The following is a 54,275-nucleotide window of genomic DNA, read 5'->3' as shown; positions in this document are numbered from 1 at the left end:
ACCAGCACGGCTGGGCACCGAAGCACGAGGGGCCGTCGGCCGCATTGCCCTGCACCAGGACCGAGACCAGCCCTTCCTGCCAGAGCCGCGCGGCGCCGAACAGCACCAGCGTCGCGCCGAGCACGCCGCCGAGCAGCCCCGACCAGGTCTTGGACGGGCTGATGGCCGGCGCAATCTTGGGACCGCCCAGGCTGCGCCCGGCGAAATAGGCACCGACATCGACACCGATCACCGTCAGCAGCACGGTCAGCACCGGCCCGAAACTGAAAGCCGGATTGCGCAGGAACAGCAGCATCGCCGCGCCGACGCCGACATAGAACATGCCCGCAAAGTTCATCAGGCCGCGCGCGGCAGGCCCGGCGATCGCCGCACGGGAGAGCCGTACCCACTCCCACAGCACACCGAGCGAAACCACGCCGACAAACGCCATCCACACCGGACCGCCCAGCCACAGCGCCGAACCGGCAACCGCCAGCATCACCACCGCCGAGACCGTGCGTACACCGAGGTCGGATTTCTTCCGGGCTGGATCAGCGGCCGCCATAACGCCGCTCCCGCTGCGCGAATTCCTCGAGCGCCGCGCGCAAGTGATCGACGTTGAAGTCGGGCCAGAGCACGTCGGTGAAGATCATCTCGGCATAAGCTGCCTGCCAGAGCAGGAAGTTCGAAAGGCGCACTTCGCCGGATGTGCGGATCAGCAGGTCGAGCGGCGGCAGGTCTGCCGTGTCGAGCTCCGCCGCGATGGTCTCGGGCGTGATGGCCCCCTTGGCTGCCGCCCTGGTGGCGGCGCGGGCGATCTCGTCCTGCGAACCATAGTTGAGCGCAACGGCAAGCGTTGTCCCCGTGTTGCCCGCCGTGCGCGCCATCGCGCCTTCGACCAGTTCGACGAGTTCCGGCTTGAAGGCCTTGTAATCGCCGATGATCTTGAGACGCACGCCCGCCGCCGCGAACTCGTCGAGGTCGGACAGAATGAAGCGCTTCATCAGGCTCATGAGGTCGGAGACCTCTTCTTCCGGACGGCGCCAGTTCTCCGTGGAGAAGGCGTAGAGCGTCAGTGCCTCCAGCCCCAGTTCGCGGGCTCCGCGCACGACGCGGCGCACCGCCTCCACGCCGCGCTGGTGGCCCAGCGCGCGCGGCAGGTGGCGCTTCTTCGCCCAGCGACCGTTGCCATCCATGATGATGGCAACGTGGCGTACGGCAGCAGGTTCACTCTTCGCCATTCGTCAGACGATCCTCTCAGAAAGACCGCAAGGCCTCACTTGCCGAGGATTTCCTTCTCCTTGCGGCCGAATTCCTCGTCGAGCTGCTTGATGATGTCGTCGGTCAGCTTCTGGACTTCGGTTTCGCCGCGCTTGCGCTCGTCTTCCGAGATTTCCTTCTTCTTCTCGTCGGCCTTCAGGTTCTCGATCCCATCACGGCGCACGTTGCGCACGGCGACGCGGGCCTTCTCGGCATAGGAGCTGGCGAGCTTGGCCAGTTCCTTGCGGCGTTCCTCGGTGAGGTCGGGGATCGGCAGGCGCAGCGTGTTGCCGTCGTTGATCGGGTTGAGGCCGAGGCCTGCCGAACGGATCGCCTTTTCGACGGGACCGATGTTCGACTTGTCCCAGACCTGCACCGACAGCATGCGCGGTTCGGGCGCCGAGATGGTGGCGACCTGGGTGATCGGGGTGTTGGCACCGTAGACGGTGACCATGATCGGCTCGAGCAGCGCGGTGTTGGCGCGGCCGGTGCGCAGACCCGAAAGGTCGTGCTTGAGCGCGTCGATCGCGCCCTTCATGCGGCGTTCGAGGTCGCCCTTGTCGTACTTGGCCATGGATCAGGCTCCTTTCTGGACGATCGTCTTGGTGCTCTGGCCCGCGAGGACCTTGGCAAGATTGCCCTGCTCGCGGATCGAGAAGACGACGATCGGAATATTGTTGTCACGGCAAAGCGCGACGGCGGATGCGTCCATGACCTGCAAGTTATCGGCCAGGACAGTGTCGTAATCGACAGTATCGTAACGCTTGGCGTCGGGATTCTTCTTGGGGTCGCTGTCGTAGACGCCGTCGACGCTGGTGCCCTTGAGCAGCGCGTCGCAGCGCATTTCGGCAGCACGCAGCGCGGCGCCCGAATCGGTGGTGAAGTAAGGCGCGCCGACACCGGCGGCAAAGATCACCACGCGGCCCTTCTCGAGATGGCGCTCGGCGCGGCGGCGGATCACCGGCTCGCAGACCTGGTCCATCTGCACGGCCGACTGCACGCGGGTTTCCACGCCAAGCTGCTCCAGCGCATTCTGCATCGCGAGCGCATTCATCACGGTGGCCAGCATGCCCATGTAATCGGCCTGCGCACGGTCCATGCCACGCGCGGCGCCGGCCATGCCGCGGAAGATGTTGCCACCGCCGATGACGAGGCAGATCTCGAGGCCGGTTTCCTTGGCCGCCTTCACTTCCTTGGCAAGCTCGGCAACGAAATCGGAATCGATCCCGAACTGCTGGCTCCCCATGAGAACTTCACCCGACAACTTGAGAAGGACGCGTTTATAGGGGGTCGAGTTCATGGCCGCACTTCTCCTCGGGGGCTGGTCGGCCCCGGCTTTAGGAGCGCGCAAGGAAATTGCCAAGGGCTTACGCCTGTGGATGAGCGCGTCGGAGCCTCCACCCGCCCCTGCCGGAATGCCATCAATTCCAGTTGGCGGACAGTTCGCGCTCGCGTGCGTCGTAATCGCGCTGCGCCTGCGCCACCATGCCCATGCGCGCCTCGGCCCAGTCGATCATCGCCTGCAGCGCGCCAAGCAGTTCCCTGCCCAGCGGGCTGATCGCATAGCTCACCGTCACCGGAACGCTTGGCACGACAGCGCGCAGCACCAGCCCATCGCGCTCCAGCGAGCGCAAGGTCTGGCTCAGCATCTTCTGCGAAATCCCGTCGATGCGCCGCTTCAGCGCATTGAAGCGCATCTCGCCATTGCCGAGCGTGAGCAGGATCAACACGCTCCACTTGTCGGCCACGCGGTCAAGCAACTGCCGCGTCGGGCAATTGGCGGCGTAGACATCCGGCGCGCGGAGCATGGCGGTTTCCTCGGGGTAACCCGGTGCGATCAAGGTGCCTTCTTGCATGGAAACGATCCATAGCACACCTAGTCACCATTGGATACCTAGTAGAGAATCGATATGAAGATTGCAGTCCTCGGCGCCAGCGGCCGCGCCGGATCGGAAATCGTCAAGGAAGCCGCCGCGCGCGGTCATGAGGTCCTCGCGATCGCCCGCAACCCCGACAAGATCGCCACGATCGACGGCGTTACCGCCAAGGCCGGCGATGCCTCCGACACCGACGCGCTCGCCGCCCTGATCGCCGGCCATGACGCCGTCATCAGCGCGCTGCACTTCGACGTCCCGGCCGAAACGCTGCTCGGGGCCGTGCGCAAGGCGGGCGTTCCGCGCCTGCTGGTTACCGGCGGCGCCGCCAGCCTCGAAGTCGCCCCCGGCGTGCGCGTGATCGACGATCCCGAATTTCCCGAAGAGTGGAAGGCGCCAGCCATGGGCGGCATCACCTTCCTCGAGGCTCTGCGCCAGACCGACGATGTGGACTGGACGTTCTTCTCCCCCGCCGCGCTGATCTTCGAAGGCCCGCGCACCGGCACTTACCGCCCCGGCACCGACCAGCTGGTCACCGATGACGCCGGCGAGAGCAAGATCAGCTTCGCCGACTACGCCATCGCCATGGTCGACGAACTCGAAGCCCACAAGCACGGCCGCGCGCGCTTCACGGCAGGCTATTGATCCTCGGATCGCGGGCGGCAGCGTGCCGCCCGCCTCGCCATCAGCCTCTCTTCCAGTAAGAAAAGTAAAGCATATCGGCGGTTTCCTTATCGCTGCCGAACCCCGCACTTGTGCCCGTCAAGCCATGCCTCTTCAAATCGTCAAGCAGCGGCCGCTCCTGAAGTTCGGCAACAAGCCCACCCAGTCGCTTAGCACTGACTCGCACCCGCAAGGCGACTTCGCAAAGTGTATTGCCACACAGCACGCGCACCGGCTTGTGGACGCCATATTTTGCCAGAAGAACGGCAAAACGCGCACCAAGCATTTGCTCCTGTGCATGCGCCCACGATTCATCTCGCACCTCGCCTCTCACCTGCTGATACTGCTCCAGCGGAGAAGCGTCCTGCGGCATGAACGAAGAGAGTATCTCGTCCTTATCGACCACCGCCCCGGAAGGCGACGGCGTGCTGGCTGACAAAAGAGAAATCGCAAGCAGGATCATGATGTTAGCACCCTTCAGCAGTCGATACTCACGGCGTGCCCTGCCGTGCATATCCAGTACTGGAGTCGGGGATGGCTCCTGATCGAGAGCCAATTTTTCGTCCCAATTTTCCTGTGCGACCAATAGCCGCGCAAGTTCTCGGCTGCTGGCCACCCCGGTCTTGCGCCGCGCCTCCCGGAGGCGCTCGTTCACCGCCCCCACACTTCTGTCGGTCAACTGCGCGACGCTCTTTGCCGTATGCCCCTGCGCGAACAGGCGCAGCACCTGCAATTCAGCCGGATTAAGCAACGAAAGGTCGGGAGCATTCTGTAACATCGCCCGCCAATCTGCCGCGAACCTCGCTTCGCGCAAGCCCAACTTTTTTGGGAACCGCCCGAACAGACATAGAAAAAGGGCCGGGAAGCCAAAGCTCCCCGGCCCTTTTCTTGTTCGGTTGCCCGAAGGATCAGCCGGCGACGGCAGCAGCCACTTCGGCTGCGAAGTCGGTGACTTCCTTCTCGATGCCTTCGCCGAGCTGGAAGCGGACGTAGTCCTTCAGCACGATCTTGGCACCGGCGTCCTTGCCGGCCTGGTCGACGACCTGCTGGATCGGGGTCTTGTTGTCCATGACGAAGACCTGCGAGAGCAGTGCGTTGTCCTTGGCGTACTTGGCGATCGCGCCATCGACCATCTTGGCCTGCACGGCTTCGGGCTTGCCCGATTCGGCAGCCTTTTCTTCGGCGATCTTGCGCTCGCGGGCGATCAGCTCGGCGTCGAGACCGTCGGCGTTGAGAGCCAGCGGGAAGGCAGCGGCGATGTGCATCGCGATCTGCTTGCCAAGCGCTTCGAGGACGTCAGCCGAAGCTTCCGATTCGAGAGCGACGAGCACGCCGATCTTGCCGAGGTTCGGAGCGGCAGCGTTGTGCATGTAGGGAACGACGAGGCCCTGGGCCACTTCGACGGTCTTCATGCGGCGAACCTGCTGGTTCTCACCGATGGTCGCGACGTTGTTGGTCAGCGCGTCGCCGACGGTGCCGCCGGTCGGGTAGGCAGCAGCCTTGAGCGCTTCCACGTCGTCGCCGGCAACGCCGAGAGCGACTTCGGTGGTCTTGCGGACGAAGTCCTGGAACTGGTCGTTCTTCGCGACGAAGTCGGTTTCCGAGTTCACTTCGACGGCAACGCCCTTGGTGCCGGTCACGGCAACGCCGACGAGGCCTTCAGCCGCGGTGCGGCTCGACTTCTTGGCGGCAGCGGCGAGGCCGCGCGCGCGCAGCGCGTCGACGGCGGCTTCGAGATCGCCACCGGTTTCGTCGAGGGCCTTCTTGCAGTCCATCATGCCGGCGCCAGTGCGCTCGCGCAGGTTCTTCACGTCAGCGGCGGTGTAAGCCATCGCTCAAATCCTCTTGCTTGGGTCGAACCACATTGCTGTGGTCTAAAAATGGATGCGCGCCAGGCCCATTGGACCCGGCGCGCGACAATTCCATGACGAAAAAGTCGTCGCCGGACCGATCAGGCCTCGACTGCTTCCTCGACCGGCACGTCCATGGCGCCGATGTCGGCACCGCTCTGGACGAGCGCGTCACGGCCACCCTTGGTGGCAGCCTGGGCGATCGCGTCGCAGTAGAGGCGCACGGCGCGGCTGGCGTCGTCGTTGCCCGGGATCGGGAACGCGATGCCGTTGGGGTCGACGTTGGTGTCGAGCACGGCGATGACGGGGATGCCGAGGACGTTGGCTTCCTTGATCGCCAGCGCTTCCTTGTTGGCGTCGATCACGAACATCACGTCCGGAATGCCGCCCATGTCGCGGATACCGCCGAGCGACAGCTCGAGCTTGTCGCGCTCGCGGGTCAGCTGAAGGACTTCCTTCTTGGTGAGACCGGCGGTGTCGCCCGAAAGCTGCTCTTCAAGAGCCTTGAAGCGCTTGATCGAACCCGAGATGGTCTTCCAGTTGGTGAGCATGCCGCCCAGCCAGCGGTGGTTGACGTAGTGCTGACCGCAAGCGCGGGCAGCCTGGGCGATCGGCTCCTGAGCCTGGCGCTTGGTGCCGACGAACAGCACCTTGCCACCGGCCTGGACAGTGGCCTGCACGAACTCGAGAGCGCGCGCGAAGAGCGGCACGGTCTGCGAGAGGTCGATGATGTGGATGCCGTTGCGCGCGCCGAAGATGTACGGCTTCATGCGCGGGTTCCAGCGGTGGGTCTGGTGGCCGAAGTGGGCGCCGGCTTCGATGAGCTGCTGCATGGTGACGACAGGTGCCGCCATAATAGAATTCCTTCCGGTTCGAACCTCTGGAAAGCAGGAACCTGGCGGCTGTCCGAAGACCATGGCCGTCAAAGCACCGGTATGTGCGCTTTCCATGTGGATTGCCCGAATCGCGCGAGGACCGCGAATTCGATCCCTGCTTCGAGCGGGGCCGCCCTTAGTCCTCTTCGTCCGTGAAATCCAGCCCCAATCGCGCCGCTCGGTCCGGCGTGGCCGCAAAACCGCCGATCGCAGGATCGCGCCGCGCAGGAAACCACAGGCGTTCCACAGGTTTTCCACAGGGTAACACGCCGAATGCCCCGCCCTGCTTGCCGCTCAGCGATCGGTACATCGGCGCCCGGCCAGAGTGTTCCATCGCGAGACAGTGGCTGTCTTGCGCTGGACCGCCCGTCCGACAGCGCCTGCACAGACGCTAAAACAGTGGAAGTTCCAGAAGCTTAGCGGACATTGCATTTTGGCCTTGACTCAATTTGAACAAAAAGAGAACAGATAGCCAGACGGAACATTGTTAGAACATGAGTCGGTTTTCCACAAGCGGCTACCCCCGGCCAGATCAGCGCCGATGGCTCGAAAGGATTGGACATGACTGCATTTGCTGCCTGCCTATTCGCCCTCACCGCGCTGGCTTCGGCTTTCGCGATCACCGCCACGCTGCGCCGCTACGGACACAGCGCGCGTTCGCTCAAGGCACGGCTTGCCGCCTGCCCCGAAGTGCTCACGATCAATTGGGCAATGGTGGAACGCGTACCGGTGCCGACACTTTCCGCGCTCCGCCGCGAACGCGTTATGCGTCGCCGACTTCAGGCGCTGCAGCGCCCGGGACTGGAATGGCCGAACGGCGAGCTTGCCGCCTGACCTTGAGATAGACCGAGATGCCGAGCGGGATCAGGCCCAGATAGACGATGGTGATCACCGCCAGCGTCCACCACGGCTCGACCAGCAGCGCCGCCACGGTCAGGCCGACCACGGCAAGGACACCCAGGCGCAGGCTCGGCGGCGGACGCATCCGCGCCCAGCTCAGCGTCGGCAGGTTGGAAATCATCAGGAAGGCCATCAGCACCATCCACACGCCAACCAGCACCGGGTTGGCGAAGACGGGATGGCCGCTGGCGATCCACAGATAGAGCGGCAGGAAGCCGAGCCCGGCGCCCAGCGGTGCCGGAACCCCGGTCAGGAAACCGGCTGCCTTGTGGGGCTGGTCCAGCTGATCCATCCGCGAATTGAACCGCGCCAGGCGAAGCACGCAGCAGATGGCAAACGCCAGCGCGGCGATCCAGCCCAGGCTGGGGACCTGATGCAAGGTCCAGAGATAGACGATCAGCGCCGGCGCCACACCGAACGAGATCGAATCGGCGAGACTGTCGAGTTCCGCGCCGAAACGGGTCTGCGCCTTGAGCATGCGCGCGGCACGGCCGTCGATCCCGTCGAGCACACCCGCCAGGATCACCGCCTGCACCGCCCGTTCGTAATCGCCGCCGATGGCGAAACGGATCCCCGTCAGGCCCGAACAGAGCGCAGCGGCGGTGATCGCGTTGGGAACAAAGACCCGCATCGAGAGCCCGGCGGCAAGCCGGCGGCGCGAACTCAGCCGTTCCGCCATGAAGTCACCGGACTCCTCGGTCACTGCGAAATGCCCTCGATCACCGGGGCGGCGCCGATTTCGGCAAGAATGGTTTCACCGGCAACGATACGTTGCCCCATCAGCACCTTGGGTTCGGTTCCGGCGGGCAGATAAACGTCCACGCGGCTGCCGAAGCGAATGAGGCCGATGCGCTGGCCCGCGGCGATGATGTCGCCCGGCTTCACGAAAGGCACGATCCGGCGTGCCACCAGCCCGGCGATCTGCGTGAAGCAGATGCGCTGGCCGTCGCCGCGCTCGATCAGGATGTGCTGGCGCTCGTTCTCTTCGCTCGCCTTGTCGAGATCGGCGTTGAGGAACTTGCCCGGGATGTAGATCACCCGGCGCACCGTGCCGCCGATCGGCGCACGATTGATGTGCACATCGAACACGCTCATGAAGATCGAGATGCGCGTCACTGGCTCGGTCGAGAGCGGCTCCGCCCCGCTGCCGTCCTCGACGGTCAGTTCGCGCGGCGGCGGCACCTTGCCGATCAGCGTGACGAGGCCGTCGGCAGGCGCCACGATGAAACGATCGTCCTGCGGCGTGACGCGCACGGGATCGCGGAAGAAGGCCAGCACGCAGTACGTGAGCAGGACCAACGGCAGGCCGACAAGCGGCCCGAGCGCGATCCACCCCACGAGCGCAATCGCTCCGGCAATGGCACCGAACTTGCGACCTTCGGGATGAACCGAGGGCCAGCTCCAGGACGCTTCGCCGCGTCCCTGATTATCGAGAATATCTCCAGGCATATTGCCCCTCTAAAGCATTTACGCGTCCGGTGGAAACACCTGCCGATTCGGAAAATCCGGCAAAACAGGAACCTGCCATCGGAAACGGACAGGGTTCCGGATCCGGACATGACCAGATCGATGCCGGAACGGCGCCGTTAATTGTTGCTTTGGGAAGCCCCGAAGGGAATGCTCTTGCGATGAGCGACTGGTGGTGGACAGGGCTGGATTCGAACCAGCGTACGCTTGCACGGGCAGATTTACAGTCTGCTGCCTTTAACCACTCGGCCACCTGTCCACACCAGTTGCTGGCGGCGGAAAACCGTTCCCGAAGGAGCGGAACCCGCAGTGTTTCGAAGCGCCGTTGCCAGTGCCTCGCTGCCGAGGAGGGCGCCTATGTAGAACCTGGCCTTGCCTGTCAATGGGGGTACTGGCAGGAGCGGCACAGATTTTTTCAAAAAGGATATTTTCATGAGCAATCGTAGCGACCGGGACGGCGCAAAGCCCGGAAAGGCGCTGCGCGGGCGCGCTGGCCGGATGAAGAACGGACGCGGCAGCGGTCGCGCAAGCACCGGAATGGTCCGCCTTTGGGGCCGTCATGCGGTGGAGGCGGCCCTCAAAAACCCCGATCGCAAACATAGAAAGCTGTGGGCAACTCGCGAAGGCGTCGAATCTCTCGACGGCGAACTGCCCACCGACTTCCCGGTGGAGTGGGCGCAGCCCGCCGATCTCGCCCGACTCGTCGCCCGTGACGCGCCGCACCAGGGCCTCGTGCTCGAATGCGAGCCGCTCGACGACATCTTCATCGACGACATTCTCGACGGTGATCCCTCGCGCCCGGTCGTCGTGCTCGACCAGGTGACCGACCCGCACAACGTCGGTGCCATCATGCGTTCGGCCGTGGCGTTCAATGCCTGCGCCATCGTCACCCAGGACCGCCACGCCCCGCCCGAATCGGGCACGCTGGCGAAAAGCGCCTCGGGCGCGCTCGAAGTGCTGCCCTGGGTCCGCGTCGTGAACCTCGCCCGTGCGCTCGAGGAGATCGCCGAGGCCGGTTACTGGCGCATCGGCCTTGACGGCGGCACCGAGACAACTCTGGGCGAAGCGCTGCCTGCAGGGCCGGTCGCACTCGTGCTTGGCGCCGAAGGCGACGGCATGCGCCACAACATCGTCCAGCACTGCGACGCCATCGCCAAGCTGCCGATCAGCGAGGCCATGGAAAGCCTCAATGTCTCGAACGCGGCCGCCATCGCCCTCTACGCCGTGGCAACCCGCCCCGAGGCGTGAGGCACCGCAGATCGCGCAATCCGGAAGACGACATGACTTCGTGCGACATTTCATCCCGTCCCCGCTCGCAGGCGCCCACTCCTGCGGCATCCCGCAATCCAGCCCGGCGCATCCTTGCCGGGCTGGCGGTTGCCGGACTGGCCTTGCTGGTGGCGGCCTGCATCTTCGTGCCGGGCAAGTTCACCTCGCAACTGGACCTGCGGAACGATCGCAGCTTCCGCTTCACCTATAGCGGCGAGATCGTGATGATCCCGCTGCAAAAGGCGAAGGAGACGGGCTTCACCCCGGATGCCTGCCACGACGACAACTACGACGAGCGCCCCTGCACCGGGGACGAACTCGCCAAGCAGAAGACGTCGTGGGAGGAGTCGCGCGCGCGGAAGGCCAAGAGCGACGCGCAGGCGGCAAAGGCGCTGCTCGGCGGCATCGACCCCAATGACCCGCGCGCGGGCGAGGACGTCGCCGCCAAGCTGCGCCGGCAGGTCGGCTGGAACAAGGTGGTCTACAAGGGCGACGGGCGTTTCGATGTCGACTTCGCCATCCAGGGCAGGCTCGACCACGATTTTGCCTTCCCCACCATCGAAGGGCTGGCGATGGCCAATCCCTTCGTGCAGCTTTCGCTGCGTCAGGACGGCAGCGTGCGGATGGATGCCCCCGGCTTCGGCCCGTCCAAGGGCACGGACGGCATGATGGGCGCCATGCTCGCCGGAATCGGCGGCGACGACAACAGCAGCAGCAGCGCCGACGGCAGCACGGGGGCTGCCGATGGCCCCAGCGAGGCCGACGGCACGTTCACCGTGCTCACCGATGGCGAGATCCTCGCCAACAACACGGACGAAGGCCCGCAAGCCGCCCCCGGGGGGCGCAGGCTGGTCTGGGCGGTCAATCCGCGCACGCCGGCAGCGCCCACCGCGCTGGTCAGACTGAAGCCGTAACCACACGAGGGAAAGGGACGCCCCCAAGGCGCCCCTTTCCTCCCCCCTCCCCGGACGCAAAAGCGCCGCGCCAACCCGATGGTTGGCGCGGCGCAATGTCTTCAGCCTGCGAGGCGCGACAGGCTGCCGGAGCGCTGCTTAGTTGACAGCGTCCTTGAGGCCCTTGCCGGCCTTGAACTTCGGCTGGGCCGAAGCCTTGATTTCCATCGGCTCGCCGGTGCGCGGGTTACGGCCGGTCGAAGCCTTGCGCTTGGCGACCGAGAACGTGCCGAAACCGACCAGGCGCACTTCGTCACCCTTCTTCAGCGCGCCGGTGATGGCGTCGAAAACGCTTTCAACAGCCTTGGTAGCGTCGCTGCGGGTCAGGCCGCTCGAGTCTGCGACCGCGCCGATAAGATCGTTCTTGTTCATTATGGGTACCCCCTAACCTTTCAGTGGAAATAGGATGCGATGGGATAGAACTGGATTCGCCTCTGAATGGCGACGGAATTGAGCCGTTTTTCAGGACGCTGTCAAAGCCTAAACAGGCCGAAAACGCCCTGTTTATCGTGTTTTTCCGCCTCTCAGTTGACGTTTTGGTCAATCCAGCGACGAAGACGCCGCAATGCCCCTGCCCCGGCCCGCCGAAGCGGGTGGCCTGCACGCGATTCGCAGCTGTGCGAAAATCCGCTCTCCACCGGGCAAATTGCGATTCGCCGCATGAAATCAGTTAGCTGCATCGGCTAGAGCGTTTTCCGAGTCATCAGGTGATTCCACCTGATTGGAAAACGCTCCAATCGACAAAGTACCGCTGCGCTCAAGACAGGCTTCCGCCAGACGCAAAAAAGGCGGCTCGATGGATCGAGCCGCCTCTCAAGCTGCCCGGCCCCGAAGAGCCGGTCATATCGCCCGGGCTTACGCCTTGGGTTCGTTGACCCGGCGCTCGGCGATACGGGCGCGCTTGCCGGTACGACCACGCAGGTAGTACAGCTTCGCACGACGCACGACGCCGCGACGGACGACGGTGATCGAATCGATGTTCGGCGAGTAGAGCGGGAATACGCGCTCAACGCCTTCACCGAAGCTCATCTTGCGGACGGTGAAGTTCGAACCCATGCCACGGTTCGAACGCGCGATGCACACGCCTTCGTACGCCTGGACGCGGGTACGGGTGCCTTCAACCACCTTCACGCCGACGCGGACGGTGTCGCCCGGACGGAAGGTCGGGATATCCTTGGCGGCCTTGGCAATTTCCTCGGCCTCGATCTGCTGAATCAGGTTCATGAACCTAAGTCCTCGTTTTTGCGCCGCGCACCAGAGGCAGACTGGCCCCGAACGCCACTGTGACGTTCCCAAAGGTCCGGCCTGCGTGACCGTGTATCTTCCTCCGCCTGCCGTTTCCGCCAGGCGGCGATCTTCGCATGATCCCCCGATCGCAGCACTTCAGGGATCGTGCGCCCTTCCCACTCGGTGGGTCGGGTATATTGCGGGTATTCGAGAAGACCGTCCTCGAACGATTCCTCGGTCCCGCTGGAAGCGGCGCCCATTACGCCGGGAAGCAGCCGAATGCAAGCGTCAAGCAGCAGGATCGCCGCCGGTTCGCCGCCCGAAAGCACCGCGTCGCCGACCGACATCTCCTCCACCTGGCGCCCTTCGAAGATGCGCTCGTCAAACCCCTCGAAGCGGCCGCACAGGATGGTCACGCCCGGCCCTTGCGCCAGTTCGCGCACGCGTGCCTGCGAGATCGGCTTGCCGCGCGGGGTCATGGCGATGATCGGCGCGTCGGGATTGATCGTGCGGGCATGGTCGATGGCCGCGGCCAGAACGTCGACCTTGAGCACCATCCCGGCACCGCCGCCCGCCGGGGTATCGTCGACGGTGCGGTGCCTGTCGGTGGTGAAGTCGCGGATGTGGACCGGGTTCATGGCCCACTTGCCCTCGGCAAGCGCCCTGCCCGCAAGGCTGATGCCAAGCGTGCCGGGGAACATCTCGGGGTAGAGGGTGAGGACGGTGGCGTTGAAAGTCATGTGAATATATCTGCTTCGGGTACGGGCGCGTTGCGCCGTGCCAGATAGACTGCGCCCCCCGCTGTCAACACCCCTCCGACAAAACCGCCCAGCGCGATCAGCAGGCCGCCAACGGCGGTATCCCGATCCTCGTCGCACCGGTCGATCACGCATTGCCGCGGCGTCGCGGTGAACGTCAGCACAAACACGAGCACGCATGGCGCCGCGATCAGGGCAGCCAGCGGCGAGGCCGACACCAGCACGATCCGGCGCCGCGACCAGTCCTTGCGCCAGCGCAGCAGCCCCCCGGCAAACAAGACCGGGAACACCAGGAAAAACAGGCCAAGCAGATAGATCATGGAAAGCTCCCGACCCCGGGCGAGCCGCCCCCGCCAGCGCGCCGGACCGCCGCCCGATGCAAGAAAGGCCGCCCCGAAGGGCGGCCTTTCCTTTATTCTTCCGCAAAAGCCGCGTTGACGACAATGCGTTCGTGATCCCACTCGGGAACGGCGGCGGTGGTCATCGGCACCATGAAACGGCGCCGTTTTCCATCCTCGCCTACCGGACGCTCGATCTCGATCACGTCGCCGGCGCCGAAGTTCTCGACCCCGATGCAGGTGCCCAGTTCGTCACCCGCGTCGGAAACGGCGCGCAGGCCCAGAAGGTCGGCGTGATAATACTCGCCCTCCTCCAGTTCCGGCATCGACGCGCGCGGAACGGTGAGCGCGGTGCCGCGCAGCTTCTCGGCAGCCGTACGATCCGGCACTTCCTCGAAACGCGCAATCGCACCGCCCTTGCCGTCATCGCGCAGCTTGGCGAGCGTCAGAGTGGAATCCCTGCCCATTGACTCGTTGAAGGCGCGGTAGCGCTTGAGCGCCGCCACGCCTTCACCGAACAGCTTGAGGCGAACCTCGCCCGTCACGCCGTGCGCGCCAGTGATGGCAGCAAGCGTGACGGGGCGGTCTTGACCAGCCATCTGGATCCGACCTGAAGCTTAGGCTTCGGTCGATTCCTCGGCAGCTGCTTCAGCCGGAGCTTCTTCAGCGGCCGGAGCGGCAGCAGCAGCGGCGGCAGCTTCTTCAGCTTCGCGCAGCTTTTCAGCCTTTTCTTCAGCGCGGTCCTTGGCCTTCTGGCCCGGTTCGCCCTTCTTGGCGTTCACGGTAGCAGCGCGCTCCTTGATGCCGGCCTTGTCGAGCAGGCGGGCAACACGGTCGGTCGGCTGGGCGCCAACGCCGAGCCAGTAACGCACGCGGTCTTCGACCAGACGGACGCGGTTTTCGTCGTCCTTGGCGAGGATCGGGTTGTAGGTGCCGACCTGCTCAAGATACTTGCCGTCGCGCGGAGCGCGCGAGTTGGAGACGACGATCTTGTAGTAAGGACGCTTCTTCGCGCCACCGCGCGACAGACGGATCGAAACGGACATTGCTCTACCTTTCCTTCAAATCTTCAAAAATTACTTCTTCAGAAACTTGCTGAGATCGGGCCCACCGAGGCCGGGCATACCGCCGGCCCCGCCGCCCCCAAGACCGCCGCCCAATCCGGGCATGGCAGCATCGAGGCCGCCCTTGCCGAACATCGCGGCCAGCCCCTTGAGGCCGCCCATCTTCTTGATCTGCTTCATGGCCTTGGACATCTCGAGGTGCATTTTCAGCAGCTTGTTGACGTCCTGGACATTGGTGCCCGACCCATTGGCGACGCGGATCTTGCGCTTGGCGTTGAGCAGCGCGGGATTGGCGCGCTCCTTCGGGGTCATCGAACCGATGATCGCATCCATGCGCAGCAGCACGCGGTCGTCCATGCCCGAGGCCTGCATCGCCGCCTTGGCCTTCTTCATGCCCGGCATCATGCCGGCCAGCGCGCCCAGGCCGCCCATCTTCTGCATCTGGCTGAGCTGCATGCGCAGGTCGTTCATGTCGAACTTGCCCTGCTCCATGCGCTTGGCCAGCGCTTCGGCTTCCTCGACCTTGACCGCCTCGGCCGCCTTTTCGACGATCGAGACGATATCGCCCATGCCGAGGATGCGGTTGGCAACGCGGCTGGGGTGGAAGACCTCAAGGGCCTCCATCTTCTCGCCGGTGCCCGCGAACTTGATCGGCTTGCCGGTCACGGCCCGCATCGACAGCGCCGCACCGCCGCGCGCATCGCCGTCCATACGGGTGAGCACGACGCCGGTAAGATCGACTTCGCCGGCGAACGACTGCGCGACGTTGACCGCGTCCTGACCCGTCAGCGAGTCGACCACCAGCAGCGTTTCACGCGGGGTCGAGATGGCGGCAACCGCCTTCATCTCGTCCATCAGCTGCGTGTCGACGTGGAGACGACCGGCGGTGTCGAGCAGCAGCACGTCCACGGCCTGAAGGCGGGCGGACTGCATCGCGCGGGTGGCGATCTCGGTCGGCTGCTGGCCGGCGATGATCGGCAGGGTGGCGACGCCCACCTGCTCGCCCAGGACGCGAAGCTGTTCCTGCGCCGCCGGACGGTTGACGTCCAGCGAGGCCATCATGACCTTCTTGCCCTGCTTCTCCTTGAGGAGGCGGGCGATCTTGGCGGTGCTGGTGGTCTTACCCGAACCCTGCAGACCGACCATCATGATGACGACGGGCGGAACCGCTTCCAGATCGAGCTCGGCGGTCTGGTCGCCGCCCAGCATCTCGATCAGCGCGTCATTGACGATCTTGACGACCTGCTGGCCGGGGGTGACCGACTTCAGGACCGACTGGCCGACAGCCTGTTCGGTGACCTGATCGATGAAGCGGCGCACGACGGGGAGCGCGACATCGGCTTCGAGCAGCGCGATGCGCACTTCGCGCATGGCATCGCGAACGTCCTGCTCCTTGAGCGCGCCGCGGCCACGCAGCTTGTCGAAAACGCCACCAAGACGATCCGAAAGGCTGTCGAACATGCCTAACTCCACTTTTGACCGACCATCAGGCCAGCCAGAACGCCAAAAACGCCGGTGGGCGAAACCTCGCTGACCGGCGTGACGGAAACCTTATGCGAAAAACGCCGGCGGACGAAACCTCGTCGGCCAGCGTATCGCGTTCCCGCGAAACTGATATGTCGAAATAGCCCGGCAAAGATAAATTTGAAAGGCTGTTTCGGAAGAAATGGTGGAGCCTAGCGGGATCGAACCGCTGACCTCCTGCATGCCATGCAGGCGCTCTCCCAGCTGAGCTAAGGCCCCATTCATTTCACCGGATCGACCCGGGAGGTTCGATCCAATCCCGCTGCAGCGCCGATCGTTGAAGACCGTCTCCGCTTGGGAGGCCGCCCTCTAGATGGGGTTCTCCGGGCTGGCAAGAGGAAATTTTCACCGACCTGTCATTTTTTGAACGGCGGCCGAAAAAGCGGTCCACGCCCTTCCCCACCCCCGCTCAGTCTGAGCCGGTCAAGCGCAATTCCCGCAAATGGATCGGAAGGGGCCATTACCCCGGAAACGAGAAAGGGCGCGGCCACCGAAGCGCCGCGCCCTTTCCTGAAACAGATCCGCTGCGAGGCTTACTCGTCGCGGTCGCCGTCGTCGTCGCCGGCGCCGATGCCGAGATCGTCGTCACCGCCGAGGTCGACGTCGTTGTCCGGCGAATCGCCGTCGTCGTCGATGTCCAGATCGTCGTCGGCGAGATCCGCATCCTCGGTCTCGACGGCTTCCTTCTTCTGGATTTCCTCATAGGGAATCGGCTGCTTGGACTTCAGCACCGGTTCCGGGTGCCACGAATGGCCGCACTCGATGCAGGTGACCGGGTCATCCTTGCCCAGGTCGTAGAAGCGGGTGCCGCATTTCGGGCAGCCGTGCTTGGCGCCCCACTCAGGCTTTGCCATGAAATGTCCTCATTACTGCGCGCCCGAAGAGTACGGGCGAGAATTCCGTGTCTTGATGGGAGGGCCGGCGCGCAAAATCAAGCGTCCCGGCCACATCAGGGCGCGCGCCTTGCCATAGGCCGCAGCCGCTGTCAAAAGCCCGGCGATTTTGCGCCCCGCCAATCGGAAAGAAGCACGCCCGTGAGCCACGACAGCACCACCCCCATGCGCCCCCGCCGTTTCCTGCCCGCAGGACCGCTGAAGGGCAGGATTCGCGTGCCGGGCGACAAGTCGATCAGCCACCGCTCGATCATGCTCGGCGCGCTGGCGGTCGGCGAAACCCGCGTGACCGGCCTGCTGGAAGGCGAGGACGTGCTCGCCACCGCCGCTGCCATGCGCGCGATGGGCGCCACGGTCGAGCGCGTGGGCGCTGGCGAATCCGGGGGCGAATGGCGGGTGAGCGGCGTGGGCGTCGGCGCCCTGCTCCAGCCCGAGGGCCCGCTCGACATGGGCAATTCGGGCACGTCGACCCGCCTCTTGATGGGCCTTGTCGCCAGCCATCCGATCGCGGTCAGCTTCACCGGCGATGCCTCGCTGTCCAAGCGCCCGATGGGCCGGGTGATCGATCCGCTGTCTGAAATGGGTGCCAGCTTCGAAGCCAGCGAGGGCGGCCGCCTGCCGCTGATCGTGCGCGGCGCCACACCTGCGGTGCCGATCACCTACCGCCTGCCGGTCGCCTCCGCGCAGGTAAAGAGCGCGATCCTGCTCGCCGGCCTCAATACGCCGGGCGAGACCACCGTGATCGAGCCGGTGCCGACCCGCGACCATTCCGAACGCATGCTCAAGGGCTTCGGCGCCGACCTTACCGTCACCGTGGAGGCGGACGGCACCCGCATCATCACCATCAAGGGCGAGGCCGAACTCAAGCCCCAGGTGATCGACGTGCCGGGCGACCCCTCCTCGGCGGCCTTCTTCATCGTTGCCGCGCTGGTGACGCCGGGCAGCGAAGTGGTGATCGAGAACGTCGGCCTCAACCCCACTCGCGCGGGCCTTGTCGAAGTGCTGCGCCAGATGGGCGGCCAGATCGAGTTCCTCAGCGAGCGCGAAGTCGGCGGTGAGCCGGTGGCCGACCTGCTGGTCAGGCACTCCGCGCTCAAGGGCATCACCGTCGATCCCGCCATCGCGCCGGCCATGATCGACGAGTTCCCCGTCCTCTTCGTCGCCGCCTCGCTGGCCGAGGGCGTCACCGTCACCAGCGGACTCGACGAACTGCGCGTGAAGGAATCGGACCGTCTCGCCGCCATGGCCGCCGCGCTGACACTGGCCGGCGCGGCGATCGAGGAGCGCGAGGACGGCCTCGTCATCACCGGCACCGGCGGCGCCCCGCTGCCCGGCACGGCGGCGGACGCGCAAGTCACCACCCATCTCGATCACCGCATCGCCATGTCGATGGCGGTCGCCGGTCTCGTCAGCAGCGGCGGTGTCGAAGTAGACGACACCCGCCCGATCGCCACCAGCTTCCCCAACTTCGAGGCGCTGCTGGCCAGCCTCGCGGGATAACGCCCTTCCCCCGGCGGACAGTGCCGTCACGGTCCACCGGGGGACCGTCCACCGGGAGACAGTCTCCCGCGAGACACCCTTTTCGCCAGGCCGCCGCCCTGTTCCCCGAGCCGTCCGGTTACCATTCGACAAGGTTCGCGCGCCTAGCCTCTCGGTGAAGGGAGGCCATCATGACATCGATTCGGGCCGGTCGCGCCGCGCCGATCCACCGCCATCACAGCCTGCGCCGATGGCTTGGCGCCCTGCCCATGCCCTTGCTCGCGGCATTGACCCTGATCCTGCCGCTAGTCGGCGCCAGCATCGGTATCGCGGTGGTCATGATCGCCTGGCTGGCCCGCGATTCGGGCCGCTTCGAACAGGAACTGATCGACATCTACGGTCCCGACAGCCCGGAACTCACCAGCCCGGAGTCCTGAGCCCAGCCTGAGCGCAGCCTGAGCGCAGCCTGATCCGGCCCTTGCCACCCGCCGGCCAAGCCGCCATGACCGCGCGATGATTATCGCCGTAGACGGACCCACCGCATCGGGCAAAGGCACTATCGCCAAGGCCCTCGCCCACCATTTCGGACTGCCCCACCTCGACACCGGCCTGCTCTACCGCGCGGTCGGCCGTCAGTGCTTCCTCGATGGCGGCAACCCCGACGATCCCGTCGATGCCCTTGCCGCCTGCACCTTCCCCGAAGGCCTGCTGGACGATCCCGAACTGCGCTCCGAAGCCAGTGGCGGCCTGGCAAGCCGGGTCTCGGTCCACCCCGCGGTGCGCCAGGCGCTCTACGAACGCCAGCACGCCTTCGCAGTCCAGCCCGACGGCGCCGTGCTCGACGGGCGCGACATCGGCACCGTGATCGCCCCGGAAGCCGAAGTGAAGCTTTTCGTCGTGGCTTCGGTCGAAGCCCGCGCCCAGCGCCGCTTCCTCGAAATGCAGGCCCATGGCCGCGACGTCACCCTGGAGGCGATCACCGCCGACCTCGCCGCCCGCGACGAGCGCGACCGGGGGCGCAAGGACGCACCGCTGATCGCCGCCGCCGATGCCATCGAGATCGACACCTCGGAACTCAAGCGCGAGGAAGCCATCGCCGCCGCCATCGCCGCCGTGGATGCACTCAGGGTCGATTAAGCGCCTTTCGGATACGACGAAACCACCCCGCATCCGCCTATTTCCTTGCATTTCACCCCCCATGCGCGTAGGGGCCGCCGGTCTGGAGAACCACCTGGTTCGACAGACGCCGTGGACGGCATTCGGCCCCCACGGCGGTTCGGCCCTTTTGGCCCGGGTTTCGCATGGTGCGAAGCGCGGAGGAAAGACCGGCGGATCAAACCGCCAGGCCGGAAAAAACTAAACAGGATTAAACCTTTAATGGCTACTTCCGCCAATCCGACTCGCGACGATTTCGCGAAGATGCTTGACGATCAGCTCGGCGGTGTCGCCGATGACGGCTTCGAAGGCCGCGTCGTCAAGGGTACCGTCACTGCCATCGAAAACGACAAGGCCGTCATCGACGTGGGCCTGAAGAGCGAGGGCCGCGTTGCCCTGCGCGAATTCGCCCGCGGTGAAGGCGAGCACGGTCTCAAGGTCGGTGACGAAGTCGAAGTTTACGTCGACCGCGTCGAGAACGCCGACGGTGAAGCGATGCTGTCGCGCGACCGCGCACGCCGCGAAGCCGCCTGGGACAAGCTCGAGAACGAATTCGGTGAAGGCAAGCGCGTCGAAGGCGTGATCTTCGGCCGCGTCAAGGGCGGCTTCACCGTCGACCTCGACGGCGCCGTTGCGTTCCTCCCCGGCTCGCAGGTCGACATCCGCCCCGTGCGCGACGTCACCCCGCTGATGGACGTGCCGCAGCCCTTCCAGATCCTGAAGATGGACCGTCGCCGCGGCAATATCGTCGTGTCGCGTCGCGCCGTCCTCGAAGAAACGCGCGCCGAACAGCGCAGCGAGCTGATCGACAAGCTGAGCGAAGGCCAGGTCATCGAAGGCGTCGTCAAGAACATCACCGACTACGGTGCGTTCGTTGACCTCGGCGGCATCGACGGCCTGCTCCATGTCACCGACATGAGCTACAAGCGCGTCAACCACCCGAGCGAAGTGATCGCCATCGGCGACACCGTGAAGGTCCAGATCATCCGCATCAACCAGGACACCCAGCGCATCAGCCTCGGCATGAAGCAGCTGGAAAGCGATCCGTGGGAAGGCGCCGCCGTCAAGTACCCCGTGGGCGCCAAGCTCACCGGCACCGTCACCAACATCACCGAATACGGTGCGTTCGTGGAACTGGAAGCCGGCATCGAGGGCCTTGTCCACGTTTCGGAAATGTCCTGGACCAAGAAGAACGTCCACCCCGGCAAGATCGTCTCGACCTCGCAGGAAGTCGAAGTGGTCGTTCTCGAAGTCGATTCGGACAAGCGCCGCATCTCGCTCGGCCTCAAGCAGGCTCAGCAGAACCCCTGGGAAGCCTTCGCCGAGAAGCACCCCGTCGGTTCGACCGTCGAAGGCGAAGTCAAGAACGCGACCGAATTCGGTCTGTTCATCGGCCTCGACGGCGACGTGGACGGCATGGTTCACATGTCGGACATCGCCTGGGGCATCTCGGGCGAGGACGCGCTGGCTCTGCACCGCAAGGGCGAGCAGGTTTCGGCCGTGGTTCTCGACGTCGACGTCGAGAAGGAACGCATCAGCCTCGGCATGAAGCAGCTTGAGCGTGGTGCTCCGGCAGCTGGCGGCGTTGCCGCTTCGGCCGGCGGCAGCTCGCTGCGCCGCAACGAAGTCGTCACCGTCACCGTTCTCGAAGTTCGCGACGGCGGCCTGGAAGTCCAGGCTGGCGACGATGGCGCCACCGGCTTCATCAAGCGTTCGGACCTCGGCCGCGACCGCGACGAACAGCGCCCCGACCGCTTCCAGGTCGGCCAGAAGCTGGACGCCATGGTCACCGGTTTCGACCGTTCGAAGAAGCCGACCTTCTCGGTCAAGGCTCGCCAGCTTCACGAAGAAAAGGAAGCTGTCGAACAGTACGGTTCGTCGGACTCGGGCGCTTCGCTCGGCGACATCCTCGGCGAAGCTCTCAAGAACCGTTCGTAAGCCGAGCCCAGGAATGCAGGCGACATTTGCATCGCAAATGGCAGCCTGCATTCCGCTCGGGGCGAAGGCCGGCCAGCGGGCATAGCCCGACTGACGTCACGGGATTTACTCCCGTGATGGCCTCGCCACCCGAACTGTCGAGCTTCACCGCCAGGTGAAACAGTAAAGGCCCGTCCGGCCCATTCTCAGGAGTGGCCGGGCGGGCTTTTGCTTTGGGCGTCATTCGCTACATAGGCAGCCAAGGAGAGACCCCATGCTCGAAGTCCACCAGTTCCCCTGCCTCAGCGACAACTACGGCTATCTGCTGCACGATCCCGCCAGCGGCGAAACCGTGTGCATCGATACGCCGGATGCCGAGGAATATCTCAAGCAGGCCGCCGCCAAGGGCTGGCAGATCACCCAGATCTGGAACACCCACTGGCACCCGGACCACGCCGGCGGCAACGGCGCCATCAAGGCGGCGACCGGCTGCACGATCACCGCGCCCGAAGACGATGCCGGCAAGATCGCGGGCGTCGACCGCCGCGTCGATCAGGGCGATACGGTCAGGATCGGCGACTGCACCGCGCAAGTGCTCGACGTCGGCGGCCACACGCTCGGCCACTGCGCCTACTGGCTGCCCGAAGCGCACGTCGCTTTCGTGGGCGATTCGGTCTTTGCGCTCGGCTGCGGCCGCATGTTCGAGGGCACCGCGCCGCAGTTCTGGGAAAGCCTCCAGCGCATCAAGGCGCTCCCCGCCGAAACGCTGCTCTACTGCGCGCACGAGTACACCGCCGCGAACGCCAGGTTCGCGCTCCATGCCGACCCGGACAACGCCGAACTCGCCGCTTATGCCGAGGATGTGGCCCGCGCCCGCGCCGCCGGCATGCCGACCGTTCCCGCCAGGCTGGGCCGGGAACTGCTTACCAACCCGTTCCTGCGCGCCGACGATCCGGCCTTGCAGGCGCGCTGGGGCGGCCATGACGCGGTGGCGACCTTCGCCGCGCTGCGCGAAGCCAAGAACACGTTCTGAGACGGATCAGCCCCCGATGCCCTTTCGCACGTTCGCCCCTCTCCTCGCGCTCGCCGCCGTTCTGGCGAGCGCGGCTCCCGCCATGGCATCCAGCATGATCGTCACGTCTCCGCAGCCCCTGCCCGCCGCGCACGATGTGCCCCGCGTGTTCCCGGGCGGCAGCATCGACATGGGCAGCGCCACCGACTGGCAGGCCGATCTGATCAAGGCCCTGTCGAACGAGAACGTGGTGATCCTCAACCCGCGCCGACCCGACTGGAACCCGGCATGGAAGCCCGAGGCGAGCGAGCCCGAATTCCGCCGCCAGGTCGAATGGGAACTCGCCGCGCTGGAGAGCGCCGACGTGATCGTCATGTACCTTGCGCCCGGCACGCAGAGCCCGGTGAGCCTCTTGGAACTCGGCCTGCATGCGCGCGGCGGCAAGCTGGTGGTGCTCTGCCCCGACGGCTTCTGGCGCAAGGGCAACGTCGACATCACCGCCGCCCGCTATGGCGTCACGCAAGTGGCGACGATGGAGGAACTGCTGGCGGCGGTCCGCCAGCGCATCCACGGCGGGAAGAAGTAAGCCCTCACCTCACTCGTAAACGATCCGCACCTTGCCCGCGGCCTCGGCGGCAACCCGGCGCGCGGTATCGGTGTCCCCGGCCAGCGCCAGCGCAACGCCCATACGGCGGTAGGGGCGCGTTACAGGCTTGGCGAAGACCCGCAGGTCGACCTGCGCCCCCGGTGTCGCCAGCGCCTCGCCAAGGCCCTCGAAAGCGAAGGAATCGCTGTCCCGGTCGGCCAGCACCACCGCCGACGCGCTGGCACCGTGCAGCACGACCTCGGGGATCGGCAGGCCAAGGATCGCCCGCGCATGAAGGTCGAACTCGGACAGGTTCTGGGAGATCAGCGTGACCATGCCGGTATCGTGCGGACGCGGCGAGAGTTCGGAGAAGATCACCTCCTCGCCCTTCACGAAGAACTCGACACCGAACAGGCCGTAGCCGCCCAGATCGTCCACCACCTTCCGCGCCATGTCCTGCGCGGCGGCAATGGCGGCAGGCGCCATGGGCGTGGGCTGCCACGATTCCTGATAGTCGCCGCGCTCCTGCCGGTGGCCGATCGCCGGGCAGAACGACACGCCCTCGCGGCTGCGCACGGTCAGCAGCGTGATCTCGTAATCGAAGGCGACGAATTCCTCGACGATCACCCGCTTGCGGTCACCGCGCATGTTGGCGACGGCGTAATCCCATGCCTTCTCCAGATCGGCGGCATCGCGCACCGTGCTCTGGCCCTTGCCCGAAGACGACATCACCGGCTTGATCACGCAGGGCAGCCCGGTGTGTTCGGCGCCGGCCAGCACTTCCTCGAGGCTTTCGGCATAGCGATAGCGCGAAGTGCGCAGGCCCAGTTCGACAGCGGCCACTTCGCGGATGGCATCGCGGTTCATGGTCATCTGCGTGGCGCGCGCGGACGGCACCACGCAGAAGCCTTCCGCCTCGACTTCGGCCAGCACTTCGGTACGGATCGCCTCCACCTCAGGCACGATGTAGTCCGGCTTGTGCTTCTCGATGGCGGCGCGCAGGCGCTCGCCGTCGAGCATCGAGAAGACCTCGAAGCCATCCGCCAGCTGCATCGCCGGCGCGCCTTCATAGGCGTCGCAGGCGATCACTTCGCAGCCCAGGCGCTTGGCCGAAATGACGAATTCGCGCCCCAGCTCGCCCGAGCCGAGCAGCAGGATCTTCGCGGTATATGCCATGACGGCCGTTCCTTTCGGTTGGGAGTATTCCGAAAACGCTAGAGCAGCGTCCCGGAGAGAATCGCAAGCGCAATGGTGAAATAGATCACCAGACCCGTGACATCGACCAGCGTCGCCACGAACGGCGCAGAGGCACTGGCCGGGTCGAAGCCGAGCCGCTGCAAGGCAAAGGGCAGCATCGAGCCCGCCAGCGACCCGAACGTGACGATGCCCACCAGCCCCGCCGACACGGTGGTGGCGATCAGCACCCAGTGCTCGCCGTAATCGTAGAAGCCCAGCTTCTGCCAAAGCGCGATGCGCGCGAAGCCGACCACACCGAGGATACCGCCCAGCACCATGCCGGCCGGCAGTTCGCGCAGCGCCACGCGCCACCAGTCGCGCAGGCGCACCTGCCCGACGGCAAGCGCACGGATGATCAGCGAGGTCGCCTGGCTGCCGCTGTTGCCGCCAGAGCTCATGATCAGCGGGATGAACAGCGTCAGCACCACCGCGCGTGCCAGTTCGTCCTCGAAATGCTGCATGGCGCTGGCCGTGAGCATCTCGGAGAGGAACAGCACGCTCAGCCACCCGGCGCGCTTGCGGATCATCGCGAAGAAGCCGGTTTCGAGGTAGGGCTTGTCGAGCGCCTCGACGCCGCCGAACTTCTGGACGTCCTCGGTATGCTCCTCGACCAGCGCGTCGAGCACGTCGTCGACGGTGACGATACCGATCGGACAGCCCTGCTCGTCCACCACCGGCAGCGCCAGCAGGTCGTGACGGCGGATCAGGTTCGCCACTTCCTCGCGGTCGGTATCGGGCGCGACGACCACGGGTTCGCGGTCGCGTCCGAGATCGAGCGCGGGATCGTCAGGCTCTGCGGCAATCAGGCGGCGCAGCGAGATCGTCGATTCGAGCCGCCCCGCCTTGTCGACGAGGAACACCGAATAGACCGTCTCGCGGCTGCGTTCGACCGTGCGGATCAGGCGCAGGACATCGCCCACGGTGGCATTGGCGGGCGCGGCGACGAACTCGGTGGTCATCATGCCGCCGGCGCTGTCCTCCGGCCATGCCAGCAGCTGGGAGAGCGAGGTGCGCACATCGGGCGCCAGGGCGGCGAGGAAGCGCGCGGCCAGATCCTCGTCCATCGCCGCCAGCACGTCGGCCGCGCGGTCTTCCGCCATCTGCGAGACGAGCCGAACCGCGCGCGGGAACGGCAGAAGTTCCAGCACTTCGGGCGCGCGGGAAAATTCAGGCCGGTCGAGCGCGGCAACGGCGCGCACGTCCGCCATGCGGCCCAGCTTTGCAGCCGCTTCGGAAGGCGTCAGCGCCTCCAGCATCTCGACGATATCGGCAATGTAGAGCCCGCGCTTCACGGGCCGGGGGCCGGCAGCCACGCCGGCGAGCAGGTCGTTCATCATCTTCAAAACCTTTCGTCCGCACGACCCGGGCGGACGATGGCCAGCGAGAACTAGCCAGCGCCCTTGGGGCGTGCGGTCCTACTGGAACTGTCGCTTGACATGTCCTCGCTTCCTGAAACTTGCGCGGCACGACGGCCGTGCGGGCGCTCCTCTGATCCCAAAGCACGCCAAGGTCAACCACCTAAGCGCATCCAGGCGATCGGTTCGACGCAAGGCGTGGATCGGAACAACAAAAAAGCCCCCGTGCGGAACACGGAGGCTTCGTTGTTCGGTAACCGAAAGGCGGTCGGGATCAGATCCCGGCGATCGCCTTGTCGACCAGCGCCTTGTCGGCATCGGCCGAGTGGTTGGCCTTGATCAGGTCGCCGGCGGCCAGAGCGGCAGCGGCAGCGGCCTTGCGGCGCAGGTCGTTGATCGTGGCCAGTTCCAGCGCCGAGATCTTCTCTTCCACCATCTTGTGACGGCGGGCGATCAGTTCGGTGGTGTCGGCCTCGGCCTTGGCGACGATGGCCTCGGCTTCGTGATGGGCATGCTCGAGCATGGCCGCGGCGTCCTTTTCGGCGTTCGCGATCTTGTCGGCATATTCCTTGCGCAGGGCTTCCGCCTCGGCGCGCAGGGTCTTGGCCTCTTCGAGGTGCGCCTTGATCTGGGCGATGCTCGAATCGAGACCGCCCGAGATGAGCTTGGGAACGCCCTTCCAGACCATGATCAGGATGAGCACGAGCATCGAGGCGCTGACCACCGCGACCGGCGGGGCAAAGCCCAGCAGTTCGGGCTCGGCGTGCTCGACGGCGACGTGCGCCTGGGCGGCATCGGCCTCGTGAGCAGCCGGAGCGGCGCCCGTTTCAGCAGCGGTGTTCTCAGCCATGAGCCAGGCTCTCCTTCACGGCGGCGCGAGCGGCAGTCTCGTCGAGCGAGATGCCGGCGACGCGGCTGACGATGTCGCGAGCGGCTTCGGCGGCAACGCTTTCGATCTCGGCAGCAGCCGCAAGGCGCGCTTCGTCGATGCGCTTTTCCGCGGCGGCGAGGTCGGCGTCGATGCCGATCTGCGCGGCGCTGAGACGCTCTGCGGTGGCGGCACCGGCCTTGGCGCGGGCCGAAGCGATGAGGTCCTGGGCCTGCGCGCGGTTCGCGTTTTCACGCGTGCGCCAGGCTTCCTCTTCCGCGTCGGCGCTTTCGCGCAGCTTTTCGGCGGTGGCGAGGTCCTCGGCAATCTGCTTGTCGCGCGAGGCGACCGTATCCATCACCTTGGGCACCATGCCGCGTCCGACGACGAAGAAGGTGATGGCGAAGAAGATCAGCATCCAGAAGATCTGGCTGGCGTAGTATTCGCCTAGCTGTGCGATCTGAGGCATGTGTCAGCCCTGTCCCGAGGTAGCCGGTAAAAATCTTGCATCCGGTGGCCCGGCCGCGGCACCAAAGGGTTCGCGCGGCCGGATCGGATCAGTGCGCTAGTGCGATCAGGCGAAGATCAGCAGCGCGGCAACGACGAACGAGAGCAGGCCGAGAAGTTCGGCGCCCGCGAAGCCGATGAACAGACGGCCCTGCTGGGCGTCGGCAGCGCCGGGGTTGCGCAGTGCGCCTTCGAGGAACTTCGCGAAGACGTTACCCACGCCGATCGAGGCGAGACCGCAACCGATAGCGGCGAGACCGGCACCAAGCAGCTTTGCAGCATCTGCTTCCATTACAAAAACTCCCTTTGGAAAAGTCTGATAAGAGACTGAAAATCAGTGAAGGTTCTCAGCGTCGTTCAAATAGACGCAGGTGAGAAGAGCGAAGACATAGGCCTGGATGCCGGCGACCAGCAGCTCGAGAGCGCAGATGCCGACCATCAGGATGAAGCTGGGCAGACCGGCAATGGCAAAGAGGCCGAGACCGGCATTGCCCGAGCTGATCACGAAGCTCGAAAGCACTTCAAGAAGCACGTGGCCGGCCATCATCGCGACGAAGAGTCGCAGACCAAGGCTGAAGGGACGCACGAGGAAGGAGATCAGCTCGACCACGAAGATCAGCGGGATCATCACGACCGGCGTACCGTGCGGCACGAAGAGCGAGAAGAAGTGCAGCTTGTGCTTGGCAAAGCCCACGATGATGACGATCGCGAACGAGAGCACCGCCAGGACACCGGTCGCCGAGAAGTGGCTGGTGAAGGTGAAGGGGTGCAGGCCGAGCACGCCGAGCGGCAGCAGACCGAGGAAGTTCGCGAAGAGAATGAACATGAACAGCGAGAAGATGTACGGGACGTACTTCTTGCCGTTCTTGCCGACGTTGGCGGCCAGCATGCCGTCGATGAAACCGGTGAAGGTCTCGACAGCCATCTGCCAGCGGCCCGGCACGAGCTGACGCTTCGTGCCGCCGGCAACGAAGACGATCAGCGCAACGGTAGCAATCGCCATCCACAGCGCGCTGTTGGTAAAGGCGATGTTGTATCCGGCAATGTTCCAATGGGCACCGGCCAGCGTTTCGAGCTGGAACTGGTGCATCGGATCGACCTTTGCTTCGGCAGCCACGCGAATATCCCTGTCGCCTATGAACGACAGCGCCCAATCCACCCCTTATGGGTCAATCCGGGCGCTGGTTCGAATTCCGTATGATATTCCTGAAGGCGACGAAGATTCCTAGGAACAACATCACCAACAGACCCCAGGGCGATGTTCCGGCGAAGTGATCGATCACCCAGCCGATGAACAGGCCGCCGATGACCCCGCCGAGAAGATCGGCCAGAACACGGTTGCCGGCGCGATAGGAATCGTCCGTTTCCGTGCCTGCGTTGGGCTTGTTGCGCTGCTCTTCACGCTCGCGAAGGGCTTTCAGCCTTTCGTCGAGCCGTTCCAGGCGCGCATCCTCGCCAACGGAGTCTCGTGCAGGTGGCTCGTCGCTCATGTCAGGTCCTCCTCCATAAAGGACGATTGACGCGTTCAACGGCTCCCCGCCGAGGGCGCCGCCCCCTTAGGGTGGGGCTTATCCCGAGTCAACCTTGGCCGGGCGCTGACCACGCCTCTTGTTCACACGCCCTGGCGCGCCGCCCCGGCCAACCCAAGTGCCCGCGCAGACACAGCATTCGTCAGGAAAAGGAAAAGCGCAAGGGCGATGCGTGAGAGCCTGCCTCCCCGACCATTTGCGAATCAAGGCTGTCAGAGCGCGGTCACACCCCTGTCGAACGGGCGAAAGAGTGTTTCACGAACGAGACGGGATCGGACGGTCAAAGCACCGACATCTCCGCGGCACCGGCCGCAAGCCTTCGACGGATGTCGCAGGCGCACCCCGCAAAAGACTCCGGGCCGGCACCGCCGCTTGGCGATACCGGCCCGGAATGCACCAAATGCAGAGCAGTTAAATTACGGACAGCGCGGATCGCGCTGCGGGGCCGCCGCCGTGCGCGTCTGCCAGGAGCCGTCGGGCGCCTGGTACTTTTCCCCGGGCGCGGTCTGGGCGATCAGGCGGCAAGCGGTGGCGAAGGCATATTCCTCGATCGTGCCCTTGCCGGCGGCCTTTTCGGTGTAGATCGCGCGGCGCTTGTTGTTGAGATCGCGCACCATCGCCTGCACCGCGGCCGGCTGGCTGCCGACCACGCCGAGATAACCGTCGCGCTGCTCACCCACCTGCCCGGACGAGCGGGCGGCGGCATAGGCCGGATCGCGGGCTTCCTGCGCCACGGCGACACCTGCTGCGCCGAGAACCAGCGCGGCTGCGCCCATCAGGGCGACGGAACTGCTGAAACGGGTCTTGGTCATCAGAATACGCCTTCGTTGTCCTTGATCGTCTTTTCCGCGTCGGCGGAAAGCTGATAGATCACTTCCTGTCGGATGTTGACGTTGAGCTCGATCACGATCGGCTTGTCGGGCGCAGTTACCTGAATGCACCCGGACAGCATCGGCACGAGCCCCGCCACCATCGTCGCGGCGCAAACGGCGCGCCTGCCGGACCGGACTGCGGCGAACTGCGCAAACGAGGAGGCGATCTTTGGCATCGCCAGGTTTGTCGCAGCCGGATCGCTTCCGGTCAATTGCGGGCCAATCATGGTTTTCTCTCGCTGTCTGAAGGCTGAATGGTGTGTTGTGCAGGATCAGTCGTTGCCGGAACGGCTACAGGGGCGGCTGCAGGCGCGGCTACAGGGGCGCCTGCGGGGATGCCCGCGGCCGCCTTCGCTTTCGCCTGAAGCGCGGCTTCCGCACTGATGATGCGCGGATCCTTGATGAAGGTGGGATCGTAGAGCGAGCGCATGTTGCCGAAGAGGCTCATGAACGGCGCCTTCACATTGACGATGAAGTGGATCGGCAGCTTCGCCACCTGCTTGGTCACGAAATTCTTCGACGCCCCTGCCCCCTGGCTGAGCCCGTCGAAGCTGATCCGGGTCAGGATGTCCCCCGCCAGCGAGCCGTCGAGACCGATCTCCATCTGCTTGTAATCGACCGACTTCAGCGCCGCGAAAGCGAAGTTGCCCATCGCCGAGAGGTCCTTGTAGGTCAGCGCGCCGATATAGCTGACATTGCCCCCCGGCACCCGCGAGCGCAGGAAACCGTTGTCGATGCGGCCGCCGTTCTCGTCGAACACCAGCGGCACTTCGCCGTCGAACACGCCCGAGGCATTGATATTGCCGACTTCGAGGTGCTGCACGAAGGTCGCCGCGTTGAGCCCCTTGACGGTGAGCGTGTAGCGGCGCGTTTCCGCCGCGCCGATGGTCATCGTCGCCGGCTCCAGCGCCAGCGTGCCGTCCATGAACGGCCAGCGCGCGCCATTGATGCGCAGCAGGTAGTTCGGCTCCATCTGGAACGAGAGCGTGCCGTCGGTCACTTCGATGCCGGGATTGACCGAGGCGAGCCGCAGCGTCTGGTTCGGCGCCGTCACCATGCCCAGCAGGTCGGTAAACACGACATCGCCGGACAGGCCCTTCACCGGACCGAACGCCGCCGCGAAGGCCAGTCCATCGGTGGAAAACCGGCCATGGCTGGTCACCTTGTCCGCCGTCCAGTCGATCCGGCCGGTTCCCTTGACCGTCCCCTCGAGGTTCGAGACGACACCCACCAGCATCGCAGAAAGCGTTCCGGCCTGCAGCGTGTCGTCGAATCGCAGGTCGCCAACCGCCAGATCGGCGTGGCCACGGGTGCGGTTGAGATCGTGGACGATGTCGGCGCGCACGATCGCCCGGTCGCTCTTGGGTTCGCGCAGCAGGGCATCGGCGGTGATGACACCGTTCGCCAGTCGCAGCGTCGCATCGCGGGCGACCAGCGGCTCGAAACGCGGCGCCTGCTGGCGGTCGACCAGGGTGAAATGGGCCCCTTCCAGGCTCAGCACGCCGCCCGCGTAGCGCCATTGTCCACCGGTTTGCCGCAAGTCCATCGGCACCGCGGCCAGCATGACGTCGCTTTCGTCGAAGGTCCCGGCGATGTCCTTGCCGACGCGGGCGCCGAGCCGGGCGATGCGAAAGCGCGAAGGCGCCTCGGCGGCGCCGAGCTCGACATCGATGCCTCGCGCCGAAAGCGCGCCGGGGCGCCCAGGCACTTGCGCATAGCCCAGGGCCCCGCTGGTCAGGCGGATGCGGGTGCCGCCCAGCCGCCCGGTCAGGTCGAGCGCGGGAACACCGGCGGTGATCGCCATGCCGCCGCCGGCGCCAAGCGCCAGGATCGGCTTGCCCCGCGCGGGACAGACCGGCAGGCGGCGCCGGTCCAATGTCAGATTGGCCAGCGCCAGACGCTCGAAGGCCACCGTGGTACAGCCGGACCAGAGCGCCAGCGCGCCATTCGCCGCCCAGCGCCCCTCGATCGGCAGCACCAGCCCGTCGGCCCGTCCCCCCGGCAAGGCGCCGGACAGGCGTGCCTCGCCGCCGAAGGTCATCGCGCCGTCGGCGGCCTGGCTCACCAGGAGGTGCGGCAAGGCCATGCTCGCAGCGCCCAGCCGCGCATCGTCGGCCCGGTATTCCGGCATGCTGACGCTCAGCGCGAATCGGCCGTTCGCGGTGCTTTCCATGCGACCCGAAACGTGCGGCAGGCCCTGCCCGCCGCTGGCGAAATTGCCGGTGAAGACGGGACGCCCCCTGCCCTGCACGCCGAACACCCCCTGCACGCGCGACAGCGCCAGCAGCGAAGCGCCGCTGGTGCCGCGCCAGTTCCCCCGGGGGACAACCAGGCTCCACTGCCGCGCATCGCGGCGCAGGATCACATTAGCATCAAGCGTCGAGCCGCGCGCCTCGCGCCCCAGCGCGGCGCGGATGCGATTGGTCAGCGGGGCGATCAGCGTGCCCTCGCCGCTCCTGGCAAGGTCCGCCAGCGCGCGGTCGGCCATGGCCCCCGGCACCACGCCGCGCCCCGCCAGATCGGCCTCGACATCGACATTTTTCAGGCCGGGATCGCTGCGCACTTGTCCATCGAGCGACAAGGCCTGCACGCCGGCCTGCGGGGTGACGATCCCGCGCGCCGCCACCTTGTACGTCGCGGTCAGCGCCTGTTTGCGGAAAGTGAAGCGACTGGAAGCGGTTAGCCCGGCAAGCCGGTTCTGCGCCAGACGCAGCGCGCCGCCTTCGAGGCCCAGCCTTCCCTCGGCGCCGTCGAGCCGCGAATCGATCGTGCCGTCGAACTGCAACGCCGATTTCGCCAGGTGGATGTCCTGCGCGGGACAATCGAGCCGGCCAAGCCGCAGCGGGCCGGTGAAGGACGGCTTCTCGCCGCTGACCCGCAGCCTGCCGTAAAGCGTGGCCTGCGCCGCCCGGCATCCCGCCACCGCAAGGTCCGGCGCGACGACCGCCAGCCGCCCGTCGAAACCGCCCCGCAAGGGGCCGATCCCGTCGAGCTTGGCGGCCACGCGGCCATAGTCGCTGTCGATCAGCGCGCGGCCGTCGACCAGGCCGATGTCGTAGTCGGGCAGCGGATGGTCCTTGTCGGCGGCCCCGCCCGAAGCGAGCGCCTTGTCGAGCACGCCCAGACTGAGCGCGCCGCCGTGATAGCGCCCGTAGAGGCGCGGGCGGACCAGCGTGATGCGGCCGATGCCTGGCCAGCCCCAAACCACCCGCGTCGCCACCCGCACTTCCTCGACGGTGAGGTCAGGGCGGCGCGGATCGCCGATCACGAGATTGCGCACCACCTGCTCCGAAGGCGAGATCGTGACGATCTCGTAGCGTGCGGGCAGGCCGAGCTTCTTCAGCTCGCTGCCGATCACGTTTTCGGCAATGTCCTTGCGCAGGATCCAGGCGGTGCCGGCGCCGAGCGCGAGCAGGCCTACCACGCCGAGCGCACTCGTCGCGACGATGCGCCTGCGGGCACGCGACCGGGAACGCGTGCCCGCACGGGAGGGGCGGTCAGCTTCCGCCGGGGGGTCGGTCAGGTCTCGCACCTCGGACATTCAGATCGTTCACTTGCGCGTCTGCGCCGGGAAAGGCAATTGTTCGCAGAGCTTATGCCCGACCACGACAGTCTCTTCGATGAACCGACGGCCCCCACCGGGCCAAAGGACGCGGGCAACGACCCCAGCGGGCACCGGGCGCGGCTGCGCAAGCGGCTGGTCGAGGGCGGCGGGGAAGCTCTGGCGGATCACGAGGTGATAGAACTCCTGCTGATGCAGGCTGTTCCCCGGCGCGACATGAAACCGCTCGCGCGCAGCCTGCTGCAGCGTTTCGGCTCGCTCGCGGGCGTGCTCCAGGCCGACGCGCGCACGCTGGCCGCCCATCCCGGCATGGGCGAGGCCAGCGCCGTCGCGCTGAAGATCGTCACCGTCGCCGCCACCCGCCTCGCCCGCCAGCGGCTGCGCGAGGCGCCGGTGATCGGATCGTGGCAGGTGCTGGTGGACTATCTCACCATCGACATGGCCCACCTCACCCGCGAGCGCGTGCGCGTGCTCTATCTCAACGCCAAGAACATGCTGATTCTCGACGAGATGGTCGGCGAAGGCTCGATCGACGAGGCCGCCATCCACCCGCGCGAGGTGATCCGCCGCGCGCTCGACCTCGGCGCCACCGGGCTCATCCTCGTCCATAACCACCCCAGCGGCTCGCCCCAGCCCAGCCGTGCCGACATCGACGTGACCAACCGCATCGCCGAGGCTGGACGCCTGCTCGGCATCATCGTCCACGACCACGTGGTGATCGGGCGCGAGGGTCATGTCAGCCTGAAAGCCAAGGGCCTGATCTGATGTGTGTCGCCGCTCTCGCCTGGCAGGCGCATCCCGACTGGCCACTGGTGGTCATCGGCAACCGGGACGAGTTCCACGCCCGCGCCAGCGCCCCGCTGGCGCGCTGGGACGATGGCTCGGGGATCCTCGCCGGGCGGGACCTGGTCGGCCGCGGCACCTGGATGGGGCTGAGCGAGGCGGGCCGCTTCGTCCTCGTCACCAATTACCGGGTGCCCGAAGGCGCGCAGCCCGGACGCCCTTCGCGCGGCATTCTGGTCACCGACCTTCTGCAGGGCCGCGCTCCCGAGGCGGTGGAGGCGATGAACCCGTTCAACCTCGTCGAAGTGGCGGGCAGCGAGGCACGCTTCCTCACCAACCATCCCAGGACCGAATCGCGCCCCCTCGCACCGGGTATCCACGGCCTCTCGAACGGCGGTTTCGACGTGCCCTGGCCCAAGACCCGCGCGGTCCAGACGGCCCTGGCAGCGTGGCTGTCCGGCGGCGGACAGGACTTCGCGGCGCTGTTCGCCGCGCTGCGTTCGGAGCGCCCGGATCGCCGCATCGCCCGCCCGCAGGACGGGCCGGAGCCGCGCTTTGCCCCGGTCTTCATCCGCGATTTCGTCTACGGCACCCGGTGCAGCACGGTGCTGGCCTTGTCTGCCGGTGGACAAGGCCGGATCGTCGAGCGCAGCTTCGCCCCGGACGGCAGCGTGACCGGCGAAGTCGCGCTGTCCTTCGCATGGCCCGGCCTGCTCCAGACGACAAACCCGTCAAGCGCCTAGTTACCTTTGGAAACCTCCGCATCGCCCCCCCTCCCCCCCCAGTTTTCCGCAATGATCGCGCGCTGCGCCCGCAACACAGCCCCGACAGCAGGATCCCCCACCCGCATGCCCGGCCTCGCCCGTCTCTCCCTCCTCCCCCTGCTGCTGGCGTCGGGCTGCTCCACCCTGCCGCCGCCCGTGGCCCGCATCCCTTGCGCGCAGACCCTGCCCCCGCACTTGTCCCGATCGCCCGACGGCGCATTCACCGCGACGCGCATCACCGTGCTGACCTACAATATCGAGGGCCTCGGCTGGCCCGCCCGCACCGGCAGGCGCCCCTTCCTCGAACGGATCGGCCGCCGCCTCTCCGCCATGCGCGAGGCCGGGAGCGGCCCCGACATCGTGCTGTTCCAGGAGATGTTCAGCGATGCCGCCAAGCGCGCGGTCGCGGCCGCGGGCTATCCGGCGATCACGTCCGGCCCGCGCCGCACCACCGGCGCGCAGGGATCGACCCGCAGGTTCCTGCCCGGCCGCTCCAGCCTGAGGCGCGGCGAGATCGGCATCCACCTCTATGGCAGCGGGCTGGCGATCGCCTCGCGCTGGCCCATCATCAACTACAGCCGCCGCGCCTATGGCCGCCGTTCCTGCGCGGGGTTCGACTGCCTGTCCAACAAGGGCATCGCCATGGCCCGCATCGCCATTCCCGGCGTGCCCACGCCGATCGACGTCTACGACACCCACATGAACGCGCGCGGGGCCTCGGGGGCGCCGCCCGCGCGCAACCTTGCCGCGCATGACCGGCAGGCCCGGGAAGCCTCGCGCTTCATCGACGAGACCCACGACGACGGCCTACCGCTGGTGTTCGGCGGCGATTTCAACATGCGCCGCTCCGAGCCGCGCTGGGAGAACTTTTCCCGCTACCACCGGCTCGGCCTTGTCCACCGCATCTGCGCGCCCCCGGATTCGGGCTGCGAGGTGAAGATGTCATGGGACGGCGACGAGCCCTGGATGGATACGCAGGACCTCCAGTTCGTCGGGAGCGGCGAGGCCGTGAAGATCCGCCCGGTCAGGGTGGAAGCCCTGTTCGACGGCAGCCCGGACAGTCCGGTGCTGTCCGACCACGACGGGTTCATGGTGACGTACGAACTGCGCTGGAGAGCCGCGCTGACCCGCAGCCCCGCCTGCCCGGCGCCGACGGCAGACGAGGCTCCAGACTCGTGAACGGCCTGGAGCGTTTTTCGAACGGAGCGGAACCCGCCGTGACTCGGAAAAACGCGGAAAACAAAGACTCTGGAGAGCCCGATCTGAATCGATCAGATCGGAAATCGCTCTAGGCCGCGTGGACTCGCAATTGCGAACAAATTCGGTATTTTGCCGCCTTCGGCGAAGGGTTGGTGCGACCCTGCCGCCCCCCCCTGCCTGCACCCGAAAGCCCTGACCGCATGACCGGATCGTCCTTCCTTGCCCCTGCCATCGTGCTGGCATCCGCGATCCCGGGCGCGGCCCTCGCGCAATCGGCCCTTCCCTCCACGATCGAAGTGCTGATCGGCCATGCCGAGAGCGACGGCGAGGGCGGCGCCCTGCTCGACGTGCGCCTGCTCAACACCGGCCCGGCCGTCGCCGAGGCCAGCCTGCCCGCCGTGGTAGAGGCGCGGTTGACGCGGCCCGGCGCCTTCGGGGATGGCCGCACGGTCACCTTGCAGCGCGAGGCATCGGCGCCGGCAGCGGTGGCGGTCGCCCCCGGCCGCTTCGCCACCGTGCGGTACCGGCTGGCCGGCGGCAGCCTTGCGGAAAGCGCCCAGCTCTCGGTGCCCGGCTGGGGCGGACAGGCCGTATCGCTCGCGGTGCTATCCCCCGCCCCGAACCCGGCCCCGGATCCGGCCCCGAACCTGGCGCCTGAAGGCGGCCCGCATATGGCGCTCGCCGCTCCTGCGCCCCCGGCTGCCTCCATGCCGCTTCCGCCAACACCGCCACCCAGCGACCGTACGGTCGGCAACGCCTATATCGGCAACCTGTCCGCCTACGAGCCGACTTATGCGGTCTATGGCCCCGGCACCAACAGCGACGCTCGCCTGCAGCTCAGCTTCAAGTACCAGTTGTTCGGCAGCCGCGCCCACGAAGGCGGCCGCGCGCTCGCCGACGGGCTCTACTTTGCCTATACCCAGCGCATGTTCTGGGATCTGGGCGCCAATTCCTCGCCCTTCCGCAATATCGATTTCCAGCCCGAAGCCTTCTACGTCACCGCGCCCAAGGTGCTTTCCGACAAGGCGACGCTGAGCGCCCAGATCGGCGTGCGCCACGAATCGAACGGCCGCGACGGCGACGATTCGCGCAGCATGAACACCATCTACCTCGCGCCGATGGCCGCGTTCACGCTGGCCGACGACTTGCGCCTGACCGTGCAGCCGCGCGTCTGGCTGTTCGTCGGCGACCTTTCCGACAACCCGGACATCCGGCGCTACCGCGGCAACAGCGGCATCTCGTTCCAGATCGGCCGGGAGAACGGCTGGCGTTTCTCCTCGCTCACCCGCTTCAGCTTCTCCAGCGGCAAGGGATCGACCAGCGGGGAACTCTCCTACCCGCTGCGCCGCCTGCTCGGCGGCGGGCCGGACTTCTATCTCTTCGGCCAGGGCTTCGCCGGCTACGGCGAGAACCTGCTCGACTACAACCGCCGCACTACCCGCTTGCGCATCGGCGTGGCGCTGGTGCGCTAGGCCGCGGGGACACCTGCAGCGGGGAGCGGCGGGACCGAGTGGGGTGGGACGCGGAAACGGACGCTGCCCCAACCACCTCGCTCATGCTGAGCTTGTCGAAGCATGGGGGCTCAGCGCCCGGCTTCGGGGCCTTCGACAAGCTCAGGCTGAGCGGGTTTGGGGAGGTCTGATTTGGGTGGAAAGCGGACTTGGCCGAGAGAGTCCTAAAGGACTTCGCCCTGCCGGTAGGCAATTTTTGCATCGCCCCGAGGTTTCGCACCGCGTTCCGTGACCGACACACTCGGAATGTGATCAATGCGCGTGACAAGAGCGCCTATGAAATCGGCGACCACTAGGCTGTGGGCATCGGTTTCGACGTGGATTCGAAGAGCCTTGGGATCCGTGCCGTAATTGCGCACGACAACTTCGCTGCCGAATATGCGCTGCGCAGTTTCACGAATGAATGTGGCCTGCTCTGGGGTAAGTTCAGACGGCTTGCGCGGCAGCATCGGCGGGTTGGCAGGTGGCATACAGACCTTTTAGCCCACCACAGCAAGGTCCGCTATGGGGCGCAAACGGCCGCACGAATTTGTCCACGCGCCCTGGTGGATTGATTCCGACATTTGCATCCCTGGCGGATGGGATGGGTTTGCACATGCCGGGATCGAACCACCAGGGTTCCTCGTCAAAACGGCAATTTCCAGCCTCCACGCCCGCCTGCCCGCCCTGACCACTGCCATGCGCGCTGCCCTGACTACTGCCATGCGCGCTGCCATAATCCTTGCCTTTGGGGCCCACCGCGCCTAGCGGCACCCGCGTCAGCCAAAGGAGTCGAACATGGTACCCCGCTACGCCCGCCCCACGATGACCGCGATCTGGGAGCCCGAAGCCCGTTACCGCATCTGGTTCGAGATCGAGGCCCACGCCGCCGTGAAGATGGGCGAGATGGGCACCGTGCCCGCCAGCGCCGGCCAGGCGCTCTGGGACTGGTGGGCCACCAACCCGACGATCGACGTCGCCGCGATCGATGCCATCGAAGCCGTGACCAAGCACGACGTCATCGCCTTCCTCGACTGGGTGGCCCAGCAGGTCGGCCCCGAAGCGCGTTTCATGCACCAGGGCATGACCAGCTCCGACGTGCTCGACACCACGCTCAACGTCCAGCTGGTCAAGGCCGCCGACATCCTGCTGGAAGACCTTGATGCCCTGCTCGCCGCGATCAAGCGCCGCGCCGAGGAGCACAAGTACACCCCCACCATCGGCCGCAGCCACGGCATCCATGCCGAGCCGGTCACCTTCGGCCTCAAGATGGCCGAAGCCTATGCCGAATTCGCCCGCTGCAGGAAGCGCCTCGTCGCCGCCCGCGAGGAAGTCGCCACTTGCGCGATCTCGGGCGCGGTCGGCACTTTCGCCAACGTCGACCCTGCCGTGGAACAGTACGTCGCCGACAAGATGGGCCTCGAGATCGAGCCCGTCTCGACCCAGGTCATCCCGCGCGACCGCCACGCCATGTTCTTCGCGGTGCTGGGCGTGATCGCCAGCTCGATCGAACGCCTCGCCATCGAAGTGCGCCACTTGCAGCGCACCGAAGTGCTGGAAGCCGAAGAGTACTTCTCGCCGGGCCAGAAGGGCTCCTCGGCGATGCCGCACAAGCGCAACCCGGTGCTGACCGAAAACCTCACCGGCCTCGCCCGCGTCGTCCGCTCCTCGGTGACCCCGGCGATGGAAAACGTCGCGCTCTGGCACGAACGTGACATCTCGCACTCGTCGGTCGAACGCTTCATCGGCCCTGACGCGACGATCACCCTCGACTTCGCGCTCGCCCGCCTCACCGGCGTGATCGACAAGCTGCTCGTCTATCCCGAGCGCATGCAGAAGAACCTCGACCGCATGGGCGGCCTCGTCCACTCGCAGCGCGTGCTGCTGGCGCTGACCCAGGCCGGCCTGACCCGCGACCAGTCGTACCGCCTGGTCCAGCGCAACGCGATGAAGGTCTGGGAATCGGACGGCCAGCTCTCGCTGCTCGAACTGCTCAAGGCCGACGAGGAAGTCACCGCCGCCCTGCCGGTCGAAGTGATCGAGGAGAAGTTCAACCTCGATTACCACTTCAAGCAGGTCGACACGATCTTCGCGCGCGTTTTCGGGAACTAAGCTCCCGGCCGACACTTCCCATGGCCGCCAATCGCGCTTAGCATTGCGCGATTGGCGGGACCAGACTTGCAGAACCAGCTGCAGGAATTGCCGGAGGAAGCATGAATATCATCCGCACCGTGCTGTGGATTGCCCTGACCGCGATCCTTGTCGCCTTCATTGCCATGAACTGGGCCAAGGTACCGGTGAATTTCTGGCCGCTCGACGACGGCAACTACGTTCACTTCGAATGGCCGGTCGGCTTTGTCGCCCTCCTGTTCTTCGGCCTCGGCATGCTGCCGGTGTGGCTCTACCTGCGCGCGGTGCGCTGGCGGCTGGGCCGCCGCATCGCCACGCTGGAGAACTCGCTGCGCGCCAGTTCGATGCCCTCGATGACGGCGCCGGTCAGCGTGCCCGACGCCGCCCCCACCCCAGATCCCTCCCTCGACCCTACGCCGGAAGCCTGATCCCATGAACCACAATCCCGTCTACCTCGCGCTCGACCTGCCCCGCCTCGACGCTGCCGAAGCGCTGGCCCGCAAGGTCGCCGGGCACATCGGCGGGATCAAGCTGGGGCTGGAATTCTTCTGCGCCCATGGCCACCACGGCGTGCACGAGCTGCACAAGCTAGGCCTGCCGATCTTCCTCGACCTCAAGCTGCACGACATTCCCAACACGGTTGCCGGCGCCATGCAGGCGATCCACGTGCTGCAGCCCGCGATCGTCACCATCCACGCCGCCGGTGGCCGCGCGATGATGGAAGACGCCAAGGCCGCTGCGGGCGAGAACTGCAAGGTCGTGGCCGTCACCGTGCTGACCAGCCTCGACGGTGACGACCTCGCCTCGATCGGCGTCAACGACCAGCCCCACGCGCAGGCCCTGCGCCTTGCCGAACTGGCGCACTCGGCCGGGCTCGACGGCATCGTCTGCTCCGGCCACGAAGTCGGCGCGGTGCACAAGCAGTGGAAGGACGGCTACTTTGTCGTCCCCGGCCTGCGTCCGCAGAATGGCGGAAACGGCGACCAGAAGCGCATCGTCACCCCGCGCCAGGCCCGCGACGATGGCGCCAGCGTGCTGGTGATCGGCCGCCCGATCAGCCGCGCCGAAGACCCGCTGGCCGCAGCTCGCGCCATCGAGGCCACGCTCTGACGCATATCCCCGAGCCGGGCCAAGGCTGAGGCCGCCCGGCTCCGTCTCTCCGTTCATCCCCCGGAAATGCACGGTTCAGCGCCGCGCAACCTCCCGGGCGGCAGACCGTTGATCCGGTCCTGATGGCCCGATCACGATGGTCCGATCACGATGAATGGAGAGTGCGACTGATGAATTCCCCCCGACTGCTTGCTGCTGCTGCCTTCACCGCGCTGGCGCTGGCCAGCGCCCCCGCCGCGATGGCCCAGCAGACCGTCCCTGCCATCGAGGCCGGACACACCCTGCTCACCATCAATGCCGAAGGCTCCACCACCCGCACCCCCGACATGGCGAGCTATTCGGCCGGCGTCACCTCGCAGGGCACCACCGCCAGCGAGGCGATGGGCGCCAATTCGCAGGCCATGGCCCGCGTCATCGCCGCGCTCAAGAAAGCCGGGATCGCCGACAAGGACATCCAGACCACCAATCTCAGCCTGAACCCCGTCTACGCCGAGCCCAAGCGCCAGCCCGACGGCAGCTTCTCGGGCGAGCCGCGCGCCATCGTCGGCTATCAGGCCACCAACACCGTCAATGTCCGTCAGCGCAAGCTCGCGGACACCGGCAAGGTGATCGACGCGCTGGTCACCGCAGGCGCCAATCAGGTGAACGGCCCGGACTTCACGCTGTCCGCGCCCGACGCCGCCCAGGACGAGGCCCGCACCGATGCGATCAAGACCGCCCGCGCCCGTGCAGACCTCTATGCCCGCGCCGCAGGCCTGCGCGTGGTGCGGATCGTCTCGATCAGCGAAGGCGGCGGCTATGCGCCGCAGCCGATGATCTACGCACGCAGCAAGGCGGCGATGGAATCGCTCGCCTCCGCCCCGCCGGTTGCCGCCGGTGAACTGCAGATGTCGGTGAACGTCACCGTCCAGTTCGAACTCGGGCAGTAACGGTCCGCGCGAAAGCCGGCACAGCGCAGGCTTTCGCGCAGCGTGACACAGCGGCGCTGGTCAGTTCATCATCATGTCCTGCGACTGGATGTTGTAGCCGACCAGCGCCATGTGCCCGCCGTCTCCCTTGCGGTAGACGAACTGCTCGACCCCGCTGCCGTGCTCGAACGTCGTCTGCATGGTGAGGCTCACGAAGGTGCCGCCGGTGGTGGCATTGGTGTTCCAGCCGACCTGCTTGCTCTGGCGGACCTTGCCGAGCTTGCGGTGCACCGCATCGATCAGCATGCCGAACTGCGCCGGCTGGGTCGCCTTGCGGAAGTCAGGGTCCGCCGCCTTCCAGATGTCCTGCGACCGTCCCGCGTCAAGCGCGCGGTGGAACCTGGCCACCTCCATCTGCGCGTCCGCGAACGACTCCTTCATGCCGCACCCCGTCAGCATTGCGGCCGCGGCAAATGGCATTAGATAGCGCCCTAATCGGTTCATCAGTCGGTCCCCTGCATGTCAGGGCCGCAATCTAGGCCAGAAAATCCAATGCCAACAGCGGCAATCAAGATCTGCGGGATCAGCACCAGCGAGGCGCTCGAGGCGGCGATCCGCGCGCGCGCCGATCATGCCGGCTTCGTGTTCTTCCCGAAGAGCCCCCGCAACGTCACGCCCGCGCAGGCCGCCCAACTCGCCGAACGGGCGCAAGGGCGAATCGGCCGTGTCGGCCTGTTCGTCGATGCCGACGATGCCGCGATTGCCGAGGCCGTGGCCAGCGCCCGCCTCGACGCCTTCCAGCTGCACGGCAACGAGACGCCGGAACGGGCCGCACAGCTGCGCGCGCGCTACGGCGTGGCGGTGTGGAAGGCGCTTTCCGTCGCCACCGCCGAAGATGCCGCCAGGGCCGCCGCCTATGCGGGCGCTGTCGATCTGGTGCTGTTCGATGCCAAGACGCCCAAGGGCACGCTGCCCGGCGGCATGGGCCTCAGTTTCGATTGGAAACTGGTCGCGGGCTGGAAGGGCCCGGTCGCCTGGGGCCTTGCCGGCGGACTGACGCCCGACAACGTGGCCGAGGCCGTGCGCCTCACCGGCACGCCGCTGGTGGACACCTCTTCGGGGGTCGAGAGCGCGCCGGGCATCAAGGACCTCGACCGCATCGACACCTTCGCGCGCGCCGTTCGCGGCGCCTGAGCGTTCCAAGCTGCGGATGCGTCAGCATCACTGCAGCCTGGCAGGAGAGTCCGTTTGCAAATCCGCCATCGGCGGATCTTGCGGCACCGCCCTACTCCCCAAACAAGAAAGGGCGGCCCCCTCATGGGCCGCCCTTCCCTGGCTTACGCTCCGGGTGGAGCGATTCCGCGCAGTTGCCTCCGGCCCGACGCCTCGGTGGCGAAACCGGGCCGGAAGCAGCCGGATCAGAACTTCACGCCAACGCCCAGCAGGCCGACGTCTGCGTCGGGGGTGTTGTCGCCCACGAGCAGGTGCTTGTATTCAGCCTTGGCGTAGAAGCGGCTGTCGAGAGCCTGCTCGACGCCGCCGCCGACTGCAACGGCGCTGTTGCCGTACTTGGCGAACTTCGACTGCCAGGTCGAGTTGGCATAGAGCTTGGTGGTCGGGGTGATCTTGTAGCCGATGCGGCCACCGGCGCCCCACGAAACGCGGGTGTCGCTGGTCAGGACCTTGTCGGCCGAACCTTCGACGCCCACGAAGAACTTGCTGCCCAGGTCGTAGTCGTAGCCGACTGCGACGCCTGCAACTGCTTCGCTGTCGCTGCCGTCCCAGATGATGCCGGTGCGGGCTTCAACGCGCGCTTCATTGGCCAGAGCGGGGGTGGCGACGGCTGCGGCTGCAACGGCAGCCAGCGAAACGAGTGCGATACGCATTGTATTTTCTCCAGTATTTTCCCCGGCCCTCACCGGGGAGCCGCCCGCTGCGCTTCCTTTCCTTTCGCTCAGATGAACGAAATAATTCATAATTGCTCCGAAACGTCATGAAACTGCCACTTTTGGACACTATATTGCCATTAACGTTTGCACTGTTGCATCATTTGCAATTGAATTCAGGCGGTCCGTCCCCATGCAAACGATTATCGGCGAAGGCGCTGGACTTGGCCGCCGCGCTCTGCCAATCGCCCCGATCATGACCACGCACGCGCCTGTGAACAGCTTCCGCGCCCTGCCCGACGAGACCGGCCACTTCGGCCAGTTCGGCGGTCGCTACGTCGCCGAAACGCTGATGCCGCTCATTCTCGATCTCGAGACGGAATACCGGAAAGCACAGCAGGACCCCGCGTTCTGGGCGGAATTCGATGCCTTGATGAAGGATTTCGTCGGCCGCCCGAGCCCGCTCTACTTCGCGCCGCGCATGACCGAGCATTTCCGCGGCCTTGCCCCCGCCGGCAAGGGCCCGAAGATCTACTTCAAGCGCGAAGAGCTGAACCACACCGGCGCGCACAAGATCAACAACTGCATCGGCCAGATCCTGCTCGCGATCCGCATGGGCAAGAAGAAGATCATCGCCGAGACCGGCGCCGGCCAGCACGGCGTCGCCACCGCCACCGTCGCCGCGCGCTTCGGCCTGCCCTGCAAGATCTTCATGGGCGCCAAGGACATCGAGCGCCAGAAGCCCAACGTGTTCCGCATGAAGCTGCTGGGTGCCGAAGTCGTCTCCTGCGAAAGCGGGTCGCAGTCCCTGAAGGACTCGATGAACGACGCGCTGCGCCACTGGGTCGCCAACGTCCACGACACCTTCTACATCATCGGCACCGCCGCCGGCCCGCACCCCTATCCGGAACTGGTGCGCGATTTCCAGTCGATCATCGGCAAGGAAACGCGCGAGCAGATCATGGAGAAGGAAGGCCGCCTGCCCGACATGCTGGTGGCAGCGGTCGGCGGTGGCTCCAACGCGATCGGCCTGTTCCACCCCTTCCTCGATGATCCCGAAGTCGCGATGACCGGCATCGAGGCGGGCGGCCACGGCGTCGAGACAGACAAGCACGCCGCCTCGCTGACCGGCGGCAAGCCCGGCATCCTCCACGGCAACAAGACCTACCTCCTCCAGGACGAGGACGGCCAGATCACCGAGGCGCACTCGATCTCGGCGGGTCTCGACTATCCGGGCCTCGGCCCCGAACACTCGTGGCTGCACGAGAGCGGCCGGGTGAACTACGTGCCGATCACCGATAGCGAGGCGCTCGAGGCGTTCCAGCTGTGCTGCGAGCTCGAGGGGATCATCCCGGCGCTCGAAAGCGCGCACGCGCTCGCCGCGCTGCCGCAGCTGACCGCTGAAATGGACGCGGACAAGCTGCTCGTCGTCAACGTCTCGGGCCGCGGCGACAAGGACATTTTCACGGTGGCCGAAGCGCTGGGCGTGGAGCTTTAATCGATGACCCGCTTCGAAACCGCATTCGCCAAAGGCCCCGCGCTCGTCTGCTTCATCACCGCGGGTGACGGCGACACCGCCGCCAACCTCGACGCGCTGGTCGCAGGCGGCGCCGACGTGATCGAGCTCGGCATGCCCTTCACCGATCCCATGGCCGATGGTCCGGCGATCCAGGAAGCCAACATCCGCGCCCTCGAGGCGGGAACGAAGACCGCCGACGTGCTGCGCATGGCGAGCGAATTCCGCGTCCGCCATCCGCAAGTTCCGCTGGTGCTCATGGGCTATGCCAACACCATGGTCGCGCGCGGCGCGGAGTGGTTTGCCGAGAAGAGCGCCGAGGCCGGTGTGGACGGCGTGATCTGCGTCGACATCCCGCCCGAGGAAGACGCCGAACTGGGTCCGGCGCTGCGCGGCAAGGGCCTCTCGCTGATCCGCCTTGCCACCCCCACCACCGATGCCGAACGCCTTCCGGCCGTTCTCAATGGCTCCTCGGGGTTCCTCTACTACGTCTCTGTCGCCGGTGTGACCGGGATGCAGCAGGCCGCGCAGGGCTCGATCGAGGACGCTGTGGCCAGACTCAAGGCCGCCAGCACGATCCCCGTCGCGGTCGGCTTCGGCGTGCGTACACCCGAACAGGCCAGCCAGATCGCCAAGGTGGCGGACGGCGTGGTCGTCGGCTCGGCGCTGGTCGATCTGGTCAAGCAGCACGGCACCGAAGCGCCTGACCATCTGCGCGCGCTGACTTCGGCGCTGGCCGAAGCGGTTCACGCCGAGCGCTGATCCCACCAGTTTCCCGTCGTTGCGCCCAGCATGACGACACAGCAATCCCGTGCATCGCGGCGGCCGCCAAGGCTTGCCGCGATGTGCCTTTCCGGACGGGTGCCATGAAAGACTTCGCCGTTTCCGCAGACCCGCGCGTGCAGGCCCAGCTTGACCGGCTGGGCGCACTGTCGATCCCGCAGGGGCGCCTCGGGCTGGAGACGATCCACGCGCTGCTCGACCGGCTCGGCAATCCGCACAAGCGCCTGCCGCCGACCTTCCATGTCGCGGGAACCAACGGCAAGGGATCGACCTGCACATACCTGCACTACATGCTGGAGGCGCAGGGCCTCAAGGTCCATTCGGCCACCAAGCCGCACCTCGTGCGCTACAACGAGCGCATTCGCCTCGGCGGCAAGCTGATCTCGGATGAAATGCTGGCCGATCTGCTTCGCGAAGTGCTGGATGCGGGCGAAGACCTCGGTCCCAGCTTCTTCGAGGTGACTACGGCGGCGATCTTCCTCGCCTTCGCCCGCGAACCGGCGGATGCCTGCGTGATCGAGGTCGGCCTCGGCGGGCGGCTCGATGCCACCAATGTCCTCGACCATCCGGCCGCCTGCGGCATCGTCACCCTCGGCATCGACCACGAGGCCTTCCTGCTGCGCCCCGAAGCAGGCGCGCCGGAAGCGCCGCTGGCCCGCATCGCCTTCGAAAAGGCCGGCATCGTGCGCGGCCCGGCCCCGCTCGTCACGCTGAGCTATCCCGAAAGCGCCACGCTCGAGATCGAGCGCGCCGCGCTCACTGCCGGTGCGCCGCTCCACATGCGCGGGCGCGACTGGGATGCCGCAATCGGCGACATGATCGAATATTCGGACCGTCACGGCGAACTCGCGCTGCCTCTGCCCACCCTGCCCGGCACCCATCAGGCCGAGAACGCCGCGCTGGCCGTCGCCATCCTGCGCCATCAGGACCGCGTCACCGTCTCCGCCCAGGCCATGGCCGAGGGCATCCGCAACGCGAAGTGGCCCGCCCGCCTCCAGCACCTGCGCAACGGCCCGCTGACGCGCCATGCCGGCGGGCGCGAGGTCTGGCTGGACGGCGGCCACAACCCCGATGCAGGCCTTGCCATCGCCCGCCATTTCGCGGGCCAGCGGCTTCATCTCGTGATCGGAATGCTCGCCAACAAGGACCCGCGCGCGCTCACCGACCCGCTCGCGGAAAGCATCGCCAGCATTCATGCCGTGCCGGTTCCCGGCCATGACTGCCACGGCCCGGCCAGTTTCGGCCCCTCTGCCCGTGCGGCCGAAAGCGTTGCGGCGGCATTGGCCGCCCTGCCCGGCGACGGTCTGCCGGTCCTGATCGCCGGATCGCTCTATCTCTCCGGCGTAGTGCTGGAGGCGAACGCGGAAATTCCCGACTGATCCGCCCTTACCCGGGCAATTTCCCGAAGGGCAGCAACTTGAGCGCCAGCGCCGCAGCCGCCTTGCCGTCGTTCGCACGCAAGGCGGGCAGCATGGAAATGGCCGCACGCTTGAGGATCGCATCCAGCGGCGTCGGTGTCTGACCGGCAGCGGCAGCCTCGGCAAACCGGCGCGTCGCGGCCACGGAGCCATGATCGCTGCGGATCTGCATCAGTGCCGCCAGTCCGGGATAGAACGCCCGGTTCCCGCCCAGATCGACGGCACGGGTCAAGGCCGAAAGGCCCTGGTCCTTCTTTGCCCCCAGCGCCGTGCGCGCCAGGAAGCCGCCGAGTTCATCCACCGCGCCAAGGTGCCAGGCCGCTATCGCCATCTGCACTTCGGCATCGCGCGGGTTCTGTGCCAGGAGCTTCTGGAACACATCGAGCGAGGCGCGCACGTCCGTCCGGCTGTGCGTCAGCTTGCCCCGATAGCCGATTGCGACGCCGCGTTGCAGCGCCGCCTCGCGGTCTCCCGGATGGGCCGCAAGCGCCCGGTCAGCGGCGGTGATGGCGCTGCCGATCAATTGCAGCGCGCGGGCCTTGTCGTCGGTCTTGAACGCGGCGGCCGTCAGAATATCGCGCGGCGTCTCCGCCATCACCTGAACCGGCGCGATGATCGCCAGGCCCAGCGCGGGAAGCAATGCCCCCCGCCGCAGCCTGGCCAGTGCAAGGAAGATCGTTCGTAGCATCAAACACTTTCTCCCGAATGGTCAGCCCCGCACCCGCCCGATTTTCAAACCGTCAGGACGACTGGCCCGCCTCCAGCTCCGCCCTGTCCTCGCCCGCCGTGCCCATCGCCTGATCGACGAGGCCCGTGCGGCACATCCACCAGAACAGCACGATGCCCGGCAGCGAGGCAACCGTGGTCAGCAGATAGAAGTTCACGTAGCCCATCGCCTCGATCAGCGCGCCCGCCGTCGTGCCGGTAAGCAGACGGCCAACCACGCTCGCCGCAGCTGAGATCAGCGCGTATTGCGCGGCGGTGTAGCGAAGATCGCAGAGCGCCGAGAAATAGGCGATCACCACCACGCCGCCATAACCGGACGCGATGTTCTCGAAGCCGATCGCGCCCGCCATGCCCCAGTTGCTGTGTCCGGCCGCCGCCAGCGCCGCGAAGCTGAGGTTGGAGGCGCCCATCAGGATCAGCGAGATCAGCACCGAACGCTTGAGCCCCATCTTCGCGAAAGCCACGCCGCCGATGAACACGCCGATCAGATAGGCCCAGAACCCGAGACCGACGTCGTAGAGCGCGATCTCGTCGTTCGAGAACTTGAGGTCGTCGAACAGCAGGCGGAAGGTCAGGTTCGCCAGCGTGTCGCCGATCTTGTGGACGAGGATGAAGGTCAGCACCAGCACCGCGCCATTCCGGCGGAAGAACTCGGCAAACGGCCCGGCGATGGAACTCCACACTTCCACCACGCCGCGCTTCTCGACCACGACCTTGCGGCGCTCAGGCTCGCCAAGGAACATCGCCGTCAGCATCGCGGGGAGCGCGAAGAAGGCACAGGCGGCATAACCCGCGCTCCAGCCATGGCGGGCCGAGACCACCAGCGCCAGCGCGCCGGCACCGGCCGAACCGATACGCCAGCCGTACTGGCTCATCCCGGAGCCGGTGCCGAGCTGGTAAGGCTTCAGCGTCTCGATGCGGTAGGCGTCGATCACGATGTCGAAGCTGGCGCCCGCCACGCCCACCAGGACGGCGGCGATCACGGTCGCGGAAATGTCGGCGGCAGGATCGACGAAGGCGAGGTTCAGCACCGCCGCGATCACGAACAGGCCGCAGACCATCATCCACGAGACGCGCTGGCCCATGCTGCCCAGCACCGGCAGGCGCACGCCGTCGATGATCCAGGCCCAGAAGACCTTGAGGTTGTAGACGAGGAAGGCGAGCGTGAAGGCAGTGACCGTCTTCTTGTCGATGCCGTCCTGCGCGAGACGCGTGGTGAGCGTCGCGCCGATCATCGCATAGGGGAAACCGGAGGACAGCCCCAGAGCGAACGAGGCCAGCGATTCTTTCTCGACATAGGGTTTGACCGCATCCCAGACGCCGCGACGTTGTTCGATACTTTGGGCGTCCACGCTGTGATCTCCGGTTTCGACACGCGAATATGCTAATTTGCCGCACCCTAACGCGCCCTTGGCGCAAGGGAAGGCTGGATGAAGCGACGATCAACAGGTATGGGCGGGCAAATGTCCAAACCTCCTTTCAAATCCGGCGGCCCGAAGCGTGGCGGCGGTGGTTCGCGTGATGGCTCTTCGCGCGACGGTTCTTTCCGCAGCGGCCCGCGTGGCGGCAACTCCCGGGGCGATGCCCCACGCGACCGCGGTGCCCGCGGCGAAAGCCGGTATGGCGACGGCACGTACAGCACCGGGCGTGAAGACCGGCGTGATGATCGGCGCGATGATCGGCGGGGCGACAAGCCCACCTTCCATCGCGGCCCGCGCAAGGCCGAGGACGCGAAGCCTTATGGCAGCAAGCCGTACGGCGAACGCGGCCGCGAGGATCGCGGCGGTCCCGCGCGTGATGGCCAGCGCGGCGGCCAGCGCGGCGACGGGCCCGCTTACGGCCGGGGCCCGCGCAAGGATGACGGCGGCAAGCCCTATGGCGCCAAGGCGCGCAGCGATCGCGACTCCGGCGACTATGGCAGCAGCGAACGTCCCTGGAGCAACCGCAACCGCGACGATCGCCGCGATGCACCGCAAGGCGCGCGCAGCGAACGCCCGGCCTATGGCCGCGGCCCGCGCCAGGACGACGAGCGCAAGCCCTTCGGCAACAAGCCCTTCGGCAGCAAGCCTTACGGCAGCCGCGACGGCGGCGAGCGCCCCCGCAGCGACCGTTTTGCCGGTGAACGCTTCGGCAAGGATCGTTTCGCCAACGATCGCCCCCGTGAAGAACGCCGCCCGCGCCCGGTTCGCGCCGCACCGCGCGCCGCCGCGCCCACGGCCAAGACCCCGGGCATGCCGGTGCGCGACGGCGAACGCATCGCCAAGCTGCTCGCCCGCGCCGGCGTCGCCAGCCGCCGCGAGGCCGAGCGCCTGATCATCGAAGGCCGCGTGCGCCTTGGTGAAGATCTGATCGAAACCCCCTCCACCGTACTGCCGAACTTGCGCGGCGTGACGGTCGACGGCAATCCCGTGCGCGATGCCGAGGAAACCCGCCTCTTCATCTTCCACAAGCCCTCCGGCCTCATCACCGCCGAGCGCGACCCGATGGGCCGCCCGACGATCTACACCGCGCTGCGCAACGCGCTGCCGGAAGATTCGGGCCGCGTGATGCCGATCGGCCGCCTCGACCTCAACACCGAGGGCCTGCTGCTGCTGACCAACGACGGCGAGTTCAAGCGCCAGCTCGAACTGCCTGCCACCGGCGTGCCGCGCACCTACCGCGCCCGCACCTTCGGCGATATTTCGCAGGCCCAGCTTGAGGACCTGATCGAAGGCATCGAGATCGAAGGCGTTGTCTACGGCAAGATCGACGCCAACATGGAGCGCCGCACCGGGCGCAACCAGTGGGTCGAGATGACCCTGACCGAAGGCAAGAACCGCGAAGTGCGCCGCGTTCTGGAGCACCTCGGACTGCAGGTCAGCCGCCTGATCCGCATTTCCTACGGCCCGTTCCGCCTGCTCGACCTGCCCAAGGGCATGGTCGTGGAAGTCTCGCCCCGCGAACTCGAGAACTTCCGCCGCACGCTGCCGGACGCGAAGGCATGAAGCCTGCCAATGCCCGGGGCAACGTGCGGACCGGCCTGCGCATCGTCGCAGGCGAATGGCGCGGCCGCAAGCTGGCCACGCCCGAAGGCGATGCCACGCGCCCGACCGCAGACCGCACCCGCGAGACGCTGTTCTCGATGCTGGCAAGCCGTCTCGGCACGTTCGAGGGGCTGAAAGTGGCCGATCTCTTTGCCGGATCGGGCGCACTCGGCCTCGAGGCGCTTTCGCGCGGGGCCGCGCATTGCCTCTTCGTGGACCAGGACCCCGGCGCGATCCGGGCGATCCGCACCAACATCGCCAATCTGCGCGCTCAGGGGCAGACCGATGTGCGCGCAAGCTCGGCCCTGTCGCTTGGCCCGGCCAAGGAAACGCTGGACCTCGTCCTGCTCGATCCGCCTTACGACACCGGCGCCGGTGCCGTAGCGGTCGACAAGCTCAACCGCCTCGGCTGGATCGGCGAGCAGACCTGGGTCTGCATCGAAACCGGCCGCGACGAATCGATCGCGATCAAGGGCTTCGAAGTCGAATCCACGCGCGACGTCGGCAAGGCCCGACTGCACATCCTGCGCCGCGTCCCGGCCTGACGCTTCAGGTTACATTTCCATACTTCAAGGGGTGCCTTTGCCGACCGCAAGGCACCCCTTTGCGTTTGGTTACCTTTAGCCATCACCGGCGGTTACTTTTTCATACCGCACTCGGTCACTTTCTCATACCGCGCTTGGTCACTTTTTCATGCTGGCAGGCTGCCCCGGCCAGTCCGCCATCGGCCTGTTGCCGAAGTGCAGGCCAGCCTGCCGAGGGTTGATACAGCTATCGACGACGGTCTTCGAGCAGACCTTGTAGCTCTGCCCGTCTACCGTCACTTGGGAAGGAGTGCCGCGGGATTCGCGGAGCATGGCGCCCGCCCGGTGATGCGGCGAGGCAGCCAGAGCCGAACCTGCGGTGGGAATGAGTGCGGCCGCTGCGGCCAGCACCAAGATCGAGCGATAAAACATCCGGACTTCTCCATGGATGACAGCCGCACGCTCATCGTCACAATGCGCGTCGTCTGCTTCGGTTCCCTCAAAAACCGGCGGAGATTGTGCCCTGTCCTGGCGAAGCGGCCTTGCACGCCCTGCCCCCGTTCTCTAGATGTTCACGGGTGAACGATCTGCAATCCCCCGTGCCCGACGCCCCTTCCGACCCGCTCATCGACGGGCTGAACCCGCCCCAGCGCGAGGCGGTTCTGACCACCGAAGGCCCGGTGCTGATGCTGGCGGGTGCCGGTACCGGCAAGACGGCGGCGCTCACCCGCAGGCTTGCGCATCTGGTGCGCAGCCGCCTGGCCTGGCCCAGCGAGATCCTCTGCGTCACCTTCACCAACCGCGCCGCGCGCGAGATGCGCGAGCGTGTCGGCCAGTTGATCGGCCCGGCGGTCGAGGGGATGCCCTGGCTCGGCACTTTCCACGCGATTGCCGCCAAGATGCTGCGCCGCCACGCCGAACTGGTCGGCCTCCAGCCCAATTTCACGATCATCGACACCGACGATCAACTGCGCGTGCTGAAGCAGCTGATCCAGGCCGAAGGGATTGACGAAAAGCGCTGGCCCGCGCGCCAGCTCGCCGGTTGCATCGACCGCTGGAAGAACCGCGGCCTCAACCCCGCCGATCTCGATGCCGGAGAGAACGAATCCTACGCCAACGGGCGCGGGCAGAAGTTCTACCAGCTTTATCAGGACCGCCTGAAGACGCTGAACGCCTGCGATTTCGGCGATCTCCTGCTGCACATGCTCAATATCCTGCGCACCAACCGCGAAGTGCTGGAGCAGTACCAGCAGCGCTTCAAGTACGTGATGGTGGACGAGTATCAGGACACCAACCAGGTCCAGTACCTCTGGCTCCGGCTCATCGCCCAGGTGCGCAAGAACATCTGCGTGGTGGGCGATGACGACCAGTCGATCTACTCCTGGCGCGGCGCGGAAGTGGCCAATATCCTCAAGTTCGAGAAGGACTTCCCCGGCGCGAAAGTGATCCGGCTGGAGCAGAACTACCGCTCCACCCCGCAGATCCTTGCCGCCGCCTCGGGCCTGATCGGCGAGAATACCCAGCGCCTCGGCAAGACGCTGTGGACCGAACGGCACGCGGGCGACAAGGTGCGCGTGATCGGCGTCTGGGACGCGCCCGAAGAAGCCCGCCGCGTCGGCGACGAGATCGAACGGCTGGAACGCGAAGGCGCCCCGCTCGACCAGATCGCCATCCTGGTGCGTGCGCAGTACCAGACGCGCGAATTCGAGGACCGCTTCATCGCGATCGGCATGAAGTACCGCATCGTCGGCGGCTTCCGCTTCTACGAGCGTGCCGAAATCCGCGACGCGCTCGCGTATTTGCGGGTCATCGCCCAGCCAGCGGACGACCTTGCCTTCGAGCGCATCTACAATGCCCCCAAGCGCGGCCTCGGCGCCAAGGCCCTGGAGGCGCTGCACACGCTTGCCCGCCGGCGCGCGATTCCGCTCGCCATGGCCGCGATCGAGATTGCCGACACCGACGAACTGCCCGCCCGCGCGCGCAACACCTTCCTCTCGCTGATGCGCGACTTCGCCCGCTGGCGCGATCTCTCCGCCACCGAGAACCCGGCCGACCTCATGCGCACCGTGCTCGACGAGAGCGGCTATACCGACGCGCTGCAGGCGGAAAAGACGCCCGAGGCGAACGGGCGGCTGGAAAACCTCGTCGAACTCGCCCGCGCCATGGAAGAGTATGAAAGCCTCGGCGATTTCCTCGAACATGTCAGCCTGGTGATGGACAACGAGGCCGCCTCCGACGAGGAAAAGGTCACGATCATGACCATGCATGCCGCCAAGGGGCTGGAATTCGACAACGTGTTCCTGCCGGGCTGGGAGGAAGGCGTGTTCCCCTCGCAGCGCGCGATGGACGAAGGCGGGCTTGCCAGTCTGGAAGAGGAGCGCCGCCTCGCCTACGTCGCGATCACGCGGGCGCGGCGCAAGTGCACGATCCTCCACGCCGCCAATCGACGCATCTATGGCCAGTGGACCAGTTCCATCCCCTCGCGCTTCGTTGCCGAACTGCCCGAGGATCACGTCGACAGCGAAACCACGCTATCGGGCGGCGCTTCGCTGTGGAGGGCGCAGTGGAGCGAACATGCCGATCCTTTCGCCGAAGTCGCCCGCGCGCAGCCTGCCCGCACGATGACGCGCGGGCCCGGCTGGCAACGCGCCGCGGCGCAGGACTACGATCCCAAGCCGCGCCGTATCGCCGAATCGACCCGCAGCGCCGCCAGCTTCGCCTCGAAACCGCGCACCGACATCGAAGTCGGCGCACGCGTGTTCCACGAGAAGTTCGGCTATGGCAAAGTCACCGGGCAGGAAGGCAACAAGCTGGAGATCGACTTCGAGCAGGCCGGCGCCAAGCGTGTGCTCGACAGCTTCGTGAAGCCTGCCAGCGAGGTCTGAAACCGGCTCAGACGAGCCCCGGGATCAACCGCGAACGGACCTTCTCGGCATATGCACGGTAGGCCGGATCGGCGCGCAGGACCTTCTCCTCCTCGTCCGTGCGCATCCACAGCAGGATCCACGCCAGCGCATAGACCGCCAGGTTCCAGGCTGAGAG

General features: G+C 66.4%; 60 protein-coding genes and 2 tRNA genes (2 of these 62 running past the window's edge). 25 read left to right on the top strand and 37 right to left on the bottom strand.

The features are described from left to right. The 5 genes from OKA11_RS16165 to OKA11_RS16145 all read right to left on the bottom strand — a co-directional run. A protein-coding gene (locus tag OKA11_RS16165; RefSeq protein ID WP_267222125.1) for a phosphatidate cytidylyltransferase crosses the window boundary here: on the bottom strand, positions 1-544 show its 5' portion. The gene continues 230 nt to the left of window position 1, outside the view; the window shows 544 of its 774 coding nt (coding positions 1-544); its start codon is at positions 542-544; its stop codon lies beyond the left edge, outside the window. Next, the gene (gene uppS / locus OKA11_RS16160) at positions 531-1,220 is read right to left on the bottom strand and encodes a polyprenyl diphosphate synthase (RefSeq protein WP_142632802.1); all 690 of its coding nucleotides are present in this window, start codon (positions 1,218-1,220) and stop codon (positions 531-533) included. The genes OKA11_RS16165 and uppS overlap by 14 nt, the downstream gene beginning before the upstream one ends. 35 nt (positions 1,221-1,255) lie before the next feature. Next, a complete protein-coding gene (gene frr, locus OKA11_RS16155) occupies positions 1,256-1,813 on the bottom strand; it encodes a ribosome recycling factor (RefSeq protein ID WP_142632800.1) in 558 nt (185 codons plus the stop codon). 3 nt (positions 1,814-1,816) lie between these two features. Continuing rightward, on the bottom strand, positions 1,817-2,539 hold the full coding sequence (gene pyrH / locus OKA11_RS16150; protein ID WP_267222121.1) for a UMP kinase: 723 nt from the start codon (positions 2,537-2,539) through the stop codon (positions 1,817-1,819). Between the two features lie 121 nt (positions 2,540-2,660). Further along, positions 2,661-3,095, bottom strand: coding sequence for a winged helix-turn-helix transcriptional regulator (locus OKA11_RS16145; RefSeq protein WP_379489322.1), 435 nt, complete (start codon positions 3,093-3,095; stop codon positions 2,661-2,663). Between the two features lie 54 nt (positions 3,096-3,149). Between OKA11_RS16145 and OKA11_RS16140 the strand changes: the two genes are divergently transcribed. Continuing rightward, a complete protein-coding gene (locus OKA11_RS16140; RefSeq protein WP_267222119.1) occupies positions 3,150-3,758 on the top strand; it encodes an NAD(P)-dependent oxidoreductase in 609 nt (202 codons plus the stop codon). A 40-nt stretch (positions 3,759-3,798) separates the two neighbouring features. Here the strand turns inward: OKA11_RS16140 and OKA11_RS16135 are convergent, their stop codons facing one another. The 3 genes from OKA11_RS16135 to rpsB all read right to left on the bottom strand — a co-directional run bounded on the left by OKA11_RS16135 (position 3,799) and on the right by rpsB (position 6,480). Continuing rightward, a complete protein-coding gene (locus OKA11_RS16135; RefSeq protein ID WP_267222117.1) occupies positions 3,799-4,554 on the bottom strand; it encodes a helix-turn-helix transcriptional regulator in 756 nt (251 codons plus the stop codon). A gap of 130 nt (positions 4,555-4,684) precedes the next feature. Next, the gene (gene tsf / locus OKA11_RS16130) at positions 4,685-5,608 is read right to left on the bottom strand and encodes a translation elongation factor Ts (protein ID WP_142632792.1); all 924 of its coding nucleotides are present in this window, start codon (positions 5,606-5,608) and stop codon (positions 4,685-4,687) included. A 119-nt stretch (positions 5,609-5,727) separates the two neighbouring features. Beyond that, the gene (rpsB, locus tag OKA11_RS16125) at positions 5,728-6,480 is read right to left on the bottom strand and encodes a 30S ribosomal protein S2 (RefSeq protein WP_142632790.1); all 753 of its coding nucleotides are present in this window, start codon (positions 6,478-6,480) and stop codon (positions 5,728-5,730) included. Positions 6,481-7,062: 582 nt separating this feature from the next. On the opposite strand from rpsB, the gene OKA11_RS16120 reads away from it, so the two are divergent. Next, positions 7,063-7,335, top strand: coding sequence for a hypothetical protein (locus OKA11_RS16120; RefSeq protein WP_267222112.1), 273 nt, complete (start codon positions 7,063-7,065; stop codon positions 7,333-7,335). On the opposite strand, the gene OKA11_RS16115 is transcribed toward OKA11_RS16120, so the two are convergent. The 3 genes from OKA11_RS16115 to OKA11_RS16105 form a co-directional block, all read right to left on the bottom strand. After that, positions 7,265-8,080: a CDP-alcohol phosphatidyltransferase family protein gene (locus tag OKA11_RS16115; protein ID WP_267222154.1), complete on the bottom strand. Its 816-nt coding sequence runs from the start codon at positions 8,078-8,080 to the stop codon at positions 7,265-7,267. The genes OKA11_RS16120 and OKA11_RS16115 overlap by 71 nt on opposite strands. A 20-nt stretch (positions 8,081-8,100) precedes the next feature. Beyond that, positions 8,101-8,850: a phosphatidylserine decarboxylase gene (locus OKA11_RS16110; RefSeq protein ID WP_142632786.1), complete on the bottom strand. Its 750-nt coding sequence runs from the start codon at positions 8,848-8,850 to the stop codon at positions 8,101-8,103. Between the two features lie 191 nt (positions 8,851-9,041). After that, positions 9,042-9,127, bottom strand: a tRNA-Tyr gene (locus OKA11_RS16105). 173 nt (positions 9,128-9,300) lie between these two features. Here OKA11_RS16105 and OKA11_RS16100 point away from each other — a divergent pair. Together OKA11_RS16100 and OKA11_RS16095 are read left to right on the top strand one after the other, a co-directional pair. After that, positions 9,301-10,116 carry a TrmH family RNA methyltransferase gene (locus OKA11_RS16100; protein WP_267222109.1) on the top strand — a complete coding sequence of 272 codons (816 nt, stop codon included), beginning with the start codon at positions 9,301-9,303 and terminating at the stop codon, positions 10,114-10,116. A 32-nt stretch (positions 10,117-10,148) separates the two neighbouring features. Further along, positions 10,149-11,051: a hypothetical protein gene (locus tag OKA11_RS16095; protein WP_267222107.1), complete on the top strand. Its 903-nt coding sequence runs from the start codon at positions 10,149-10,151 to the stop codon at positions 11,049-11,051. Positions 11,052-11,189: 138 nt separating this feature from the next. On the opposite strand, the gene OKA11_RS16090 is transcribed toward OKA11_RS16095, so the two are convergent. From OKA11_RS16090 to OKA11_RS16050, 9 genes are all read right to left on the bottom strand, one after another. Next, positions 11,190-11,462, bottom strand: a complete 273-nt coding sequence (locus tag OKA11_RS16090) for an HU family DNA-binding protein (RefSeq protein WP_142632782.1) — start codon at positions 11,460-11,462, stop codon at positions 11,190-11,192. Positions 11,463-11,945: 483 nt separating this feature from the next. Continuing rightward, entirely contained in the window at positions 11,946-12,314 is a 369-nt protein-coding gene (gene rplS, locus OKA11_RS16085) for a 50S ribosomal protein L19 (RefSeq protein ID WP_142632780.1), read from the bottom strand. Beyond that, positions 12,311-13,057: a tRNA (guanosine(37)-N1)-methyltransferase TrmD gene (gene trmD, locus OKA11_RS16080; protein ID WP_267222104.1), complete on the bottom strand. Its 747-nt coding sequence runs from the start codon at positions 13,055-13,057 to the stop codon at positions 12,311-12,313. The genes rplS and trmD overlap by 4 nt, the downstream gene beginning before the upstream one ends. Then, positions 13,054-13,395, bottom strand: coding sequence for a hypothetical protein (locus OKA11_RS16075; protein ID WP_267222102.1), 342 nt, complete (start codon positions 13,393-13,395; stop codon positions 13,054-13,056). Before OKA11_RS16075 ends, trmD begins: the two co-directional genes overlap by 4 nt. A gap of 92 nt (positions 13,396-13,487) precedes the next feature. Continuing rightward, positions 13,488-14,012 (bottom strand): ribosome maturation factor RimM, encoded by a 525-nt coding sequence (rimM, locus tag OKA11_RS16070; protein ID WP_267222100.1) that lies wholly within the window; start codon positions 14,010-14,012, stop codon positions 13,488-13,490. A gap of 18 nt (positions 14,013-14,030) precedes the next feature. Continuing rightward, a complete protein-coding gene (rpsP, locus tag OKA11_RS16065; RefSeq protein WP_086493416.1) occupies positions 14,031-14,459 on the bottom strand; it encodes a 30S ribosomal protein S16 in 429 nt (142 codons plus the stop codon). A gap of 30 nt (positions 14,460-14,489) precedes the next feature. After that, positions 14,490-15,938 (bottom strand): signal recognition particle protein, encoded by a 1,449-nt coding sequence (ffh, locus tag OKA11_RS16060; protein WP_267222096.1) that lies wholly within the window; start codon positions 15,936-15,938, stop codon positions 14,490-14,492. Positions 15,939-16,144: 206 nt separating this feature from the next. Beyond that, positions 16,145-16,220, bottom strand: a tRNA-Ala gene (locus OKA11_RS16055). Between the two features lie 314 nt (positions 16,221-16,534). Next, a complete protein-coding gene (locus OKA11_RS16050; RefSeq protein ID WP_142632774.1) occupies positions 16,535-16,855 on the bottom strand; it encodes a TIGR02300 family protein in 321 nt (106 codons plus the stop codon). Between the two features lie 204 nt (positions 16,856-17,059). On the opposite strand from OKA11_RS16050, the gene aroA reads away from it, so the two are divergent. From aroA to OKA11_RS16020, 6 genes are all read left to right on the top strand, one after another. Next, positions 17,060-18,394, top strand: a complete 1,335-nt coding sequence (gene aroA, locus OKA11_RS16045; protein WP_267222152.1) for a 3-phosphoshikimate 1-carboxyvinyltransferase — start codon at positions 17,060-17,062, stop codon at positions 18,392-18,394. Positions 18,395-18,564: 170 nt separating this feature from the next. Then, positions 18,565-18,810: a hypothetical protein gene (locus OKA11_RS16040; protein ID WP_267222093.1), complete on the top strand. Its 246-nt coding sequence runs from the start codon at positions 18,565-18,567 to the stop codon at positions 18,808-18,810. A gap of 76 nt (positions 18,811-18,886) precedes the next feature. Continuing rightward, on the top strand, positions 18,887-19,510 hold the full coding sequence (locus OKA11_RS16035) for a (d)CMP kinase (protein ID WP_267222090.1): 624 nt from the start codon (positions 18,887-18,889) through the stop codon (positions 19,508-19,510). Positions 19,511-19,750: 240 nt separating this feature from the next. Continuing rightward, entirely contained in the window at positions 19,751-21,466 is a 1,716-nt protein-coding gene (gene rpsA, locus OKA11_RS16030) for a 30S ribosomal protein S1 (RefSeq protein ID WP_142632771.1), read from the top strand. Between the two features lie 253 nt (positions 21,467-21,719). Next, a complete protein-coding gene (gene gloB / locus OKA11_RS16025; protein WP_267222087.1) occupies positions 21,720-22,478 on the top strand; it encodes a hydroxyacylglutathione hydrolase in 759 nt (252 codons plus the stop codon). Between the two features lie 16 nt (positions 22,479-22,494). After that, complete coding sequence (locus OKA11_RS16020; RefSeq protein WP_267222085.1) at positions 22,495-23,043, top strand: nucleoside 2-deoxyribosyltransferase domain-containing protein; 549 nt, start codon at positions 22,495-22,497, stop codon at positions 23,041-23,043. A 9-nt stretch (positions 23,044-23,052) separates the two neighbouring features. On the opposite strand, the gene purT is transcribed toward OKA11_RS16020, so the two are convergent. The 10 genes from purT to OKA11_RS15970 all read right to left on the bottom strand — a co-directional run bounded on the left by purT (position 23,053) and on the right by OKA11_RS15970 (position 32,951). Further along, positions 23,053-24,219 carry a formate-dependent phosphoribosylglycinamide formyltransferase gene (gene purT, locus OKA11_RS16015; RefSeq protein WP_267222083.1) on the bottom strand — a complete coding sequence of 389 codons (1,167 nt, stop codon included), beginning with the start codon at positions 24,217-24,219 and terminating at the stop codon, positions 23,053-23,055. A 38-nt stretch (positions 24,220-24,257) separates the two neighbouring features. Continuing rightward, complete coding sequence (mgtE, locus tag OKA11_RS16010; protein WP_267222081.1) at positions 24,258-25,616, bottom strand: magnesium transporter; 1,359 nt, start codon at positions 25,614-25,616, stop codon at positions 24,258-24,260. Positions 25,617-25,908: 292 nt separating this feature from the next. Further along, entirely contained in the window at positions 25,909-26,484 is a 576-nt protein-coding gene (locus tag OKA11_RS16005; protein WP_267222079.1) for a F0F1 ATP synthase subunit B family protein, read from the bottom strand. Next, entirely contained in the window at positions 26,477-26,971 is a 495-nt protein-coding gene (locus tag OKA11_RS16000) for a F0F1 ATP synthase subunit B family protein (RefSeq protein ID WP_267222076.1), read from the bottom strand. Before OKA11_RS16000 ends, OKA11_RS16005 begins: the two co-directional genes overlap by 8 nt. Before the next feature lie 105 nt (positions 26,972-27,076). Next, complete coding sequence (locus OKA11_RS15995; protein WP_142632765.1) at positions 27,077-27,301, bottom strand: F0F1 ATP synthase subunit C; 225 nt, start codon at positions 27,299-27,301, stop codon at positions 27,077-27,079. Between the two features lie 42 nt (positions 27,302-27,343). After that, on the bottom strand, positions 27,344-28,126 hold the full coding sequence (locus OKA11_RS15990; protein WP_267222073.1) for a F0F1 ATP synthase subunit A: 783 nt from the start codon (positions 28,124-28,126) through the stop codon (positions 27,344-27,346). Between the two features lie 52 nt (positions 28,127-28,178). After that, positions 28,179-28,499 (bottom strand): AtpZ/AtpI family protein, encoded by a 321-nt coding sequence (locus tag OKA11_RS15985; protein ID WP_142632763.1) that lies wholly within the window; start codon positions 28,497-28,499, stop codon positions 28,179-28,181. A gap of 455 nt (positions 28,500-28,954) precedes the next feature. Further along, positions 28,955-29,350, bottom strand: coding sequence for a YdbL family protein (locus OKA11_RS15980; protein WP_267222070.1), 396 nt, complete (start codon positions 29,348-29,350; stop codon positions 28,955-28,957). Beyond that, positions 29,350-29,637, bottom strand: coding sequence for a YnbE family lipoprotein (locus OKA11_RS15975; protein WP_267222069.1), 288 nt, complete (start codon positions 29,635-29,637; stop codon positions 29,350-29,352). The genes OKA11_RS15980 and OKA11_RS15975 overlap by 1 nt, the downstream gene beginning before the upstream one ends. Further along, positions 29,634-32,951, bottom strand: a complete 3,318-nt coding sequence (locus tag OKA11_RS15970; RefSeq protein WP_267222067.1) for a YdbH domain-containing protein — start codon at positions 32,949-32,951, stop codon at positions 29,634-29,636. Before OKA11_RS15970 ends, OKA11_RS15975 begins: the two co-directional genes overlap by 4 nt. Positions 32,952-33,005: 54 nt before the next feature. On the opposite strand from OKA11_RS15970, the gene radC reads away from it, so the two are divergent. The 4 genes from radC (at position 33,006) to OKA11_RS15950 (ending at position 37,191) form a co-directional block, all read left to right on the top strand. Next, complete coding sequence (gene radC / locus OKA11_RS15965) at positions 33,006-33,737, top strand: RadC family protein (protein ID WP_267222149.1); 732 nt, start codon at positions 33,006-33,008, stop codon at positions 33,735-33,737. Beyond that, positions 33,737-34,498, top strand: coding sequence for an NRDE family protein (locus OKA11_RS15960; RefSeq protein ID WP_267222065.1), 762 nt, complete (start codon positions 33,737-33,739; stop codon positions 34,496-34,498). The genes radC and OKA11_RS15960 overlap by 1 nt, the downstream gene beginning before the upstream one ends. 105 nt (positions 34,499-34,603) lie before the next feature. Continuing rightward, entirely contained in the window at positions 34,604-35,698 is a 1,095-nt protein-coding gene (locus OKA11_RS15955) for an endonuclease/exonuclease/phosphatase family protein (protein ID WP_267222063.1), read from the top strand. Positions 35,699-35,919: 221 nt separating this feature from the next. Continuing rightward, positions 35,920-37,191, top strand: coding sequence for a phospholipase A (locus tag OKA11_RS15950; protein ID WP_267222061.1), 1,272 nt, complete (start codon positions 35,920-35,922; stop codon positions 37,189-37,191). Positions 37,192-37,394: 203 nt separating this feature from the next. Here OKA11_RS15950 and OKA11_RS15945 read toward each other — a convergent pair whose 3' ends face one another. Next, complete coding sequence (locus OKA11_RS15945; protein WP_267222059.1) at positions 37,395-37,679, bottom strand: hypothetical protein; 285 nt, start codon at positions 37,677-37,679, stop codon at positions 37,395-37,397. A gap of 328 nt (positions 37,680-38,007) precedes the next feature. Here OKA11_RS15945 and purB point away from each other — a divergent pair, with 328 nt between their 5' ends. The 4 genes from purB to OKA11_RS15925 all read left to right on the top strand — a co-directional run bounded on the left by purB (position 38,008) and on the right by OKA11_RS15925 (position 41,378). Then, positions 38,008-39,321: an adenylosuccinate lyase gene (gene purB / locus OKA11_RS15940; RefSeq protein WP_267222057.1), complete on the top strand. Its 1,314-nt coding sequence runs from the start codon at positions 38,008-38,010 to the stop codon at positions 39,319-39,321. A 101-nt stretch (positions 39,322-39,422) separates the two neighbouring features. Continuing rightward, on the top strand, positions 39,423-39,767 hold the full coding sequence (locus OKA11_RS15935; RefSeq protein WP_267222055.1) for a LapA family protein: 345 nt from the start codon (positions 39,423-39,425) through the stop codon (positions 39,765-39,767). A gap of 4 nt (positions 39,768-39,771) precedes the next feature. Next, entirely contained in the window at positions 39,772-40,449 is a 678-nt protein-coding gene (gene pyrF, locus OKA11_RS15930; RefSeq protein WP_267222053.1) for an orotidine-5'-phosphate decarboxylase, read from the top strand. A 170-nt stretch (positions 40,450-40,619) separates the two neighbouring features. Further along, entirely contained in the window at positions 40,620-41,378 is a 759-nt protein-coding gene (locus tag OKA11_RS15925) for an SIMPL domain-containing protein (RefSeq protein ID WP_267222051.1), read from the top strand. A gap of 60 nt (positions 41,379-41,438) precedes the next feature. Here the strand turns inward: OKA11_RS15925 and OKA11_RS15920 are convergent, their stop codons facing one another. Then, positions 41,439-41,798: a DUF4019 domain-containing protein gene (locus OKA11_RS15920; RefSeq protein ID WP_267222049.1), complete on the bottom strand. Its 360-nt coding sequence runs from the start codon at positions 41,796-41,798 to the stop codon at positions 41,439-41,441. Between the two features lie 111 nt (positions 41,799-41,909). Between OKA11_RS15920 and OKA11_RS15915 the strand changes: the two genes are divergently transcribed. Then, a complete protein-coding gene (locus OKA11_RS15915; RefSeq protein WP_267222046.1) occupies positions 41,910-42,551 on the top strand; it encodes a phosphoribosylanthranilate isomerase in 642 nt (213 codons plus the stop codon). Positions 42,552-42,775: 224 nt separating this feature from the next. Here OKA11_RS15915 and OKA11_RS15910 read toward each other — a convergent pair whose 3' ends face one another. Beyond that, the gene (locus tag OKA11_RS15910) at positions 42,776-43,243 is read right to left on the bottom strand and encodes an outer membrane protein (RefSeq protein ID WP_267222044.1); all 468 of its coding nucleotides are present in this window, start codon (positions 43,241-43,243) and stop codon (positions 42,776-42,778) included. 256 nt (positions 43,244-43,499) lie between these two features. On the opposite strand from OKA11_RS15910, the gene trpB reads away from it, so the two are divergent. From trpB to OKA11_RS15895, 3 genes are all read left to right on the top strand, one after another. Next, the gene (trpB, locus tag OKA11_RS15905) at positions 43,500-44,741 is read left to right on the top strand and encodes a tryptophan synthase subunit beta (RefSeq protein ID WP_267222147.1); all 1,242 of its coding nucleotides are present in this window, start codon (positions 43,500-43,502) and stop codon (positions 44,739-44,741) included. Positions 44,742-44,744: 3 nt separating this feature from the next. After that, complete coding sequence (trpA, locus tag OKA11_RS15900; protein ID WP_267222042.1) at positions 44,745-45,521, top strand: tryptophan synthase subunit alpha; 777 nt, start codon at positions 44,745-44,747, stop codon at positions 45,519-45,521. A 104-nt stretch (positions 45,522-45,625) separates the two neighbouring features. Beyond that, positions 45,626-46,921, top strand: coding sequence for a bifunctional folylpolyglutamate synthase/dihydrofolate synthase (locus tag OKA11_RS15895; RefSeq protein WP_267222040.1), 1,296 nt, complete (start codon positions 45,626-45,628; stop codon positions 46,919-46,921). A gap of 7 nt (positions 46,922-46,928) precedes the next feature. Here the strand turns inward: OKA11_RS15895 and OKA11_RS15890 are convergent, their stop codons facing one another. After that, positions 46,929-47,555 carry a hypothetical protein gene (locus OKA11_RS15890; RefSeq protein WP_267222145.1) on the bottom strand — a complete coding sequence of 209 codons (627 nt, stop codon included), beginning with the start codon at positions 47,553-47,555 and terminating at the stop codon, positions 46,929-46,931. Positions 47,556-47,700: 145 nt separating this feature from the next. Further along, positions 47,701-49,038: an MFS transporter gene (locus OKA11_RS15885; protein ID WP_267222038.1), complete on the bottom strand. Its 1,338-nt coding sequence runs from the start codon at positions 49,036-49,038 to the stop codon at positions 47,701-47,703. Between the two features lie 111 nt (positions 49,039-49,149). Here OKA11_RS15885 and OKA11_RS15880 point away from each other — a divergent pair, with 111 nt between their 5' ends. Both OKA11_RS15880 and rsmD read left to right on the top strand, forming a co-directional pair. Continuing rightward, complete coding sequence (locus OKA11_RS15880; RefSeq protein WP_267222036.1) at positions 49,150-50,670, top strand: pseudouridine synthase; 1,521 nt, start codon at positions 49,150-49,152, stop codon at positions 50,668-50,670. After that, positions 50,667-51,254 (top strand): 16S rRNA (guanine(966)-N(2))-methyltransferase RsmD, encoded by a 588-nt coding sequence (gene rsmD, locus OKA11_RS15875; protein WP_267222034.1) that lies wholly within the window; start codon positions 50,667-50,669, stop codon positions 51,252-51,254. The genes OKA11_RS15880 and rsmD overlap by 4 nt, the downstream gene beginning before the upstream one ends. Before the next feature lie 138 nt (positions 51,255-51,392). Here the strand turns inward: rsmD and OKA11_RS15870 are convergent, their stop codons facing one another. Further along, a complete protein-coding gene (locus tag OKA11_RS15870; RefSeq protein ID WP_267222032.1) occupies positions 51,393-51,665 on the bottom strand; it encodes a hypothetical protein in 273 nt (90 codons plus the stop codon). A 146-nt stretch (positions 51,666-51,811) separates the two neighbouring features. Here OKA11_RS15870 and OKA11_RS15865 point away from each other — a divergent pair, with 146 nt between their 5' ends. Further along, on the top strand, positions 51,812-54,118 hold the full coding sequence (locus tag OKA11_RS15865) for an ATP-dependent helicase (RefSeq protein ID WP_267222030.1): 2,307 nt from the start codon (positions 51,812-51,814) through the stop codon (positions 54,116-54,118). 7 nt (positions 54,119-54,125) lie between these two features. Here OKA11_RS15865 and OKA11_RS15860 read toward each other — a convergent pair whose 3' ends face one another. Continuing rightward, positions 54,126-54,275 carry the final stretch of a methyltransferase family protein gene (locus OKA11_RS15860; protein WP_267222028.1) on the bottom strand. Its footprint extends 450 nt past the window's final position, so the window shows 150 of its 600 coding nt (coding positions 451-600); the start codon falls outside the window, past its right edge — the gene reads right to left on this strand; it ends in the stop codon at positions 54,126-54,128.

The sequence above is a fragment of the Novosphingobium clariflavum genome, from assembly GCF_026420865.1.
GTDB lineage: Bacteria > Pseudomonadota > Alphaproteobacteria > Sphingomonadales > Sphingomonadaceae > Novosphingobium > Novosphingobium clariflavum.
This window is presented reverse-complemented; position numbering and strand designations above follow the sequence as displayed.

Bases quoted from the DNA above. Each gene is read 5' to 3' on its own strand.
- OKA11_RS15955 (WP_267222063.1), top strand. From the start codon at position 34,604: ATGCCCGGCCTCGCCCGTCTCTCCCTCCTCCCCCTGCTGCTGGCGTCG.
- frr (WP_142632800.1), bottom strand. From the start codon at position 1,813: ATGGCCAAGTACGACAAGGGCGACCTCGAACGCCGCATGAAGGGCGCG.
- OKA11_RS16110 (WP_142632786.1), bottom strand. From the start codon at position 8,850: ATGCCTGGAGATATTCTCGATAATCAGGGACGCGGCGAAGCGTCCTGG.
- OKA11_RS15950 (WP_267222061.1), top strand. From the start codon at position 35,920: ATGACCGGATCGTCCTTCCTTGCCCCTGCCATCGTGCTGGCATCCGCG.
- OKA11_RS15980 (WP_267222070.1), bottom strand. From the start codon at position 29,350: ATGACCAAGACCCGTTTCAGCAGTTCCGTCGCCCTGATGGGCGCAGCC.
- aroA (WP_267222152.1), top strand. From the start codon at position 17,060: ATGCGCCCCCGCCGTTTCCTGCCCGCAGGACCGCTGAAGGGCAGGATT.
- OKA11_RS15920 (WP_267222049.1), bottom strand. From the start codon at position 41,798: ATGAAGGAGTCGTTCGCGGACGCGCAGATGGAGGTGGCCAGGTTCCAC.
- OKA11_RS15890 (WP_267222145.1), bottom strand. From the start codon at position 47,555: ATGGCGGAGACGCCGCGCGATATTCTGACGGCCGCCGCGTTCAAGACC.
- rpsP (WP_086493416.1), bottom strand. From the start codon at position 14,459: ATGTCCGTTTCGATCCGTCTGTCGCGCGGTGGCGCGAAGAAGCGTCCT.
- rplS (WP_142632780.1), bottom strand. From the start codon at position 12,314: ATGAACCTGATTCAGCAGATCGAGGCCGAGGAAATTGCCAAGGCCGCC.
- OKA11_RS15895 (WP_267222040.1), top strand. From the start codon at position 45,626: ATGAAAGACTTCGCCGTTTCCGCAGACCCGCGCGTGCAGGCCCAGCTT.
- gloB (WP_267222087.1), top strand. From the start codon at position 21,720: ATGCTCGAAGTCCACCAGTTCCCCTGCCTCAGCGACAACTACGGCTAT.
- OKA11_RS16000 (WP_267222076.1), bottom strand. From the start codon at position 26,971: ATGCCTCAGATCGCACAGCTAGGCGAATACTACGCCAGCCAGATCTTC.
- trpB (WP_267222147.1), top strand. From the start codon at position 43,500: ATGACCACGCACGCGCCTGTGAACAGCTTCCGCGCCCTGCCCGACGAG.
- OKA11_RS16095 (WP_267222107.1), top strand. From the start codon at position 10,149: ATGACTTCGTGCGACATTTCATCCCGTCCCCGCTCGCAGGCGCCCACT.
- rsmD (WP_267222034.1), top strand. From the start codon at position 50,667: ATGAAGCCTGCCAATGCCCGGGGCAACGTGCGGACCGGCCTGCGCATC.
- OKA11_RS16115 (WP_267222154.1), bottom strand. From the start codon at position 8,080: ATGGCGGAACGGCTGAGTTCGCGCCGCCGGCTTGCCGCCGGGCTCTCG.
- OKA11_RS16040 (WP_267222093.1), top strand. From the start codon at position 18,565: ATGACATCGATTCGGGCCGGTCGCGCCGCGCCGATCCACCGCCATCAC.
- OKA11_RS16090 (WP_142632782.1), bottom strand. From the start codon at position 11,462: ATGAACAAGAACGATCTTATCGGCGCGGTCGCAGACTCGAGCGGCCTG.
- OKA11_RS16075 (WP_267222102.1), bottom strand. From the start codon at position 13,395: ATGATCTATCTGCTTGGCCTGTTTTTCCTGGTGTTCCCGGTCTTGTTT.
- OKA11_RS15935 (WP_267222055.1), top strand. From the start codon at position 39,423: ATGAATATCATCCGCACCGTGCTGTGGATTGCCCTGACCGCGATCCTT.
- OKA11_RS15995 (WP_142632765.1), bottom strand. From the start codon at position 27,301: ATGGAAGCAGATGCTGCAAAGCTGCTTGGTGCCGGTCTCGCCGCTATC.
- OKA11_RS16100 (WP_267222109.1), top strand. From the start codon at position 9,301: ATGAGCAATCGTAGCGACCGGGACGGCGCAAAGCCCGGAAAGGCGCTG.
- OKA11_RS16120 (WP_267222112.1), top strand. From the start codon at position 7,063: ATGACTGCATTTGCTGCCTGCCTATTCGCCCTCACCGCGCTGGCTTCG.
- OKA11_RS16020 (WP_267222085.1), top strand. From the start codon at position 22,495: ATGCCCTTTCGCACGTTCGCCCCTCTCCTCGCGCTCGCCGCCGTTCTG.
- OKA11_RS15975 (WP_267222069.1), bottom strand. From the start codon at position 29,637: ATGATTGGCCCGCAATTGACCGGAAGCGATCCGGCTGCGACAAACCTG.
- OKA11_RS15870 (WP_267222032.1), bottom strand. From the start codon at position 51,665: ATGTTTTATCGCTCGATCTTGGTGCTGGCCGCAGCGGCCGCACTCATT.
- OKA11_RS16145 (WP_379489322.1), bottom strand. From the start codon at position 3,095: ATGCAAGAAGGCACCTTGATCGCACCGGGTTACCCCGAGGAAACCGCC.
- rimM (WP_267222100.1), bottom strand. From the start codon at position 14,012: ATGGCTGGTCAAGACCGCCCCGTCACGCTTGCTGCCATCACTGGCGCG.
- OKA11_RS15925 (WP_267222051.1), top strand. From the start codon at position 40,620: ATGAATTCCCCCCGACTGCTTGCTGCTGCTGCCTTCACCGCGCTGGCG.
- mgtE (WP_267222081.1), bottom strand. From the start codon at position 25,616: ATGATGAACGACCTGCTCGCCGGCGTGGCTGCCGGCCCCCGGCCCGTG.
- radC (WP_267222149.1), top strand. From the start codon at position 33,006: ATGCCCGACCACGACAGTCTCTTCGATGAACCGACGGCCCCCACCGGG.
- OKA11_RS15985 (WP_142632763.1), bottom strand. From the start codon at position 28,499: ATGAGCGACGAGCCACCTGCACGAGACTCCGTTGGCGAGGATGCGCGC.
- pyrH (WP_267222121.1), bottom strand. From the start codon at position 2,539: ATGAACTCGACCCCCTATAAACGCGTCCTTCTCAAGTTGTCGGGTGAA.
- OKA11_RS15880 (WP_267222036.1), top strand. From the start codon at position 49,150: ATGTCCAAACCTCCTTTCAAATCCGGCGGCCCGAAGCGTGGCGGCGGT.
- OKA11_RS15910 (WP_267222044.1), bottom strand. From the start codon at position 43,243: ATGCGTATCGCACTCGTTTCGCTGGCTGCCGTTGCAGCCGCAGCCGTC.
- OKA11_RS16005 (WP_267222079.1), bottom strand. From the start codon at position 26,484: ATGGCTGAGAACACCGCTGCTGAAACGGGCGCCGCTCCGGCTGCTCAC.
- OKA11_RS16135 (WP_267222117.1), bottom strand. From the start codon at position 4,554: ATGTTACAGAATGCTCCCGACCTTTCGTTGCTTAATCCGGCTGAATTG.
- purT (WP_267222083.1), bottom strand. From the start codon at position 24,219: ATGGCATATACCGCGAAGATCCTGCTGCTCGGCTCGGGCGAGCTGGGG.
- OKA11_RS16050 (WP_142632774.1), bottom strand. From the start codon at position 16,855: ATGGCAAAGCCTGAGTGGGGCGCCAAGCACGGCTGCCCGAAATGCGGC.
- trpA (WP_267222042.1), top strand. From the start codon at position 44,745: ATGACCCGCTTCGAAACCGCATTCGCCAAAGGCCCCGCGCTCGTCTGC.
- OKA11_RS16035 (WP_267222090.1), top strand. From the start codon at position 18,887: ATGATTATCGCCGTAGACGGACCCACCGCATCGGGCAAAGGCACTATC.
- rpsB (WP_142632790.1), bottom strand. From the start codon at position 6,480: ATGGCGGCACCTGTCGTCACCATGCAGCAGCTCATCGAAGCCGGCGCC.
- OKA11_RS15945 (WP_267222059.1), bottom strand. From the start codon at position 37,679: ATGCTGCCGCGCAAGCCGTCTGAACTTACCCCAGAGCAGGCCACATTC.
- trmD (WP_267222104.1), bottom strand. From the start codon at position 13,057: ATGACTTTCAACGCCACCGTCCTCACCCTCTACCCCGAGATGTTCCCC.
- purB (WP_267222057.1), top strand. From the start codon at position 38,008: ATGGTACCCCGCTACGCCCGCCCCACGATGACCGCGATCTGGGAGCCC.
- OKA11_RS15970 (WP_267222067.1), bottom strand. From the start codon at position 32,951: ATGTCCGAGGTGCGAGACCTGACCGACCCCCCGGCGGAAGCTGACCGC.
- pyrF (WP_267222053.1), top strand. From the start codon at position 39,772: ATGAACCACAATCCCGTCTACCTCGCGCTCGACCTGCCCCGCCTCGAC.
- tsf (WP_142632792.1), bottom strand. From the start codon at position 5,608: ATGGCTTACACCGCCGCTGACGTGAAGAACCTGCGCGAGCGCACTGGC.
- OKA11_RS15915 (WP_267222046.1), top strand. From the start codon at position 41,910: ATGCCAACAGCGGCAATCAAGATCTGCGGGATCAGCACCAGCGAGGCG.
- OKA11_RS15960 (WP_267222065.1), top strand. From the start codon at position 33,737: ATGTGTGTCGCCGCTCTCGCCTGGCAGGCGCATCCCGACTGGCCACTG.
- ffh (WP_267222096.1), bottom strand. From the start codon at position 15,938: ATGTTCGACAGCCTTTCGGATCGTCTTGGTGGCGTTTTCGACAAGCTG.
- OKA11_RS16140 (WP_267222119.1), top strand. From the start codon at position 3,150: ATGAAGATTGCAGTCCTCGGCGCCAGCGGCCGCGCCGGATCGGAAATC.
- rpsA (WP_142632771.1), top strand. From the start codon at position 19,751: ATGGCTACTTCCGCCAATCCGACTCGCGACGATTTCGCGAAGATGCTT.
- uppS (WP_142632802.1), bottom strand. From the start codon at position 1,220: ATGGCGAAGAGTGAACCTGCTGCCGTACGCCACGTTGCCATCATCATG.